Here is a 56,576-nt window from a genome sequence, read left to right on the forward strand (position 1 = left end):
CACGGCCATCTCGTTGATCAGCGTCGGGTTGGCGAAGGTGGCGCGCTGGGCGGTCAGGTGGTCGCCCCGGTGCGTGGCGTACGAGTTGAAGTCTTCCTCGGGCAGGCCCATCTTCGCCAGGTACTCGCCAGCCGCGCTGTTCAGCATGATGGCGTTCGATGGCGACAGGTGGTCCGTCGTGATGTTGTCCCCCAGCACTGCCAGCGGCCGCATGCCGCGCAGCGTGCGCTCGCCGGCCAGCGCGCCTTCCCAGTACGGCGGACGGCGGATGTAGGTGCTCTGGGCGCGCCAGTCGTAGAGCGGGCTCACGGCCTCGCCCTGGTCCACCGAAATGGCGAACATCGGCTCGTAGACCTTGCGGAACTGCTCCGGCTTCACGCTCTTGGCGACGATCTCGTCGATTTCCTCGTCGCTCGGCCAGATGTCCTTCAGGTAGATCGGCTTGCCGTCGGCGTCCTTGCCCAGCGCATCGCGCTCGATGTCGAAGCGGATCGTGCCAGCGATGGCGTAGGCCACCACCAGCGGCGGCGAGGCCAGGAACGCCTGCTTGGCGTACGGGTGGATGCGGCCGTCGAAGTTGCGGTTGCCGGACAGCACCGCCGTGGCGTACAGGTCGCGGTCGACGATTTCCTTCTGGATCACCGGATCGAGCGCGCCGGACATGCCGTTGCAGGTGGTGCAGGCGAACGCGACGATGCCGAAGCCGAGCTTTTCGAGATCGGGCAGCAGCTTGGCTTCCTCGAGATACAACTCGACCGCCTTGGAGCCCGGCGCCAGCGACGACTTGACCCACGGCTTGCGCGTCAGCCCGCGCGCGTTGGCATTGCGGGCCAGAAGTGCCGCTGCAATCACGTTGCGCGGGTTGCTGGTGTTGGTGCAGCTCGTAATGGCGGCGATGATGACGGCACCGTCGGGCATCTGGCCCGGCACGTCATCCCACTGGCCGGCGATGCCGCGCGCGGCCAGGTCGGACGTCGGCAGCCGCTTGTGCGGGTTCGACGGGCCGGCCATGTTGCGGACCACGGTGGACAGGTCGAAATGCAGCGTGCGCTCGTACTCGGCGTTGGCCAGCGAGTCGGCCCACAGGCCGGCCGTCTTCGCGTAGGTTTCCACCAGCGCGACTTGCGCGTCTTCCCGGCCGGTCAGGCGCAGGTAGGCCAGCGTCTGCTCATCGATATAGAACATCGCGGCCGTGGCGCCGTATTCGGGGGCCATGTTCGAGATGGTCGCGCGGTCGCCCAATGTGAGGCTGGAGGCACCTTCGCCACGGAATTCCAGATAGGCACCGACCACCTTTTCCTTGCGCAGGAACTCGGTCAGGGCCAGCACGATGTCGGTGGCGGTAATGCCGGGCTGGCGCTTGCCAGACAGCTCCACACCGACGATGTCAGGCAGGCGCATCCACGAGGCGCGGCCCAGCATCACGTTCTCGGCCTCCAGGCCGCCCACGCCGATGGCGATCACGCCCAGCGCGTCCACGTGCGGCGTGTGGCTGTCCGTGCCCACCACGGTATCGGGGTAGGCCAGGCCTTGCTCGGCGTGGATCACCGGCGACATCCGCTCCAGATTGATCTGGTGCATGATCCCGTTGCCCGGCGGGATGACGTCCACGTTGCGGAACGCCTTCTTGGTCCAGTTGATGAAATCGAAACGGTCTTCGTTGCGTCGGTCTTCGATGGCGCGGTTCTTGGTGAACGCATCGGGATCGAAGCCGCCGCATTCCACGGCGAGCGAGTGATCGACGATCAGTTGCACCGGCACCACCGGGTTGACCAGCGCGGGGTCGCCGCCCTGGTCGGCAATGGCATCGCGCAGGCCGGCCAGGTCCACCAGCGCGGTCTGGCCCAGGATGTCGTGGCAGACCACGCGTGCGGGGAACCACGGGAAGTCCAGTTCGCGCTTGCGCTCGATCAGTTGTTGCAGCGAGGCGGTCAGCGTGGACGGGTCGCAGCGGCGCACGAGATTCTCGGCCAGCACGCGCGAGGTGTAGGGCAGCTTGTCATAGGCGCCCGGGTGGATGGCTTCCACGGCGGCGCGCGCGTCGAAGTAGTCCAGTTTGGTGCCGGGCAGCGGCTTGCGGTAGGCAGTGTTCATGGCGTGGGGTGGTTATGGAGCGTCCGTGGCGGGCGGCGCGGGGCAGGGGGCCCCGCGCTGCACCGGTCAGCGCTTCTCGATCGGCACGAACTTGAGGTTCTCGGGCCCCGTGTAGTTGGCGCTCGGGCGGATGATCTTGTTGTCGATCCGCTGCTCGATGATGTGCGCGGCCCAGCCCGAGGTGCGGGCGATGACGAACAGCGGCGTGAACATCGCCGTCGGCACGCCCATCATGTGGTAGCTCACGGCGCTGAACCAGTCGAGGTTCGGGAACATCTTCTTGGCATCCCACATCACCGTTTCCAGGCGCTCGGCGATGCTGAACATCTTGGTCGAGCCGGCGTCCTTCGACAGCTTGCGCGCCACTTCCTTGATCACCTGGTTGCGCGGGTCGCCCGTGGTGTACACCGGGTGGCCGAAGCCGATCACGACTTCCTTGTTCTCCACGCGGCGGCGCACGTCGGCCTCGGCTTCGTCCGGGGTGTCGTAGCGCTTCTGGATCTCGAACGCCACTTCATTGGCGCCGCCATGCTTCGGGCCGCGCAGCGCGCCGATGGCGCCACAGATCGACGAATGCATGTCCGAACCCGTACCGGCGATCACGCGCGCGGTGAAGGTGGAGGCGTTGAACTCGTGCTCCGCGTAGAGGATCAGCGACGTTTGCATCGCGCGTTCCCACAGCTTGGACGGCGCCTTGCCGTGCAGCAGGTGCAGGAAGTGGGCGCCGATGGAGTCATCGTCCGTTTCCACCTCGATGCGGCGGCCGTTGTGGCTGTAGTGGTACCAGTACAACAGCATCGAGCCGAGGCTGGCCATCAGCTGGTCGGCGATATCACGCGCGCCCGGCGTGTTGTGGTCGTCCTTCTCGGGCAGCACGTTGCCGAGGACCGACACGCCCGTGCGCATCACATCCATCGGGTGGGCGCTGGCCGGGACCCATTCCAGCGCCGCCTTGACGTTGGCGGGCAGGCCGCGCAGGGACTTCAGCTTGGCCTTGTAGGCGGCCAGTTCGGCCTTGGTCGGCAGCTTGCCGTGCACCAGCAGGTGGGCGATTTCCTCGAATTCGCAGGTATCGGCGATGTCCAGGATGTCGTAGCCGCGATAGTGCAGGTCATTGCCGCTGCGGCCCACGGTGCAAAGCGCGGTATTCCCCGCGGTCACGCCGGACAGGGCGACGGACTTCTTGGGCTTGGGCGTGGCGAGCGGTTGAGCTTCGGACATTGTGGGTCTCCTTGTTGGTCTGGGTGCTGATGGGTACTGATGGGTGCAGATCGTTGTAGATCGAGGCGGATGGTGTCGGGCGGGCTGGCTTACTTGGCCTTGCCCTGCGCGAACAGCGCGTCGAGCTTCTGCTCGTAATCATGGTAGCCGATGCGCTCGTACAGTTCGGCGCGGGTCTGCATGGTGCTGACGACGTTCTTCTGGGTGCCGTCGCGGCGGATGGCCTCGTACACGCTCTCGGCGGCCTTGTTCATGGCGCGGAAGGCGGAGAGCGGGTAGAGCGACATCGCCACGCCCACGCTGCGCAGATCGTCGAGCGTGAAATACGGGGTGGCGCCGAACTCGGTCAGGTTGGCCAGCACCGGCACGCGCACGGCATCGACGAAACGGCGGTACATGTCGAGGTCGGTCATGGCTTCGGGGAAGATGGCGTCGGCGCCGGCTTCCGCGCAGGCCACGGCACGTTCGATGGCCTTGTCGAGGCCTTCCACGGCCAGCGCGTCGGTGCGGGCCATGATGACGAAGTTCTCGTCCGTGCGGGCGTCGACGGCGGCCTTGATGCGATCGACCATTTCGCCCTGGGTGACGATTTCCTTGCCCGGACGGTGGCCGCAGCGCTTGGCGCCAACCTGGTCCTCGATGTGCATCGCGGCGGCGCCGAACTTGATCAGCGAGCGCGTGGTGCGGGCCACGTTGAAGGCGGAAGCGCCGAAGCCGGTATCTACGTCCACCAGCAGCGGAGTGTCGCAGACGTCGGTGATGCGGCGGATGTCGGTCAGTACGTCATCCAGGTTGGAAATGCCCAGGTCAGGCAGGCCGAGCGAGCCCGCGGCCACGCCGCCACCGGACAGGTAGATGGCGCGATAGCCCGCGCGCTTGGCCAGCAGCGCGTGGTTGGCGTTGATGGTGCCGGGAATCTGCAGCGGGCTTTCGTCGGCCAGGGCCTGGCGGAAGCGGGCGCCGGCGGAGCGGGCGAGTTCGGAGGCGGAAAAGGTCATGGGCGTGTGCTTGGAGTGTTCTGGAATGGCATTGAGAGCGGCCAGATAGAGCGCAAGGGGTGTGCCATGTGGTGGCTGGCTTCGCTGGATGGCCGTTCAGATAGATAGATATCGTTAATAAACAACTATCTACGCCGGTAATCTCAACCATCGCGTCAGGTCCGACATAGGCGCTTTCATCACATTCACATTTCAAATATGAAATGCAAGTCGTTCAGGATTGAAAGATCGAACCATCCGGCGCACAATGCAATTGTCTACACGGCCGTTCCCATCATGAGTCTCCTGCCTTCCTCCGCGCCCCTCCATGCGCCCGCCATGCCGGCCGGCGGCCGTCCCCGCATCTGGGCGATGGGCATCAGCCGTCTCTCGCGCGCCTTCGCAGAATTGATCCCGGCCTACGCGGCCCGTGCGGAGTTCCGCATCGTCGGGCGGGCCTTCGAGGCCGCCGCCAGCGCCATCAACCGCGAGGTGCGGGAGGGTCGCGTCGATGTGGTGGTGGCGGGCGGCTCCAACGGTGCCTATCTGCGCCAGCATGTGGATGTGCCCGTGGTGCTGGTCAAGGTGACCGGCTTCGACGTGATGAGCGCGCTGGCCACGGCGCGTCGGATTTCGCCGAAGGTGGCGCTGGTCACCCATGCCTCGACCTACGCCGAAGTCGACGAATTCGTGCGCGCGTTCTCGCTCGACATCCCCCGCTACACCTATCTGACCGAGGATGACGCCACGGCACGTGTGCGGGCGCTCAAGGAAGAGGGCATCCGCGTGGTGGTGGGGCCGGGCATGGTGACCGACCTGGCCGACAAATACGGCTTGATGGGCGTTTTCCTATATTCGGGCAATGCGGTGCGGCTGGCGCTGGAGGATGCGATCGAGGCGGCGCGGCTGCGGCGTATCGAATCCACCCGGCGCGACTACGTGAATACGATCCTGGCCCACCTGAACGAAGGCGTGGCCGCCGTGGACACTGAAGGCCGCGTGCAGGCGTTCAATCCGGCCATGGAACGGTTCCTCGGCACCCCGACCGGCGTGGCCGTAGGGCGCAAGCTGTCCACGCTGGCGCCGGGCCTCGCGCTCGACGCCGTGATGGAAAGCGGCACCCGCGAGCTGGAGGCCATTCACCGGCTGGGCGACCGCATGGTGGTGGTCAACCGCATTCCCATCGTCGGGGAAGCCGGCACCACGGGCGCGGTGCTGACCATTCAGGACGCCAACGCCATCCATCGCGCCGACCGCAACCTGCGCTCGCGCGCCCGCGCCCGCCCGGCCGGGGTGCGCTACAGCCTGGACGACCTGGCCGGCGCCTCCCCGGCGATGAGCGACCTGCGCGCGCTGGCGCGGCGCTACGCGCTGGTCGATTCCACGGTGCTGGTTGGCGGCGAGAGCGGCACCGGCAAGGAAGTGCTGGCGCAGGGCATGCACGACGCCAGTCCGCGCCGCGCTTTCCCGTTCATTGCCGTGAATTGCGCGGCGTTTCCCGAGTCGCTGCTCGAATCCGAACTGTTCGGCTACGAGGAAGGCGCGTTCACCGGCGCCCGGCGCGGGGGCAAGGCGGGCTTGTTCGAATCGGCCCACAACGGCACGTTGTTTCTCGACGAGGTGGGCGACATGCCGCCAGCGCTGCAAACCCGGCTGCTGCGCGTGCTCCAGGAAAAACAGGTGCTGCCGATTGGCGGCATCGAGGCCGTGCCGATCAATGTGCGCGTGATTGCCGCCACGCACCGGGACCTCGCCGCGCGGGTGCGTGAGGGCACCTTCCGCCAGGATCTCTACTACCGGCTCAACATCCTGCGCATTGAAATGCCGCCGCTGCGCGAGCGCGTGGCCGATCTGCCCGATCTCGCCGAACTGCTATACCGGCGCGCGCAGGAGCGGCTCGGCACCAAGGCCCCGCAGCGACTGCCCGCGACGGTGCGGGAGCGCCTGACCCGCTATGCCTGGCCAGGCAATATCCGTGAGCTGGAGAACGTGACGGAGCGGATTGCCGTGCTGGTGGCAGGCGCCGAACTCCAGCCGGCGGCGTTGCAGCGCGAGCTGCAGGCGGCTGTGCCGGAGCTGTTTTCTTCGGAGAACGGCGAGGGGGCGCCAAGGGTGCCGATGGAGATGGAGATGGCGATGCTGACCGCGCCATCGGAAGAGAGCCGCTCGCTGGCCGGCGTGGCCAAGGCGAGCCAGGCGGAGCACATCCGCCGGGTGCTGGCCGAATGCGGCGGCAATCGGACGGCCGCCTGTGCCCAGCTTGGGATCAGTGCCACCACGCTCTGGCGTCGGCTGAAGGAGGGCTGATCAGAACATCGATCGGCCTCTTCGAATCTTAAATTTTTCAATTAACCGCCAGAATTTTGCCCCACCACCGAAAGTCGGGCTGGCAGGGCATGCGGTCGGTCGGTCGGTCGGTCGGTGAGTTAGTCAGCCAATCAGCGGATCACACATCGTCCGCAAGCCGGACGCCCGTGAACTGCCAGCGCTGGTGCGGATAGAAGAAGTTGCGATAGCTGGCCCGGATATGGGATTCCGGCGTCACGCATGAGCCGCCGCGCAGCACCATCTGGCTGCTCATGAATTTGCCGTTGTACTCGCCTACCGCGCCCGCGCTCGGGCGGAAGCCGGGATAGGGCAGGAAGGCGCTGGCCGTCCATTCCCAGACATCGCCGAACATCTGGCGCAAGGCTCCCGAGGTGTTCTGCCGATCCGGCAGCGGCCGCAGCGTGCGGCCTTCCACGAAATTGCCGGTCGCCGATAGGTTGCGCGCCGCGTGCTCCCATTCGGCCTCGGTCGGCAGCCGGCGCTCGGCCCAGCGCGCGAAGGCGTCGGCCTCGAAGAAGCTCACGTGCGTGACTGGGCTGTCCGCATCCACCGGCTGCATGCCGCGCAGCGTCATCTGCCACCACGTGCCGTCGCGCTCTTCCCAGTACAGCGGCGCCTGGATGGCGTTGTCGCAGACCCAGCGCCAGCCATCGGAAAGCCACAGCCCGGCCGTCTGGTAGCCGCCGTCCTCGATGAATTCGAACCATTGATGGTTGCTGACCGGATGCGAGGACAGCGCATACGGCTGCAGCAGCACGTTATGGCGCGGGGTTTCGCAATCGAACGCGAAGTCATCGCCGGCATGGCCGATGGCCACCACGCCGCCCGAGAACTTCAGCCACTCCGGCGCCGGGCGCGGATCGGCGATGACCGGCGCGGTCAGCGCGGGCGCATATGCCGGACGCAGCGGATTCTGGGCGAACAGATGCAGGATGTCGGTCAGCAGCAGTTCCTGATGCTGTTGCTCGTGATTGAGGCCGAGCGTGACCAGCGCGGCTTCCGCGTCGGTCTGGGCATCGGTGAGCAGCGAGAGCATGGATTCGTCCACGGCTTCCCGATAGGCCAGGATCTCGTCCAGCGACGGCCGCGTCAGCAGCCCCCGGCGCGGACGCGGATGCCGCGCGCCGACTGCCTCGTAATAGGAGTTGAACAGGTAGCGGTACTGCGGATCCACCGGCTCGTAGTCGGGGATGCGCGCGGCCAGCACGAATTCCTCGAAAAACCACGTCGTATGGGCCAGATGCCATTTGGCAGGACTGGCGTCGTCCATGGATTGCACGGTTGAATCGGCGTCGGAAATATCCGCCACCATGGCTTCCGTGGCGGCGCGCACGTGCCGGTACTGGCCGAGCAGGGCGGGCTCGTGCGGCGGATGATTGGCGGCGGCAGGCAACAGTGCAGAGGTCATGCAGGCTCCCAGGGACGACTCGAATGCGACGCGATGGCAGGCCGATGGGAATCGACCCGAATCCGACCCATGATAGACCCGTTCGCCCGGCGGAGCGAGCCGGGGGAAGGTGAGGCGGGCCGTAGGCCGATGCCTACACCCGGCGGCACGCGTGACGCACCGCCGCAAGGCCCGGACGCAAAAAAAGGGCCGCGCCCGGAAGGGCGCGGCCTGGAGGAAAAACCGGTGCCAAGGGAGGCGGCACCGTTACCACGGAGGAGCGGAAAGCAGTTCTGGCAGCAGATCAGGCAGCGGCGCGGGTGGCGTCGTTCAGCGCGGCGATGGCCGTGCGGGCGGCGCTCAGGCCAGCTTCGCGGCTGTCCGGGCCCATGGCCAGGCCGTGGGCGCGCACGATCGAGATGTCGGCGATGCCCAGGAAGCGCAGGACCGTATCGACGGTGATTTCATGCAGATCCAGCGCGTCGGCGTTCTGGCGTACGCCACCACGGGACGACACCACGATGGCGCGCTTGCCCTTGAGCAGGCCTTCCGGGCCGGCTTCGGTGTAGCGGAAGGTGCGGCCAGCTTGTGCCACGCGGTCGATCCACGCCTTGAGCTGGCTCGGGATGCCAAAGTTGTATTGCGGTGCGCCAATCACGACGACGTCGGCAGCCAGCAGTTCGGCCAGCCAGGCTTCGGTGCGATCCAGTTCGGCTTGCTGCACGGCGTTCAGGCCATCCTTCGGGCCGCCCAGCACGGGCAGCAGGTTGCCGGTCAGGTGTGCCGGGGCGTCCTGGTCCAGGTCACGCACGGTCACCTTGGCGCCGGGGTTCTTGGCGACCAGGTCGGCCACCACGCTGGCGGTCAGCGAGCGCGAAACGGAGTTGTCACCAAGGACGCTGGAATCGATCTGCAGGATGTTCATGTCTTTCTCCACTAGGGTTCGGTTGGATGGAATGAAAGATAGCGGCTGGGCATTGGTGCCGGTAGTGAGGCAAAATGCAAATAATTGTTCTACCTTCGCAACGACCTGCGTCCTCAACGCCCCCAATCGCCGCCATCGCCTCACCGGAGACCCGGATGCAAGACCTCAATGACCTGTCGCTGTTCGCCCAGGTGGTACAACACGGCAGCTTCTCGGCCGCGAGCCGCGCCAGCGGCGTGCCGAAGTCGCGGCTTTCCCGCCGCATTGCCCAGCTGGAGCGCGACCTGGGCGTCCAGTTGCTGCGCCGGACTACACGTCAGGTGCGCGTAACGCCACTCGGCGAGCAGTACTACGCCCGCTGCCGGGACATGCTCCAGGCCGCCGAAGCCGCGCGGGAAGTGATCGAACATGCCCGCGAGCAGCCGGGAGGATCGCTGCGCATCAGCTGCCCGGTGGCCATCGCCCAGATCCTGCTCGCCCCGTGGATCGGCGGCTTCATGCGCGCCAACCCCGGCATCAAGCTGGAAATCGACGCCACCAACCGGCGCGTGGACGTGATCGGCGAGGGCTACGACCTGGCCCTGCGCGTGCGCGACGTGCTCGAGGACTCCAGCCTCGCCGTGCGTACCTTCGGCAAGGGCGAATTGCGGATGGTGGCCAGCCCGGCGCTGCTGGACAGCATCGGCCGCCCGCGCACCCCGCAGGCGCTGGAAGGCATGCCCGGCGTCGGCCAGCGGCCGCACGATGGCAAGTTCATCTGGACGCTGTTCGACAAAGCCGGCGAATCCGTCCATATCCAGTACGACCCCAAGCTCGTCTGCGACGAATTCGCGCTGCTGCGCGAGGCCGTGCTGGCCGGCGTGGGCGTGGCCATGCTGCCGGGCATGTATTGCCGCGACGAGATCGCGCGCGGCGACATGGAAGTCGTCCTGCCCCAGTGGGATTTGCCGATGGGCGTCCTCCATGCGGTGTTTCCGTCACGCAAAGGCGTGACGCCGCCGCTGCGCCGCTTCCTCGATTTCCTGGCCGAGGTACTGCCCGAGACCGCCCGCCGGGTGGGCATGATGACGACGGGCGTCATGCCGATGCACGCGGCGCCGCCTTTCGCGGCGCCTCCGCCGTTGGCCCCGTCTTCGACCATGCTTTCGCCCCCGAAGGACGAGCCCCAGCCCTGACCTCGCCATCTGGGCATTGCGCCTTTACCTTCACGCCGGTACACACTAAGGTACTTGTGCGGCGCCCCGGAGGGCGGGGGCCGTACCCCCGTTTCCAAACCAAGGGCAAGGAGGCGCAGCAATGAGTCGCACGCAAGGTTCGCAGGACCTGGGCAAGGCCGTTATCCGGATCGTGTTGGGCGTGTTGATCCTGCTCCACGGCATTGCCAAGCTGATGGCGGGACCCGGCTTCGTCATCCAGACGGTGACCCAGGCCGGGCTGCCTTCCTATGTGGCCTACGGGGTCTATATCGGCGAGGTGGTGGCGCCCATCCTCCTGATCATCGGCCTATGGACGCGGCCGGCGGCGCTGATCGTGGCCATCAACATGATCTTCGCGCTGGCGCTGGTGCATGCGGGCCAGCTCAATATGATCAACAAGAACGGCGGCTGGGAGCTGGAGTTGCAGGGCATGTTCCTGGCCAGCGCCATCGCCGTGGCGCTGCTGGGCGCGGGCCGCCTCAGCGTGGGCGGCGTCGACGGCAAGTGGAACTGACACCATGCGCACCCAGCTTCCGATCCAGATCCTGAGCCGCGCCCGGGGCGTATTCGGCGCTGCGGCGCTTGCCGCACTCGCCGGCTGCGCCACCGGCCCGGATATCCGCACCGACTACAACCGCACGGCGGACTTCTCCGCCTATCGCACCTTTGGCTTCGTCGCCCGGCCCGGCACCGACCGACAGGGCTACGAGAGCCTGACCACGCAATATCTGAAGACGGCGGTCCAGCGCGAAATGACGGCGCGCGGCTATCGGTATACCCAGCAGTCGCCGGACCTGCTCGTCAACTTCAACGCGCGGCTGCGCCAGAAGGTGGTCAGCGACCCGGCGCCGATGCCGCCGCCCGGCTACATGGGTTACTACGCCTATCGCGGCGGCATGTACGGGCCGTGGCCGGGCTACGGCTTCTACAACGACACCTACGTGTATACAGAAGGCACGCTCAATATCGATCTGGTCGATGCCCGGAAGAACCAGTTGGTCTGGGAGGGCGTGGCGCAGGGCGATGCGAGCCGCGTGGATCCGCAGGACAGCCAGCCGGCGCTGGACGCCGTCGTCACTCAGATTTTCGCGAAATATCCGTTCCGGGCGGCGCCGTAAGGCCGGCCCATGCCGGCGCCGCGGCGAGGAAATCGTCCGGCGCCAGCGGGGCCGCGGCGAGGAAATCGTCCGGCGCCAGCGGGGCCGACCACAGATAGCCCTGTCCCAGATCGCAGCCAAGCGACGCCAGCGCCGCGCGCTGCGACACCGTTTCCACGCCTTCCGCCACGCATTCGCGCCGCAGGTCGCGCGCCAGCGCAATCACGTGCCGGCAGATCGCCGTACGCTGGTCGTCCCCATCCACATGTTTGACGAACGAGCGATCCAGCTTGATCTGCGTGAATGGCAGATCCGCGAGTAATTTCAACGTGGCGATGCCCATGCCGAAGTCGTCGATCGCCACGCCATAGCCCAGCAGCCGCAACTGGTTGAGCGCCACGGACAGCGCCACGGTGTCCGGCACCGGGAATTCCTCGGTCAGTTCGATCACCAGTTGCCGGCGGGGCAGGCCGGCGGCGGCGACCATCGCGTCCAGCCTCGGCAGCGTCTCCGGCCGGCAAAGCGTGCGCGCCGAGGCGTTGACGCCCAGCACGATCTCCAGCCCGGCTGCGCGCAGGCGCCGATGCATGGCCACGCAGGCATCAATCGCCATAAAGAGGATGGGGTCGGCGGCGTCGAGCATTTCCAGCCGGGCGATGAAACGGTCCGGCGGCACGTTGCCCAGCGTGGGATGGCGCCAGCGGCACAGCGCCTCGGCCCCCGCCAGCCGGCCCGTGGCGAGGGCGAACTGCGGCTGGAGCACGATGTGGAGGCCATCGGGCACGGCGGCGAGCAGGGTGGCATCGTCGGGCGTCGCCGCGTCCGGCCGCGCGCCATCGCCCCGGGCCGCCTCGGCCAGGATGCCAGCCAACTCGGCCTGCTCCAGCGGTTTGCGCAGCGCGTGTACCGCACGCAGGCCGAGCGCTTCGGCCAGACGCTGGTGCGAATCGAGGATGTCGGCATCCTGCGCGGTCATCCAGACCCAGGCCGGTGCCGTGGCCGCGAAAGCCCGATCCCCGCGCCGCGCCAGCTCGGCCATCAGGCCCGGGCCGTTGAGCCGGGGCATCGCGATGTCGCAGAACACCACGTCGAACGATTGCGCGGTGAGCCGGTCCAACGCGGTCGCGCCATCGTCGGCTTCCACGATCTGCGTCGCGCCGAGTGCGCGCAGCATGTCGGCGGCCACCGCGCGCTGGAATGCGTGGTCTTCCACCAGAAGAATGCGCAGCGTGGAAATCGGCGAGGTCATACGGAGAGGGGGAGGAGAGAAGAACGTTGCGGCGATGGTACTCCCGCGTCGTCGCTGGTCATGCAGAGTCAGAGAATCCTCTGATTTTTGGCAATTGGCCGGGATTGGCGCCATCCGGGGCGCTCAGACCCGCTACAATCGCTGCCCGTAGTTTTGACGTTTTCATATTCATCATGGGTCTGGGCTGGTTCGGATTGTCGACCTTCTGGCTGTTGCCGCTGGCATGGCGCACAGCAACGCGCGCGCTCGCCGGCGACCGCCGGCCGTTTGGTCGTGGCTCGCTGCGGGTGTGGCTGGGTACGCTGCTGGTGCTGGGCGCCAGCGCCACGCTGGAGTCCCTGACGGCGGCCGAAGGCGAGGGCGCCGGCGGCGCCGTGGGGCACGCGCTGGCGGGGCTGGCGTCGAACCTGCTGGGCTGGACCGGCGCGCTGCTGATGATGCTGGCCGTGCTAGGGCTGGCCGCACCGATGGTCTTTGGCGAAACGTGGCGCAGCCTGTTCCTGCTGCGCAAGCCGCGCGCGCAGGAAGATGCGCCGCGTCAGCCGGCACGTCCCGCCGCACGACCCGAGTCCCGGTCCGATGCCGGCGCATTCGCTGGCGCGGCAGCGTCGCCGTCGATGGCCGCTGGCCGCGAGGGGCTGGACCGTTGGGAAACCACGTCCCTGCCTACCCATAGCGCCGCCGGCTGGAGCCCCACGCCCCCGCGCACCAAGCAGATCGAAGCCGTCTCCGCACGCAAGCAGCCCGCATGGCAGCCGCCCCCGCGCACGCGCCAGTCGCCGCCGCAACCGGGCGAGATCTGGCTGCATCACGCCGATTCGCCCGGCGCTGTGAAGGCCGCGCCCGCCAAACCGGCGCCCGTGATGCCGCCGCCAGCCGCGAAGCCGGCGCCGGTGTCGCCGGCCCGGGCCGGTGTACCCAACCCCGCTCCCACCCCTGCGCCACAAAAGCCCGCCGCGCCGCGCGCGACCGTGGTGAGCAGCCCATTCCGCAATCCTGCGCTCGGCCTGCGCTCGGCCATCACCACGCTGCCGGAAGCCGCACAGGCTGCGACGGTAGCGGCGGCGGTGGCGGCGGCCCCGTCCGACGTGGCCGTCATGGAGCCGCCCGCCGTCACGGCGACGATGCCGATGGAGCCAGAAGTCGTGGCACGCGCGGAAGCGATCGTGAACGGGATCGACGATCTCGCCACAGTGGATACCGTGGATACCCCCGCGCCTGCCGCCGTCCCCGCGACACCCGACGCACCCGTGACGATGGCCGCGATCCGCCAGGAGGCCTTGGAACTGCTGGCCGAACTGCGCGCGCTGGCGGGCCGGGCAGGGCAGGAAGTGGCGCCCCATGCAGTGGCAGAAACAGTGGCAGAAACGCCCGTTGCCGAGCCAGAAGCGGTGGAAGAGCCCGTGGCGGCAGTGCTTGCCGAGCCGGAAGCCGCACCGGAGCCCATCGCTGAACCCCAACCCGAGCCAGAGCCGGAACCCGAACCCACGTTCTCCGTGGCGGACGCCGTGGCATCCGCCGATTTCGTCATCGAAGCGCCCACGCCGTCACCAGCCGCCGCCGAGGCATCGGAAGACGATGCAAGCGACGACACCAGCGACGACGTCCCGCCCGCGTTCGACGCCAACACGCTGGTCCAGCCCGCGCCCAAGCCGCGCATCGTGCTGCCTGCGGTGGTCGGCCGGACCGTGCCGCTGACGCCGGCCGCTGCGCCTGTAGCAACCCCCGCCCCGGTCACCCCGCCGCCGCCCCGTATCGTGGATTACCGCCTCCCGAGCGCCAGTCTGCTCGAAGCGGCCGTCGAGAACGGCGAGGAAGTGTCCGAAGAACATCTGCGCGAAACGGGCGAACTGATCGCCCAGCGTCTGGCCGAGTTCAAGGTGCCGGTGTCGGTGGTCGGCGCCAGCGCCGGGCCGGTCATCACGCGCTTCGAGGTGGATCCGGCCATGGGCGTGCGTGGTGCACAGGTGGTGGGGCTGATGAAGGACCTCGCGCGCGCGCTCGGCGTGACGTCGATCCGCGTGGTGGAAACCATTCCCGGCAAGACCTGCATGGGGCTGGAGCTGCCCAATGCCAAGCGCCAGATGATCCGGCTGTCCGAGATCGTGGCCGGCGCGGCGTTCCAGGCGCATGCCTCGCGGCTGGTGCTGGCGATGGGCAAGGACATCACCGGCAACCCCGTGGTGACCGACCTCGCCCGCGCGCCGCACCTGCTGGTGGCCGGTACCACCGGCTCGGGCAAGTCCGTCGCGGTCAACGCGATGATCCTGTCGATGCTGTACAAGGCCACGCCGGAAGACGTGCGCCTGATCATGATCGACCCCAAGATGCTCGAACTGTCCGTGTACGAGGGCATTCCGCACCTGCTGGCGCCCGTGGTCACGGACATGAAGCAGGCCGCGCACGCGCTGAACTGGTGCGTGGGGGAGATGGAAAAGCGTTATCGGCTGATGTCCGCGCTCGGCGTGCGCAATCTGGCCGGCTACAACCAGAAGATCCGCGCGGCCGAGGCGGCCGGCGAGAAGGTGCGCAACCCGTTCTCGCTGACGCCGGACGCGCCCGAGCCGCTGTCCACGCTACCGCTCATCGTGGTGGTAATCGACGAACTGGCCGACCTGATGATGGTGGCCGGCAAGAAGATCGAGGAACTGATCGCCCGACTGGCGCAGAAGGCGCGCGCCGCCGGTATCCATCTGATCCTGGCCACGCAGCGGCCGTCCGTGGACGTCATCACGGGCCTGATCAAGGCCAATATCCCGACGCGCGTGGCGTTCCAGGTGTCGTCGAAGATCGATTCGCGGACCATTCTCGACCAGATGGGCGCCGAAAGCCTGCTGGGGCAGGGCGACATGCTGTTCCTGCCGCCCGGCACCGGCTACCCGCAGCGCGTGCATGGCGCGTTCGTGGCGGACGACGAGGTGCACCGGGTGGTGGAGCACTGGAAGCAGTTCGGCGAGCCTGACTATGATGAAGCCATCCTGGCCGGCGACACGCCGGAAGGCGCCACCGACCTGTTTGGCGAGACCGGCGGCGAGGGCGAATCCGACCCGCTGTACGACGACGCGGCCTCGTTCGTGCTCAACTCGCGGCGGGCGTCGATTTCCGCCGTGCAGCGCCAGCTGCGCATCGGCTACAACCGTGCCGCACGGCTGATCGAGCAGATGGAAGCGGCGGGGCTTGTCTCGCCGATGGGCCGCAACGGCACGCGCGAGGTGCTCGCCCCGGGCGGACCCGAGTAACGCCCCGGCAGGCCAGGCGGAGGAAACCAGCGATGACACCGATCCACGGCAACCTGCTGCAAGACGTGCCGGCGAACGCGCCGGGCGAGGTGTTTACCGCGCTGACCCAATGGCCGGGTGCCGGAGATGTGCGGATCGAGCGGATCGTCTCCAACGGGCAGGCCAGCCCGCCCGGCTTCTGGTACGACAACCCCGAGGACGAATGGGTGGTCGTGGTCAGCGGCAGCGGCGCGGTGGAGATCGAGGCCGGCGCCACGCACACGCTGGGCGCCGGCGACTGGCTGCACCTGCCGGCCCATTGCCGCCACCGCGTGGCCTGGACCGACGCCGCCCAGCCGACGATCTGGCTGGCCGTGCATGTTGCACGCCAGCCCTCCGGCGACCAACCCCCCGGCCAATCCGCCAACCAGGCTGGCCCAACTTCCTGATCCACTGCCGTTATGATGTCGGGACATCCCCACGCGGAGCCCCGGCTTGCCTGCCTCGACCCAGCGTTTTCCCACCGCATTCCCGCTGCTCGTGGCGTGGATGGCGCTCATGGCGGCCCTGCTGTGCGCCCGCCCTGCCCAGGCCGAGCCGCTGCGCGTTGGCTCCAAGCGCTTCACCGAGTCGTACATCCTCGGTGAAATCCTGACCCAGACTGCCGCCGCTGCGCACAGCGAGGCGCGCCATCTGCCGGGCCTGGGCAACACCGCCATCGTCTTCGAGGCGCTCAAGGCGGGCAGCATCGACCTCTATCCCGACTACACCGGCACGCTGGCCGGCGAGATCCTGAAGCTGCCGCCGGGCGCCACGCTGGCCCAGATCAACGCGGCGCTGGCGCCGATGGGCCTTGGCGCGGGCATCCCGCTGGGCTTCGAGAATACCTATGCGATTGCGGTGGCCGACGCCCGCGCGGGCAATCTGCGCAAGCTGTCCGACCTCGCCGGCCAGCCCCGGCTGCGGCTTGGCCTGTCGCACGAGTTCCTGGGCCGGGCCGATGGCTGGCCGATGCTGGCGCAGCGCTATGGCCTGACGCAGCGGCCGGTCGGCATCGACCATGGCATTGCCTACGAGGCGCTGGCCGAGGGGCAGATCGACGCCACCGACATCTATTCCACCGACGCCAAGATCCGCAAATTCCACCTGCGCGTGCTGGAGGACGACCGGCATGTCTTTCCACCTTACGAAGCCGTGATCGTCTATCGGCTCGACGCGCCGCGCCGGCATCCGGCCGCATGGCAGGCGTTGCAGGGACTGGCCGGCCGGATCAGCGTGACGGACATGATCGACATGAATGCGGCGGCCGAGATCGATGGGGAGTCGTTCGCGGCCATCGCCCGGCGGTTCGTGGGCGGGGCGGGGGTCGCGTCGACGGGGGAAAAGAAGGGCGACCGGCGCGATGGCCTCGGCGGGGTGCTCTGGAGCGCCGATACCTGGCGGCTGACCGTGCGGCATCTGTCGCTCGTCGGCGGCGCAGTAGGGGCGGCCACGCTGCTGGGCGTGCCGCTCGGGATTGTCGCGGCGCGCCGGCGCCGGCTCGGGCAGGCGGTGTTGGCCGTGGTGAGCGTCTTGCAGACGATTCCCTCGCTGGCCCTGCTGGCCATGCTGATCCCGCTGCTGGGCCAGATCGGCGTCTGGCCGGCCATGGTTGCGCTGTTCCTCTACGCGCTGCTGCCCATTGTCAGAAACACCTGTACTGGATTGCAACAAATCGCGCCGGGCATGCGGGATGCGGCGCGCGCGCTGGGCTTCCGGACCGGGCAGGTGCTGCGCTATGTGGAGTTGCCGCTGGCGATGCCGATCATCCTGGCCGGTGTGAAGACGGCCGCCATCATCAGCGTGGGCACGGCGACCATCGCCGCCTTCGTCGGGGCCGGCGGCTACGGCGAGCGGATCGCCACCGGTCTGGCGCTCAACGATTCCACGCTGCTGCTGGCCGGCGCCGTGCCGGCGGCGGTGCTGGCCCTCGTTATGCAAGGCGGCTTCGGGCTGGTGGAAGCCTACTGGGCCTGGCGTCGCCGCGCCTGAATCGTCGGGCTTCGTCGGCTATCGGCCGGCTTTCGCCAGTGTGCCCAGTGTCTTCACCGCAGCCTCGGCCGTCTCGTTCCAGGCGTGCCCGTAGTTGATCCGGATGCAATGGCGAAAGCCCTGCCGCGCCGAGAACACCGGCCCCGGCGCAATGCCGATACCCGCCGCCCGGGCCGCCTGATGCAGCGCCAGCGCGTCGAAGCCTTCGCCCAACTCCACCCACAGGAAATAACCGCCGTCAGGCCGCGATACGCGTACATCGTCGGGGAAATACCGGCCAATGGCGTCGATCATCTGCCCCTGCTGCATTTCCAGCACATGGCGCAGCCGGCGCAGATGCTTGTCGTAGCTGCCATGGCGCAGGTATTCGGCCAACGCCAGCTGCGTGGGCACGCCAGCGGAGAGCGTAGTCATCAGCTTCAGATGGCGGATGGCTTCGCCGTAGCGCCCGGGCGCCACCCAGCCGATGCGGAAACCCGGCGCCAGCGTCTTCGAGAACGAACTGCAGTGCATCACGAGCCCTTCGGTGTCGAACGCCTTGGCCGGCAGCGGGCAGCGGTTGCCGAAGTACAGCTCGCCATAGACATCGTCCTCGATCAGCGGCACGCCGTGGCGCGCGAGCAGGGCCACCAGCGCGCGCTTGCGGTCCTCGGCCATGCTGGCGCCCATCGGGTTCTGGAACTGGGTCATGAACCAGCACGCTTTGATGCGATGGCGCCCGAGGGCGGCCTCCAGTGCGTCCAGATCGAGGCCATCGACGGGATCGACCGGAATTTCCACCGCCTTGAGCCGGAGCCGCTCCAGCGCCTGGAGCGCGGCGTAGAACCCCGGCGATTCAATGGCCACCACATCGCCCGGCTCGGTCACGGCCATCAGGCAGAGGTTCAGGGCGTCGAGCGCGCCGTTGGTGACGATGATGTCGTCCACCGGCTGCGGCGCGCCGGTGCCGAGGTAGCGCAGGCCGATCTGCTGCCGCAGCGCGGCATTGCCCGGCGGCAGGTCGTCCACGCTGTTCCACGGATCGAGTTCGCGGCCGGCGCGCGCCAGCGCCTTGCCCAGCCGCTCCCACGGGAACAGCTCGGGCGAGGGAAAGGCGGAGCCGAACTGCACCAGATCGCGCTCGCGCGCGCCGTCGAGCACGGAGAAGACCAGCCGGGAGACATCGACCTCGGTCGACACCTTCTGCGGCGCGTGCGCCCGGGGCGCCGGCAGCACGCGGGTGGCCGCGCCCGCCACGTAGTAGCCGGATCGCTCGCGCGCCCGCACCAGCCCGCGCTCCTCGAGCCGGTAGTAGGCCTGGAAGGCCGTGGACGGGCTCACGCCATGCTGGGCCACGGTCTTGCGGATGGAGGGCAGGCGCGTGCCGGGCGGCAGCGTGCCGTTGCGGATGTCGGCGGCCAGTGTCTCGGCCAACGCTTCATAACGTTTCATGCTTTGGGAATCGGCGCAAATCTGATACGGTAAAAAGTCATGCGGCTGATTCTGTTCCGTTTCGGGCTCAGGCCGCAAGATGTCGGGTCCAATCCGTCCCCATGCAGTCCGATTACAGGATGCGCCCCATGCGATGTTTCGGAAGGTGGTTGCCGGCCGCCCTCGCCGCGCTTGCGGCCTTGACCGTGATGAGCGTACTGACCGCGCTGCCCGCGCGGGCAGCGGCGCCGGCGAGCGCGCCGTCCCCGGAGCAGATCGCACGCGGCCGCTACCTGGCCGGCATCGCTAACTGCGCCGCTTGCCATACCAAGGAGGGCGGGGCGCCCATGGCCGGCGGTCTGCCGCTGCGCACCGGCGCCGGCACGGTCTATTCGACCAACATCACGCCTGACGCCGCCACGGGCCTCGGCGAGTATTCGCTCGATGATTTCGACCGCGCCGTTCGCCGCGGCGTGGCGCGTGACGGCAAGCACCTCTATCCGGCCATGCCGTACACGTCCTATGCGCGCATGACACGTGACGACGTGGCGGCGCTCTACGCCTACCTGCGTGCCGAGGTCAGGCCGGTCAGCCAGTCCAACCCGGACGCCGAGATGCGCTGGCCGTACAACATGCGCTGGCTGCTGGTGCCCTGGAACTGGCTGAATTTGCGCGATGACCCCGTGCGTACCGATGCCTCCAAGGGCGCCGCCTGGAACCGGGGCGCCTACGTGGTGCAGGCCGTGGCGCACTGCGGCGCCTGCCATACGCCGCGCGGGCCGCTGTATGGGGAGAAGGGCCTGGACGAGCGCAGCCGGCATTTCCTGGCTGGCGCGTCCGTCGAAGGATGGTCGGCCACCAACCTGACGGGCGACCAGATCACGGGCCTCGGCGCGTGGACGAAGGCGGACGTGGCCGAGTACCTGCGCACCGGCCGCAATGCCCACGCCACCTCGTTCGGGCCGATGTCCACGGTGATCGCCGCGTCCACGCAGCATATGGCGCCGGGCGACCTGGACGCCGTGGCCACCTATCTGAAGTCACTGCCCGGCACGCGCGGCGAGACCCAGCCATTCCGCTACGACCCCACCGTGACCACGCTGCTGGAGCAGGGTCGATTCGATGCGGCCGGTGCGCGCCAGTACGCCACGTTCTGCATGCCCTGCCACAACGCCAGCGGACGTGGCTTCGCGCGGGTGTTTCCGCCGCTGGCGGGCAACCCGACCGTGGCCGATCCAGACCCGGCGTCGCTGATCAACCTGCTGCTCGAAGGCGCCGTCACCGCGCGCGTGAGCACCGCGCCCACCGATTACCACATGCCCGGCTATGGCTGGACCATGGAAGACCAGGAGCTGGCCAACCTGCTCACGTTCATCCGCGGCAGCTGGGGCAACCGTGCCGCGCCCGTGACGGAGGCCGCCGTGGCCGCCCGCCGGCGCGAACTCGGCACGCCCACGCCCGAACCCGCACGGCCCCCATCGCGCTGACGCCATGACGATCACTCGCAGAGACTTCCTCAATGGCGCCGCGCTGACCATCGCGGCCGGTATCGCCCCGGCGGGCTTGGTGCGTGCACAGGCCACGGCGGCCGGCTACCCGCCATCGCTCACCGGGCTGCGCGGCAACCATGCCGGCACGTTTACGCTGGCCCACGGGCTGGCGCGCGAAGGCACCACGTACCCGACCGTGCTGGCGCGCGAGTCGTATGACCTCGTGGTAGTGGGCGGCGGCATCAGCGGGCTGGCGACGGCCTGGTTCTATCGCCAGAAGTTCGGCGCGGACCGGCGCATCCTGATCCTCGACAATCACGACGACTTCGGCGGCCACGCCAAGCGCAACGAATTCACGGTGCGCGGCAAGATGCTGGTGAGCTATGGCGGCAGCGCCGAGATGCCGCCATCCGCCACCGACAGCGCGGCCATGCGCACGATGCTGGCCGGGGTGGGCATCGACATCCGCACCGCGCCGGCACCCGGCCCGGGCGACGCTTATCAGCGCCGGGGGATGGGCCGCGCGGTGTTCTTCGACGCCGAGCACTTCGGCCGCGACCAGTGGCTCGCGGGCGATCCGTTCGCAGACGGGATCGATGCCCGGAACGCCGCCAGCCAGCCGCCCGCCGACGGCATCGCCCATTTTCTCGATGCCGCGCCACTGCCCCCGGCAGACCGGCAGGCGCTGCTGCGGCTGGCGCAGGGCGGGGTGGATTACCTCGCCGAGATGAGTGGGACCGATCGCACGGCCTACCTCCAGCGGACGCGCTATGCGATCTTCTTGCGCGAGAAAGCGGGGCTTGGCCTGCCGGCCGTGCGTTTCCTGCGCAGCCGCAGCCACGATGCCTATGCGCTCGACGCGGACGGCATCTCGGTGGCGCAGGCTATCGCCATCGGTCTGCCGGCGGGGGCGGGCATGCCCAAGCCGGTGCTCGATCCGCGCCTCGGCAAGTCGCCAGCCTCGCGGCTCTGGTTTGCCGATGGCAACGCCACGCTGGCCCGGGCGCTGATCCAGGCGCTGGTGCCGGGCGTGTCCCCGGCATCGCGTGGTGGCGCGGGGCTGGCCGATGCCCGCTTCGACTATGCCCGGCTGGACCGCGACGGCAGTCCGGTGCGCGTGCGCCTGAACAGTACGGCGGTGGCCATCGAACCCGATGTGCGCATCACGCGCGTGACCTATGGCTGGCAAGGCAACCTGCAACGCGTGGAGGCGCAGCACGTGGTGGTGGCCGGCTACAACATGATGGTGCCGTTCATCCTGCCGACGCTGCCGGCGCCGGCCAAGGCCACGCTGCGCGCGTGCGTGAAGGCGCCGCTGGTGTATACGAAGGTGGCGCTGGACGACTGGCGCGCCTTCGAGACCCTCAAGGCGTGGCGCATTCATGCGCCGACCATGGCGTACTCGGACCTGTGGCTGGAGGCGCCGGCTGGTGCTGCGGCCGATCCGGCCAATCCGGCGGTGCTTCACATGCTCTACGTGCCCACGGTGCCGGACAGCGGCATGAGCGCGCGCGAGCGCTTCCGCGCCGGTCGCGCCTTCCTGCTGGGCATGCCCTTCGACGCCCTCGAGCGCGAAATCCGCGCCCAACTGGACCGCATGCTGGCCCCGGGCGGCTTCGCTTCATCGAAACAGATACGTGGGATTACGCTGAACCGCTGGGCGCATGGCTACAGCTATATGCCGGGCGGGCTGGCGCCCGACGACGCCTCGCTGCAGGCCGCGCTGGAACAGGCGGGGCGAGGGGTCGGCAATGTGCGGATTGCCGGCGCGGACAGCGCCGGCAGTGCATCGGTGACGGGCGCGGTGGATACCGCGTGGCGCGCCGTGGACAGCCTGTCTCGCCCCGCAGCCTAGCGGGGCAGGAGCGGGAGGCGGGCGGCTCCGGTCAGTTGCCGGTGACGAACTTCTGGAGCAGCCGGCGGAATTCCTCGAATTCCTCCTCGCTGAAGCCCTTCAGGTGATGGTTCAGCACCTCGGGCGCGATATCGGGGATCTGCGTGGCGACGGCCTTGCCTTTCTCGGTCAGGATCAGATTGACCACGCGCCGGTCGTCGATGCTCCGGCTGCGCTCCAGCAGCCGCTTTTCCTCCAGCTTGTCGAGCATGCGCGTCATCAGTCCGCTGTCGATGCCGAGCAGCTTGCTGATCTCGAACGGCGTGGTCGCCATGCCGCGGTTCAGCGACAGCAGGATGCCCATCTGCTGGCCATTGATGTCCAGCGGACGCAGGGCCGAATCCATCTCCAGCAGCAGGCTGTTGCGCGCCTTGTTGAGATGGAAGCCGATGCTCTGTGTGAGCTGGAAGTTGTCTTTGGTGTAGTGGTTCACTGCGCTTACCCCCTCTTGCATCCAATCGATCAAGCCGCGCGACGGCTCGCCAGCGCGTGAGCGCGGCTGATACGGCCGTCTGTTCTTTGCCTTCGGTGGCGTGCGCGCATACGCGGTGCGCGCCGGGACATGTGCCCCATGCCATGTCCGCAGCTAGTCTGGCAAATCTTGTAAAAAATGTGAATTCAATTTTATTGTGATTTGATGTAAATGCCGCTGGTATCTAAATTGCCGCCCAAGAATAATCCCCTAGATAATCACCCATCCGGGTGGCACGATTTCCATCGAGATAATGATGGATGACCCAAGCGGGTAAGTTGCAAGGTACGGCATCGACACTGGCGCAGGGCGCCTGGAAAAGAAAACTAAACACGCGCGCAAGAACGTTCATATCGGCGATCCGGTCATGGAGGCGCAGGCTACGTTACATTCGCCGCAGGGCGTCGCCCCATTTAGCACGCCAGCTCATCGATGAGAGCCACCATGCATCCTTTCGCCCGGGCCTCGATGGCGGGCCTGATTGCGGCCGCCGCATCGGTCGGCCATGCCCAACCGGTGCCGGACGCGCTGGTCCCTTCGCAGGCACAGCCACCAGCCGCCCCGCCAGGCAAGTCGGAAAAACCGCCGCTGTCGTTCTTCGACCCCGAGGACGGCATGCTCGACATGAGCGATTTCCTGCTCCACCACAAGGGCGCGCTGCCCGTGCCGACCATCATCACGGAGCCGGCCGTCGGCTATGGCTTCGGGCTCGGGCTGCTGTTCTTCTCGCAATCGCTGGCCGACCGGGCCGCCGAGGCCCACGCCAGCGGCGAGGGCCCTGCGCCACCCAATATCACCGGCATCGGCGGCGCCTATACCGAAAATGGCACCTGGGCGGCCGGGCTCGCGCATTTCCATACCTGGCAGGGCGACCGCATCCGCTACCTCGGCGCGATCGCCAAGGTGAGCGCGAATCTGGAGTATTTCGGCTTGTCGAACCAGCCGCGTCACTATTCGCTGGACGGGGTTTTTCTGGTGCAGCAGGTGCTATTCCGCGTGGCCGATTCGCACTGGTATGTCGGACCGCGCTATACCTATTTCGATTCCACGGCCACGTTCAAATTCGGCGGCAACGCCCCGGAAGTGGGGGGAGTGACCAGCGAACAGCGCATCGGAAAGGGTGCACTCGTGGTCGATTATGACTCCCGCGACAATATTTTCTTCCCGGGCAAGGGGATTTATGCCGAATTCGAGGCCCAGTTCGCGCGCGGGGCGCTCGGCAGTTCGCAGGACTTCAATATGTATAACGCGCGGGGTTTCACCTGGCTGCCCATCGCCCGCACGCTGATCCTGGGGCTGCGCGCCGACACCAAGTTCTCGACGGGTGATGTGCCGTTTTATGCGCAGCCCTATGTCGATCTGCGCGGCGTACAGGTAGGCCGCTACCAGGACCGCAACGCCGTGGTTTCCGAGGTGGAGTTGCGTTGGGACGTCACGCCGCGCTGGTCGGTGCTCGCCTTCAGCGGGGTGGGCAAGGCCTACGGACGCTGGAACGACTTCTCGGACGCCAGCACCGTGGTCAGCGTGGGCACCGGCTTCCGCTATGTCATCGCGCGGAAGCTGGGGATTTCGATGGGGATCGACATCGCCCACAGCCGGGACCAGAACGCCTTCTATATCCAGATGGGCAGCGCGTGGCGCTGAGTGGCTGACCACGCACCGCCCATCCGCCCTGATCCTTACACGGCCGGGAAGTCCAGTGTGGTGTCGTTCAGGCGATTGATCATATTGGTGAAGAGGATGGCGCCGACCGCGTGCACCGCCTCCACGATCTGCGTGTCGTTGAAGCCGGCGGCGCGCACTGCCTCCACGCTCGCGGCCGGCAACGTGCCGCGCGTGCCCACCAGTTCGAGGACGAAGCGCACCAGCGCGTCGGTCCGGGCGTCCTGCGGATAGCTGCCCTGGCGCAATTGGCGCGTTTCCTCAGCGGTATAGCCAGCCAGCTTGGCGATCATCGTGTGGGCGGCCACGCAGTAGTCACAACCGCTGTGCTCGCTCACGGACAGGTTGATCGCTTCCCGTTCACGCGCAGAGAGTGAACTTCCCTTGACGACTTCGCCGGCCTGCAGCGTCTGCGCCAGCACGGCCGGCGCGTTGCTGCCGATGGTGGCGTACATATTCGGCACCTTGCCGAGGCCCTTGCGGATGGCGCCGAACAGTTCGGCGGTCTGGCCGGTGGCTTGCTGGACGGGGGCGGTATGGAGACGGGTGGTCATGATTGCAACTCCTTGCTGATGCGATGGGTGAGAGTTCTGGGTTCCTTGCTGCGGAGACACCGTGCTGCGTGGCGCTTCCTTGGACTCCATAGTAGGGGCGTCGACGATCCGAATGGACTAGAATTCACTCAACTATTTGCTCAATCGTCTCAATGGATAGTCTCAGCGAACTCGTACGCCTGCTCGCGCCATCGGGCACCGTGGACCTGCATTGCCGCGTGGCGGGGGTCTGGTCGACCTTCAACGCCCAGGCCGCGCCGGGGCACGTGCCGTATCACGTGATCCTCGAAGGTGAGATCGAGATTGCCGTGGGCGATGGCCGCCTGCGCGCCACCGCCGGCGACGTGCTGCTGTTCCCGCATGGCGCCGCCCACACGCTGATCGGCCTGCAGGCCGGCTCGCGCGCCGTGGCGGCGTCGCGCCATTTCAACGGGGTGGTCACCGAAGTCACCGTGCCCGGCGCCGCCGCGCCGCTGGACATCCTGTGCGGCACCTTCGTGCTGGGCAGTTCGGCCGATGTGCTGCTGCGCACGCTGCCGGAGGTGCTGTGCATCGGCACCGACGATCCCAACCTCAACGGGAATGCGAGCTGGCTGCGCGGGCTGATCGGCATGATGCATGCCGAGGCGGACCGGCCACGGCCGGGTGGGGCGGCGATTGTGGCGGACCTGTCCACGGCGCTGTTCACGGTGCTGCTGCGGGCCTTGATCGATCGGGGCGGGGTGTCGCGCGGGCTGATCGCGCTGATGGCGGACGCCCGCATGGCGCGCGTGGTGGAGGCGGTGGTGCGGGCGCCCGAACAGCCGTGGACCGTCGATAGCCTGGCCGTGCTGTGCAACGTCTCGCGCGCGACCCTGGCGCGGCGCTTCAGCCAACTCGGCGGCATGACCCCGCTGGAACTGGTGACCACGCTGCGCATGGATCGCGCCGCCCGGCTGCTGCGGCAGGACGGGCTCTCCGCCGCCGCCGTGGGCGAGCAGTGCGGCTACGCCTCGCAGGCCGCGTTCGGCCGCGTGTTCGCCCAGCATTTCGGCATCGCCCCGGGCGCGTACCGGCGCCAGCATCGTGCGCGCCGGGCCGCCGACGATTGATCGATGTGAGCCATGATCGACATTTTTGCTGTGGGAGGTGACCCGTCACGAACATGCGGCACGCGCCCGCTGGCGGGCAGGGCCCCGCGTTGACTAGACTCGACGGAACGACAGGAGTCTCCAGGAGGGCTGCGCCATGGCCGCACGTTCCATCGCCTCGCTATCCATCAGCTTTGGGCTGGTGTCGATTCCCGTGAAAGTGTTCTCGGCCACTGAGAGCAAGTCCGGCATCAGCTTCAACTTGCTGCACAAGGGCTGCGGCTCGCGCCTGCGCCAGCAGTACATCTGCCTGAAGGAAGACGTGGTGGTGGAGCGCGCCGAGATGGTCAAGGGCTACGAGTTCGAGAAAGACCGCTACGTCACGTTCACGCCCGAGGAGCTTTCCGCGCTGGAAGAGGCCGCGCAGCAGACCATCGACATCGTCTCGTTCATGCCCGCCGGCGCCATCGACCCGATCTACTACGACAAGCCCTACTACCTGGGCCCGGACAAGCGCGGCGCCAAGCCGTACAACCTGCTGGCCGAGGCCATGCGCAAGACCAAGACCTGCGCGCTGGCCAAGTGGTCTTGGAAGGGCAAGCAGTACATGGTGCAGATCCGCGTCGGCGACGATGGCCTGATCCTCCAGCAACTGCTTTATGCCGACGAAGTACGCGACATGGCCGACCTGCACGTCGAGGAGACCGACGTGCAGCCCGCCGAACTGGCGCTGGCGCAGCAGTTGATCGAGCAAAACTCGGTGAAGGGCTATGACGCCTCGGCCTATACCGACGAGGAGAAGCAACGCATCCTCGAGCAGATCGACAAGAAGATCTCCGGCAAGAAGATCACCGTGGCGGCCGAGGCCCCGGCGCCGTCCGGCGGCGAGGTCATCGACCTGATGGAGGCCCTGCGCAAGAGCATCGGCGCGAACAAGCGCCAGCCGGCGGCGGCCAAGAGTGCGGGGAAGGTTGCCGCCCCCGCTGCCGAAACCGCGCCACGCAAGACCGCCCGCCGTGCCGCTGCGGCGCCGGCCAAGACCGCCGCCGAGCCAAAACGCGCTCGCAAGCAGGGCTAGCGCGATGACGGATGCGTATTGATGGATGACTACTCCATGCGCGATGTCCAGGGCGTTCTGGGCATTTCGCGCACCGTGGTGACGGCGCTGATCGCCGCTGGCGTGATCGCCCCCCGGCGCGGCGCGCGCCAGGCCTATCGGTTCACGTTCCAGGATGTGGTGCTGCTGCGCACGGCCCAGTCGCTGCGCGATTCGCGTATTCCCACGCGCCATATCACGCGCTCCCTGAAACGGCTGCAAGGGCTGGGCGAGGGGCGGCCGCCTACCGGCCTGCGCCTGTCCGCCGTGGGCGGCGACGTGACCGTGCAAGACCGCCAGGGCCGCTGGCACGTGGACACCGGCCAGTTCGTGCTCGACCTGGACGCGGCCGGCAGACCGCCGCACCCATCGGGCAATATCGTCGATCTGCGACACGCGCGCGCACCGGCAGCGCCGTCCCCCTCGGTCGGCGACACCGATCCCACCGGCTGGTTCGAACGCGCCGTGGCCAGCGAGCAGCATGACGACGCCCCCGGCGCCGAAGCGGCCTATCGTCAGGCCGTAGCGGCGGCGCCGGACTACCTCGACGCCTGGCTGAACCTGGGCTGCCTGCTGAGCGAGCAGGGCCGCCATGCCGATGCCGTGGCCAGCTACCGGGCCGCGCTCGCGGCATTGCCCGCGCAGCCGTTGCTGCACTTCAACCTCGGCGTGGCGCTGGAAGACGCCGGCGCGCCGCGCGAGGCGCTGGAGAGCTACCACGCGTGCATCGAACTGGCCCCTGATTTCGCCGATGCGCATTACAACGCCGCGCGGCTGCACGAGGCCCTCGGCGACCCGCGTCGCGCCATCCGGCATTACAACCAGTACCGCAGGCTCGAGCCAGTGGACTAAACGCCACAGCGACGCGCATGTAGGCGCTTGTCGGACAGCATTGAAACGGCAGGCCGGCCCACAATCAGCGGACAGTCCAGGTTGGCGGAGGGGAAGTCTTGGGCATGGCATGGCGCGACCGCTTCGAGGGATGGTCTTTCTCGCCCGTCACGTGGCTGGTGTCGTTGGTGGTGTGCGCCGTGACCACGGCGAGTGCGCTGTGGGTGGGGCAGCAGTATGCCCAGCAACTGGTGGATCGCCGCGAGTCGATCGTCGCCCAGGACGTGGTGGCCGCCATCGAGCGCATCATCGCCACCGTCGAGCGCGAGGGCGCCCTGCACGTGGCGCCGCTGGCCGGCCGGCCCTGCGCAGAGATCGGCCGCCCGCTGCGCGAGCGCGAAAGCTACATCCCCTATGCGCGCGCGGCGGCCGTGGTGGCCAATGACGTGATCTATTGCTCGTCGGCGCGCGGCGAGATCAAGGTGCCGCTGAGCTGGTATTTCGGCGATAACAAGGCCGCCGCGCGACAGCAGCGCATCGTGCTGGTCGGCCGCACGCCGTTCCGCGAACAGGCGCCCGCGCTGGTGCTGTACCTGCCCAGCGCCACCGAGCCCTCGCAGGGCGCGATTTTCCTGATCGACGGCACCTACCTCGTGGACACCCTGGCGCACGGCAAGGAATTCGGCGCCGGCACCATCGCCCTGAGCGTCGGCGAGGCCACGATGGACCAGGACGGCACCTACCGCGACGCGCCCACCGCCATCCCACGCAGCACGCTAGCCCGCTCCACCGCCTATCCCCTCACCGTGGCGGTGGCGGCATCCCCGGCGTTCTCCTGCGAGCTGTTGCACCGCTACGCCCTGTTCATCGGCGCCATCGGGCTGCTGCTCGGGCTGCTGGCCGTGGCCGGCTTCCTGGCCGTGGCCGCGCCGAAGCGGCTGCTGCTCCAGGCCGTGCGGCAGGGCCTGCGGCGTGGCGAGTTCCATCTGGCCTACCAGCCGATCGTGGCGGTCCGCACGCGCGAGACCATCGGCGTGGAAGCCTTCCTGCGCTGGCGCCACCCGCGCTGGGGCATGATCCCGCCCTCGTCGTTCATCGAAACGGTGGAATCGACGGCGGTGATCGACGACATCACGCGCTTCGTCCTGCATCAGGCCGTGGACGACATGAACCGCTACCGCCCGACGCGCGCGCTCCATGTGGCCGTGAACGTGGCGCCGCTGAACCTGCGGCGCAAGGGCTTCGCGGCGGAACTGGCGGCATTGCAGGCATCGATGCCGGACGGCTCCGGGCTGGTGATGGAAATCACCGAGCGCCACCTGCTGGCCGACCACGGCGCGGCCATGGAGGCGTTCGACCGCCTGCACCACGCCGGCATCCGCCTGGCCGTGGACGACTTCGGCACGCGCAACAACAACCTCGACATGATCCGCAACTTCCCGTTCGACTACCTGAAGATCGATCGGCAATTCACCCAGGACGTCTCCCCGGACGGCCGGGCCCTGCTGCGCAGCATCGTGGCAATGGCCCACCACTTCCGGCTGGTGGTCATCGCGGAAGGCATCGAATCAGAAGCACAGCACGCCTTGCTGGCCGAAGTCGGCGTCGACTGCGCCCAAGGCTACCTGTACCGCCGCCCGGCCAGCGCCCGGGAGATCCTGGGGGACGGGGAGGTGCAGGAGTCGAAGGCGGTGGTGGCGGCTTAGGTGGTGGCGCAGGGGGGCCATCACATTTACTTCAAAGGCAGGTCGACCGTGGCCCGCTGAAGCTGGTCGGCGCGCCAGTGGTTAAGCTCGGCCTCACAGGCCAACCGCCAGATTTCCAACGCGTTGCCAATCGCGCCGCCGCCCAGCGCTGCGGCAAGCGAGCACTGATCCTTGCGATAGGTGGCAAAGGCTTTCGTGCTGGCAGCCAATCGCACTTTTGCGAAATTGACGTATTTGGGGTCTTCATCCCATCCGGCAAGTCGGCCACTGGCCTCCGCCTCGGCAGCCTTCAATGCTTTCCGACTTTCGTCGACTTTCGCCACAAGGCATTCGCGCATGCCAGCCTGCGAATACGCTCCGCACGCTTCGCGCAAGGTCCGCTCGTTGACCGTGGCAGCGGGCGCCGCACCCGACAAACCTCACCCCTCCGCCCCAATCATCCAGCACGCCACATCCAGCCTGACTGTCTCGCCGTGCACGTACGGGTCGAACGCCGGGCGTACTACGTCGATGATGGCTTTCTGCCGGGTTTCGTCGAGGTTGGGGAGGATGCGGCCCAGGGGGCCGAGGCGGGTGATGTAGGTGAGCAGGTCTTTTTCGGCGAAGGTGCAGGTGACGTCGATGGGCTGGAGGTCGATGTCGTGCCAGCCACTGTCTTTTAGGATTTGTTCGACGCGGGCGGCGTTGGCGAAGGCGAACTGACCGGGGGCGTTGGGTTGGCGCGGGGGCAGTTCGGGCAGCAGCGGGGCGGCGGCCTGTTCGGCGGTGGTCATGAAGGGGTTTTCGCCGGCGCTGCGCCAGGCGATGACGCGCAGCAGCCCGTTGGGGCGGAGGGCTTGGCGCAGGTTGGCGAAGGCGCGCACCGGGTCGTCGAAGAACATCACGCCGAAGCGGGACACGATCAGGTCGAAGCTGGCCGGGGCGAAGGCGTGCGTCTGGGCATCGGCGAGGATGAACTGCGCCGGCACCTGCTCGCGGGCGGCGCGGGCCTGGGCGGCGGTGATCATCGGGGCGGAGATATCGATCCCGGTCGCATGGCCGGCCGCCCGGGCCACGGCCACGGTAGTGCCGCCGGTGCCGCATCCCACGTCCAGGACGGCGCGCGCCTGATGCTCGGCGGTGGTCCGGGCCAGCAGGTCTTCGAACGGGTGGAACAACTGGTCGAGGATCGCCTGGGCATCGACCCAGGCATTGCCGGCCGTGCCATTCCATAGCGCGGTCTGGGAGTCATCGGTCGGGCGGGTGGCATCCATGCGGGTCTCCGGGTGGTCTGGCGTTGTCTGCACGCGTCGAAGCCAGCAATATGCCAGTTGCGCCCGCGCCCCGCCGGATGCCTCACAATCGAAATGGCCGGAATTCTTGACTTATCGTTCCAGAACGCCTAGATTTCACCCATGGCCAGACCAAGAGAATTCAACAAGGACGAAGTCCTCGACGCGGCAATAGGCGTGTTCGGGGAGCATGGCTTCGCGGGTACGTCCACCGAGATGCTGACCGCCGCCATGAAAATCGGGCGGCAGAGCCTCTACGCCACGTTCAACGATAAATGGCAACTGTATTGTTCCGCGGTGGAGCGCTATGCCGGGGCGGAAACGCAGGCGCACATTGCCACGCTATACAGCAATGCCAAGGCTTTCGAGGGCATCCAGCGGATGGTCGAACGGGTGGTAATCCACGCCGGCGAGCCGTGTCTGGGCGTCAGTTCGATCAGCGAGTTTGGTACCGAGCGCGCGGACCTGACCCAGATTCGTCATGATGCCGCGAACGTCCTGGCCAAGGCCTTTACCGCCAGAATCAAGGAAGCACAGGTTGATGGCGATATTGCAGCGGATCTCGATCCGCATCACATCGCCGGATTCCTGCAGGCGAATTTCGCTGCCATTCGGCTCGCTGCCCGTGCTGGAGCCGGCGAGGCGGAATTGCGCACCTTTGGAAAGCTCACGCTGAAAGCGCTGCGGTGAGCTGTTTTTTTTCTCTATTTTGGAACGAACGTTCAAGAAAGGATGACAAATGAAAGTCGTAATGCTGAATAGCCCGGACGTGATCGATGTGGTCGAGGCGCCCATCCCGGTGCCTGGAAAAGGGGAGGTACTGGTCGAGGTTGCCGCTTCGGGCGTGAATTTCATGGACATTGGCGTCCGGCGGGGGGAGTTCTGGACGGAAATGCCTTACCCGAAGGCGCTGGGCGTCGAAGGTGCCGGACGGGTGGTGGCCACCGGTGAAGGCGTCGATGACATCCAGCTCGGTCAGCGCGTGGCCTGGGCTTACGCGCCCGGCAGCTATGCCGAGATGGCCGTGGTCCCGGCAACCTCCCTGGTGCCCGTGCCCGATGGCATCGACGATCGGACTGCTGCCTCCATCATGATGGCGGGGCTGACCGCCAGCCACTTCGCGACCGAGTTCTATCCCGTGCAACCTGGCGACGTCGCGCTCGTACACGCGGCGGCCGGTGGCGTTGGGCTGCTGCTGACGCAGATCATCAAGCTCCGGGGCGGCCGGGTGATTGGCCGCGTATCGTCGGAGAGCAAGGCGGTGATCGCGCGGAATGCCGGAGCGGACCACGTCATCGTGGACAAGGCTGGCCAATTTGCCGAAGAGGCCGTGCGCCTGTCCGGCGGCGAGGGCGTGCACGTCGTCTATGACGGCTCCGGTCCCGCGACCTTTCAAGGGTCAATGGATTCGCTCCGGGTTGCAGGGACGTTCTGCTGGTTCGGGCCGGTCCTGGGTGGCCCCGGTCTCATCGACATCATGAGCCTGCCGAAGAGCGTCAAGCTTGGCTACGCGGTCTTCGCCCATCATGTGCGTACGCCGGAACGCCTTCGGGCGCACGCGGCGCAGCTCTTCCGGTGGGTCCTCGACGGCAGGTTGCGCACGACCATCGGCGGTGTTTATCCGCTGGCGGCCGCCGCGCAAGCCCATGCCGACATGGAAGGGCGGGCGACCACCGGCAAGCTGCTCCTGGTGCCGTGAACGTGCCTATTGCATCGCGCTCCAGAGGGCAGGCAGGCGCGGCAGCGTGATGGTGGCGCGCGTGCCGCCTTCCGGACGCGGGGTCAGGTCCAGTTGACCTTGATGCGCGTCCACGATGGCCTTGCAAATGGTCAGGCCCATGCCCATGCCGTTCGGCTTTGTGGTGAACAGCGGCTCGAAGATGCGGTCCGCCAGTTGCGGATGGAAACCTTCGCCGCCGTCGTCGATGTCAATGCGCAGCACGTCTTGCGAGGGGCTGCATGCCAGCACCAGCAGTCTTTCGCCAGCCGGCTGCCCATGCATGGATTCCGCGCCGTTGATCAGCAGGCTGATGATGGCCTGTTGCAATTGCACACGTTCGCCGCGTACCTGCGTCGAAGGCGGGAATGCATCGAGGCGCAAATGCACGTTCATGGCATCGAGCGTGCAGGCGACGATCTCTGCCGCCTCTCGAACGGCCTCGCCGAGGTCGAAGGCGGTGAAGGTCGGCTCGACCTGGCGCGCCTGCGCGCGCAGGCCGCTGATGATGGTGCGGGCGCGCATGGCGCAGGCGGAGATGTGCGCGAGCATTTCGCGGGCGGCATCGATGTTCGGGGTGCTGCGATCGAGCCATCTCAGGCCGGCCCGGGCAGAGGAGTCGAGGGCCGAGACGGGCTGCGCAACTTCGTGCACGATCGACGCCACCATCTCCCCGAGCGCCCTGAGCTGGCTGGCACGCGCCAGTTCCGAGAGCGTATCGCGCATTTTTTCCTCGGTACTGCTCAGCCGCGCGCCCTGCACCGAAAGCGCGTCATGAAGGCGCGCGTTTTCCAGGGCGAAGCTGGCCTGCAAGGCAATGATCTCGACCACGGCGATCTTTGCCGGGGTAAAGGCGCCTGCCGCGTGCCGGTGTTCCAGATACAAGGCGCCGACCGCCGCGCCATCGCACCGCATCGGCACGCAGACTACGGAGCGGGGCGCGCAACGTCGGACATAGTCGTCGCCCCCCCAATGATGCGCGGCGCAGGCATCGTGGAGCGCCAGTCCGCTCTGCATGTGGATGGCTGTCGACAGGATGGACAGCGGCAGGTCGGCCATAGGCAGGGGCTCGGTACAAAAGGCCTGGGCGTCCGATGCCGTGGCGCTGGCTACGGTCTCCCAGCTGTCTGCGTGCACGACCGCGATAAAGCCCCACGTGGCCTCCGTGCTTTGCATGGCGGCATGGAGCAGGGTGCCCAGGCGCCTGGCCGGCATGACCTCCGTGGCCAGGGTCCGGGAGGCCCGCCGTAGCGTGTGCATGTCAAGGTCGGGTAGCCATGACGATGGGGGGCCATCGATTGCTGGCGCGATTTCGGCGGCGCTCCTCTCGGAGGCCGGTTTCCAGGCCGGCGCGGTGCGCCGGGAATTGTCGAGTTCGTTGTTCATTCTTCTTGCCTCTCGCCCACCTGTCGTGGACCCCGTTCAACCTGGATCCGTTCACTTCATGTAGTGAACGCTCCATTAACCAACGTTAGCACATCGGCGTTGACAATGACAGATGGAAATCTGATGAGGTGAGGATTCCGGCTCGCAGAAACGAGGTGGCTAATGATTCTAAACTGTTGAACTACAACGGTATTTCGTCGCTACCTTGCAACTGCTTTTAGGGCCATGTATGATCATTCACTCATGTAGCACTCACTGTATGAAAATTGCAGTACGAGTTCTGGTCGGAGAATGTTGGTGCGGCGGATCGGCATGCCGCCACCATAGGAGTGATATGACCCCAGCAGGAAAAAAGGCTGTGCGCGGAACCGGCATCCGGGAAGCGACGGCGCAAGCCACCCGCGACAAGATTCTTCGCGCGGCGACCAAGGTCTTCGCTCGATACGGCTACGAAGGCGGCAGCGTGGAAAAGATCTCCAGCCTGGCGAAGTCTTATGACCGGATGATCTATTACTACTACGGGAGCAAGGAGGGGCTGTTCGTCGCGGTGCTGGAAGATATCTACCGGCGAATGGACGAGGCCGAAGCCAAGGTGGCGCCGGATCCGGCGAGGCCGGTGGAGGCGCTCGAGATCCTGATCCGGTTCAAGCTGGACTACTACCGGCGCAATCCCGAGTTCGTCAATCTGCTCAACACGGAGAACCAGCACAAGGGCCGGCATGTGTCCAAGCTGGAGCGCCGGGGCGAATATTCGGCGCATGCGGTGCAGATCGTGGCCCGGATACTGGCGAGTGGCGCCGAGCGGGGTCTGTTCCGCCCGGACCTGAATGCACGCGATGTGTTCCTCCTGATCGCATCGGCGGCCTATTTTTATACGTCGAACCGCTACACCTTGTCGGTGTTCCTTGGCGAGGAACTGGATACCCCGGAAGCGGTGCGCCATTGGGAAGAATTTGTGATAGATAGTGTGTTGCGCGCCGTCCGCGCGGATGCCCCCGCCCCGGCAATGCCGCCTTCCGCCCCATAGCCATGAACTATTTCCGTGCCCACACCGTCGAGGAAGCGCTCGCAACGCTTGCGGATGATCCGCGGCGGCGTGTGGTCTGCGGCGGAACCGATGCCTTCGCCGATCTGGCGCTCGTGCCGGCCCGGTCGGAATGGGTGGACATCAGCCGCATCGACGCCTTGCGCCGCATCGAGCGGAGCGATGGCTGGGTGCGGATCGGCGCCGCCAGCGCCTGGGAATCCGTCGCACTGACCACGTGGCTGCCGGTGGCGCTCCGGGACGCGGCGGCGGCCGTTGGCTCGCTGCAGATTCGCGTCCAGGGCACCGTCGGTGGCAACCTGTGCCACGCGTCGCCGATTGCGGATGGCGTGCCGCCCTTGCTGTCGCTTGATGCGCAGGTCGAACTGGCGAGTGTCCGGGGCGTGCGGCGGCTGCCGCTGCACGAATTTCTCCTGGGCGCCCGTCAGGTCGCCCTGAAGGCCGATGAACTGCTCGTCGCCATCCTGTTTCCGCTGCCGGCCGACGCGGACCGCACGGCGTTCGTCAAATGCACAAATCGTGACGGCTCGGCCCTCGCCGTGGTATCAGCCGCCGTGCGGCTGCGCATGTCCGCAGTGAACACAGTGGAGGACGCCGCCGTTGCTGTCGGCGGCGCCTCGGCGGTCGCGCTGCGGATGCCGGCACTGGAGGCGTCATTGCTGGCGCAGCGGCCGGAAGCACTGCGCGACATCATCGACGGCGCCTCGCTTGCAGCCCTGTCTCCGATAGAAGACTGCCGCGCGACTGCCGCCCATCGCACCCATCTCGCACGGCTCGCCATCATGCGCGCCTTGACCCATTGCATCGAGGAGGCCGCTCATGGCGTATCTGCTGGATGACATTTCCCTTTCCGTTCCCAACGCAGGCGCTGCCGGCGAAGCACCGACGCCGCCCGGAGAAGAGGGCTTCGAACTGAACGGCAAGCGCCTGCCGCTGCCAGCGGACCAGTCCCAGCGCCTTCTCGACTACCTGCGCACCGGGCTGCGGCAATTCGGCACGAAGGACGGCTGTCGCCAGGGTGACTGCGGAAGCTGCACGGTCCTGGTGGATGGCGAGCCGCGCTATGCCTGCCTGACCCCCGTGGGGCAGGTGGCGGGTCGCCGCGTCGTGACCGTCGAGGGACTGGCCGAAGGCACGCAGTGTGGCGCGCGGCTCCAGCAGGCGTTTCTCGCGCATCAGGCGGTGCAATGCGGCTTCTGCACGCCGGGCATGCTGATGGCGTCGGCGACGGCGATCGACGCCGGCCGCGTGACCGATCGCGCAACTGCCCGTGCCGCCATCGAGGGCGTGCTGTGCCGGTGCACCGGCTACCAGAAGATCGTGGACGCCGTGACCGAAGTCGGTTGCGGCAGCGGGGTGCGGCATTGCACCCCCCCGCCATCCGAAGGCCCCGCCGTGGGCGTGCCCCTGACTCGGCTGGATGGGCCGGAGAAGGTCGATGGGAGCCAGCGCTTCGGCGGCGACGCTTACCCGGCCAACAGTCTGGTCGTGCGCGCGGTCCGCAGCCCCCATCACCGTGCGCGCTTCGCATTCGGCGACCTGAACGCGTTCGTCGATGCGCATCCCGGTGTGCATCGCATCCTGACCCATGCCGATGTCCCCGGGATCAATCTGCATGGTGTGGCCACCCCGTACGCCGATCAGCCTGTCCTGCCGGAAGCGGAGACGCGGCACTATCTCGAAGCGGTAGCGCTGGTCGTCGGCGAGCGCGAGGCGATCGAGGCCCTGTCCCTGGCGCGCTTTCCCGTGGCGTGGGAGCCCCTCGCGCCGGTTCTGACCCCCGCGGAAGCTGTAAGCGAAGGCAGCCCGCAGCTCCATGCCAACCGTCCGGGTAATGTGCTGATCGAAGGGCACGTACGCCGCGGCGACACCGGGCGCGCGATTCAGGACGCCCGTCACGTGGTGAGCGCCACGTTCAACTCGAGTTTCGTCGAGCACGCCTACCTTGAGCCGGAGGCGGGCTGGGCGCGGCGCGTCGGCGACATGATCGAGATTCACTCGTCCACCCAGGCGCCGCACCCGCATCGCGGCGATCTGGCCCGTATCCTTGGCGTGCCGCCCGAGCGGGTGCGCGTGGTGGCCACGGCCGTCGGCGGAGGCTTCGGCGGCAAGCTGGACATGACGGTCCAGCCGCTGCTCGCCATCGCGGCGTGGCACCTCGACAGGCCCGTGGCCATGGTGTTCTCGCGCGAAGAATCGATGGGCACCTCGACCAAGCGCCACCCGGGCCGCATGACGTCTACCATGGCCGCCGATGCCGATGGCCGGTTGTGCGCGGTGGAGTTCGAGGGCGATTTCAATACCGGTGCCTTTGCCTCCTGGGGCACCGCTGTGGCCAATCGGGTGCCGGTGCACGCTGGCGGCCCGTACGTCCTGCCGCACTACCGTGCGCACACGCGTGCCATCCATACCCACATCACCCCCGCCGGGGCGTTCCGTGGCTTCGGCGTGCCGCAGACGATGATGTCGCAGGAGCAACTGATCGACGAACTTGCGCTCGCGGCGGGCATCGATCCGCTGGAGTTTCGGGCGAAGAACGCCCTGCGGCCCGGCGACTCGTTGCCGACCGGGCAGGTGCTCGACCACAGCGTGGGGCTGGTCGAATGCCTCGACGCGCTGCGTCCGGCATGGCAGGCGGCACGGAGCCGCATCGCCAGCCTGAACGCAGCCTCGCCCAGCCATATTCGCCATGGCGTCGGCATCGCCGCGTTCTTCTATGGCTGCGGCAACACGGCGTTGCCGAATCCTTCCACGGTACGCTTCGGTGTCCGGCCGGACGGCACGGTGGTCCTGCATCAGGGCGCGGTGGACGCGGGGCAGGGCGCGAACACGGTCATTCCCCAGATCGCCGCCGACGCGCTCGGTGTTCCGGTCGACCAACTACAGTTCATCGGGCCCGACACGCATCTCACACCGGACTGCGGCCGCACCTCGGCGTCGCGCCAGACCTTCATCACGGGCCGCGCAGCCTATCTTGCCGGTACGGCCTTGCGCCACCGGCTGCTGGCGCTGGCAGGCGCGGCGGCCGATGCGAAGATCCGGGTCAGTGCGAGCGGCATCGCCATCGACGATCACGCCCTGGATCTTCGGACGCTCCCGGTCGACGCCCACGGCTATGTCGTCGCGGCGGAAGAGCGTTTCGATCCGCCCATCACTTCTCTAGATGCCGCCGGGCAAGGCAGTCCCTACGCGACCTATGCGTTCGGCGCCCAGATGGCGGAAGTGGTGGTGGACTGCGAGAGCGGACGCGTCCGCGTGCTGAAAGTGGTGGCGGCGCATGACGTGGGCCGCATGGTCAACCCGACGCTGCTCGAAGGGCAGGTCGAGGGGGCGGTGGCGCAGGGCGTCGGCATGGCGTTGATGGAGAAATACCACCCGGGCCGGCACAACAATCTGCACGATTACCTGATTCCCACGGTGCACGACATGCCCGAGGTCCAGTCGATCTTCATCGAGGCGCCCACGGCCATCGGCCCCTACGGGGCAAAAGGCATTGGCGAGCCGGCATTGGTGCCCACGGCGGCCGCCATCCTCAATGCCATCCATGATGCGATTGGCGTGCGGATCCGCGAGGCGCCTGCTACCCCCGATGTCATCCGTCGCGCGCTTGCCGCCCGCGACGCGGCATCCGGCGTGCCCCGATAGTTCCTTCGAACGGCCTAGACAATGACAACAAAAAACATTGACCAGCCCGCGTTGCCGAGCCCATCCAGCCTGGACTGGTATGCGGAACTGAGCCCGCAAGCCAGGCGGACGTTCCTGGCATCGTTCATCGGCTGGGCCACCGATGCCTTCGATTTCATGGTGTTCAGCTTTGTCCTCGCGTCACTGATCGACGTCTGGGGACTGGACCGGGGCCAGGCAGGGCTGCTGGGCACCGTGACGCTGATCTTCTCCGCGATTGGCGGATGGATCGCGGGCATGCTGGCGGACCGCTACGGCCGGGTCAAGGTGTTGCAGGGCACAATCCTCTGGTTCTCCGTCTGCACGTTCGCGATCGGCTTCGCGCAGAATTTCGAGCAGATCTTCGTGCTCCGTGCCTTGCAGGGGCTCGGCTTCGGCGGGGAATGGGCCGTGGGCGCCGTGCTGATCGGGGAGATCATCGCCCCGAAGCACCGTGGCAAGGCGGTCGGCCTGGTGCAAAGCGGCTGGGCGGTCGGCTGGGGGCTCGCGGCGATTCTCTACAGCATTGCGTTCTCGGTGCTACCCGAGTCGCTGGCGTGGCGCAGCTTGTTCTGGGTGGGCGTCCTGCCCGCGCTGCTCGTCCTGTACGTGCGCAAGCACGTGCCGGAGCCCGAAGTGTTCGCGACGGCGGCCGAGGCAAGGCGACAAGGGGTCAAGCCCGCTTCGATGTGGGTCATTTTCTCGCCGGCGTTGCTGCGCCGGACCGTGCTGGCCGCGCTGCTGTGCACGGGCATCCAGGGCGGCTTCTATGCGATGTCGACATGGCTGCCCACCTACCTGAAGCTGGAGCGGCACCTGTCCGTGCTGAACACCGGCGGCTACCTGATGGTGATCATCGTCGGCTCCTTCTGTGGGTATGTCGTCGGCGCCTATCTGTCCGACTACTGGGGGCGCCGGCGCAACTTCATCCTGTTTGCGCTGCTGTCGATCGCCTCGGTATACCTCTACCTGACGCTGCCCCTTTCCAACGCGGAGATGCTGTGGCTCGGTTTCCCGCTGGGCTTCGCGTCCTGCGGCATTTTCAGTGGGGTCGGCGCCTACCTGACGGAGTTGTATCCCTCGGAAAGCCGCGCCAACGGGCAGAGCTTTACCTACAACTTCGGGCGCGGCATCGGCGCCCTGTTTCCGAGTCTGGTCGGCATGCTCAGCCACTCCACGAGTCTTGCCATGGCCATCGCCATTTTCTCGGGGGCCGCGTACGGCGTGGTGCTGCTCATGGTCTTGCTGTTGCCCGAGACAAAGGGGCAGGCGCTGGATACCGTGTAGACCCATACCTTGGTATGGATGCGCGCCTGCCGGCGTATGTCAGAGCATTCCAGATTCACTTCTTCTATAGCGCACCGTTTCCGACCATGACTGCCCCCCACCATGCTTCCACGGCTTATCCGCAGGTGCTCGCCCAGGGCACGGTCCATATCGTGGACGACGACGAACTGATGCGCAAAGCCCTGACCAGCCTCCTGGAGTCCATCGATCTGCAGGTCCGGGCGTTCGGGTCCGTGGAGGACTTTCAGCGCGCGCCGAAAGTGATCGGCCCCGCCTGTCTTGTGCTCGATGTCCGCCTGCGCGGGCAAAGCGGGCTCGCGTTCCAGAAGTCGGCAATGCAAAAGGGCCAGCCGCACATGCCGATCGTCTTCATGAGCGGCCACGCCGATATCGCCATGTCGGTGAAGGCCATGAAGGCTGGTGCGGTCGATTTCCTGGCCAAGCCGTTCCGGGACCAGGACATGATCGACGCCGTCATTGCCGCGCTGGAGCGCGACATGCAGCAGCTTGAAACGGAGCAGTCGTTGCGCGGGCTGCGACGGTCCTGGGATACGCTGACCGCCCGTGAGCGCGAGGTCCTCCGGCATGTCGTGGCCGGCATGATGAACAAGCAGATTGCCGCGGCCATGGGCATTGCCGAGATCACCGCGAAGATTTATCGCGGCCACGCGATGCGCAAGATGAACGCGCGCACGGTGGTAGAGGCCGTTCAGATCTTGCGCGCGCTGGGCGAGGCGCGCGCTGCCTAGCCCGGCCACCGGCGAAGCGTTCGCGTAAATGAAGGTTTAGGGACCGCCATCTCACCGGATGATGGCGCCTTGCACCGCGTCATGGTGATATTCCGCAGCGCCGTTTGGTTGACGGCGAACGGAGAATGCCAATGACTATGGAACCGGGAGCCCTGACGAGTGTGCTCCTGCTCGGATGCGCCGGATTGCTGCTCTTTGCACTGGTTTGTGCGCAATGGATGTACCGGCGATGCAAGGCGCGAGAATCCGAGCTGCTGACCATGCAGGCATCGTATGCGCATGACTTGCGCACGCCGCTGACACGCATGCTGCTGCGTTGCGAGATGATCGACGACGCGCCGCTGCGTCACGCCATGGAGCGTGATCTCGACGAAATGCGGGAACTCGCCGAAGCCAGCCTGTCCTGCGCGCGCATGCAGAGCGGCCTTGTACAGCCGCTGCGGAGCGTGGACGCGGATAGCCTCCTCGACGTGCTGGTCCAGGACTATCGGGATGCGGGCTGCGCACTGGCGCTGGAAGGGCAGGTGGGACGCCCGATCGTCACCTGTCCACACGCGCTGCGCCGCGTGCTGGTCAACCTGATCGACAATGCGTTTCGCTATGGCAGCGTTGTCCGCATCGCCGTTCGCATGGAGAATAGGCGCCTGCATCTGGCTGTGATCGATTCCGGACCCGGGATCGCGCCATCGGAGCTGGATGCCGTGTTGAGGCCATGGTACCGGTCGCCGCACACCGCCAGCCGGGGTCCGGGCAGCGGCTTGGGGCTGGCCATCGCCCTGCGACTGGCCAAGGCCATGCGTGGGGAGTTGAAGCTACAGAATCGGCGCGAGGGCGGCCTGGAAGCGAGCTTGTCGCTGCCGCTCTGAGCGGCGCGGATTCACTGGGGAGGCAGGATTTTGAAGGAAGACACATCGGCGGCAGCATTCGTCGCACGATTGACGGCGCAGGGCACGACCCGCGTCACGGAAGCGGCCGGGTGCCGCATGGTGTGGCGCCGCTTTGGCAGCGGGCCGGATGCGCTGCTCGTGCACGGCGGCCACGGCAGCTGGCTGCACTGGGTGCGCAATATCGAGGCGCTGGCGGCCCGCCATACGGTCTGGGTGCCCGATCTGCCCGGCTATGGCGTCTCTGGAGACCCGGTGGGGACCGACATGCCGGCGCTGGTGGAGGCCGTGGTGGCGAACTTCGCCCAACTGCCCGATATGGGCGATGTCGATCTGGTCGGCTTCTCGTTCGGCGGGCTGACGGCCTCGCATCTGGCCTCCCGCCTGCCCAACGTGCGCGGGCTGGCGCTGCTGGGGCCGGGTGGCCACGGCGGCACACGGCGGCAGACCATCGCGCTGGTCGACTGGCGCCGCGCCGAGAGCCCCGAGACGCTGGCGGCGGCGATGCAGCAGAACGTCGCCGCGTTCATGATCGCGGACCCCGCCAAGGTGGATGCGCTGGCGCTGCTCGCCTACACCGAGTCCTGCCGCGACACGCGCTTCCGCAGCAAGCAGATTTCACGCGCCGGCGGGCTGCGCGCGGCGCTGGACCGCTTCGGTGGGCCGGTGCTGATGGCCTTCGGGGAGCACGACGTGACCGCTGATCCGCCAGAGGTGCTGGCAAGCCTGATCGACGGGCGGGAAGGCAGGCGCGGCGAGATCGTGCCCGGCGCCGGCCACTGGGTCCAATACGAGGCCGATACGGCCGTCAACGCGCTGCTGCTGGCGTGGCTGGCGCGCTGAGCGGACGATAAACGTAGACTGGTCCGGTCAGCCCGAGCTGAACTTGGACCACCCCGCGCCACCCCGGCCACCATCGGCACGTCCGGCCAGCTTCACCGGCCCGCAGCAGGCACACCCTGCACCATGGCCCGCCAACTCCGACGGCACGGCCCCCGGTGCCCCCGCCAACGCCGGCGCGGCCACCAGCGCCCGCGCCGCAGCCTTGCCACAGTGCGGGCAGCCAACCGGCTCGTCCCGCTGCGCCATCGGCCGCATCAACGCAAAATCGCCGCAATCGTCACACCGGTAGTCATAGGTGGGCATCGCTTCTCGCTGGGTCGGGAAATAAGAGGGGTTCAGCTTACGCCAGGCCTTGTGAAACGTCGATGGCGGGGAACCCGGGCGGTTAGGGGCCAGCGTTTCCCCCGCTGACCTATCCTGAAACCATCCCGGGCTCAGCGGCTTGATGCCGGGTGGCGCATGCGTTCCTGTCCCGTTTGTCCGGGCATCGTCCGTCGGCGTTCCAGGCCGTGCTTTCTGCAGGCGTGATGCCATGTCCACGTACTTTTTTCCCGTTCTGGTTGCCTTGGCGACGCTGGGGGTGTCCGGGGCGGCCGGCGGGGCGCCGGCGCCTTCGCAGGGGCAGCCGTCTTCGGCGTTGTCGGTGACGTTCATCCATCCCGAGACCTATACCGATGCCTCATGGTCGCAGTCGTATGGCAGTGACCGGCAGGTGCTCGATGACATCCGAAAGCACTTCGCCAAACTGGCGGCGCGCAAGTTGCCGGAGGGGTATTCGCTGACGATCGAGGTGCTGGACATCGATCTGGCCGGCTATATCGACTGGCGCTACGCGCAGCAGGTGCGCGTGATCCGGGATGCCACGTGGCCGCGCATGACGCTGCAATATGAACTGCGCCACGGTGACGAGGTGGTGGCCAGCGCGCAGGAGCGCATCTCGAACATGAATTTCGGTTGGGGCGTGAACCTGTACGGGCCGTCGGACCGGCTGCGCTACGAGAAGGTCATGATCGACGACTGGTTCGGGCGCCGGATCGGCAAGCTGACGGGCAAGAGCTAGGCCGCCTCGCCCCCGGCAGGCGGGAAATGAAGCGCGATGGTCAGGCCGCCGCCGGGCGTGTCGCCGAGCACGATTGCCGCGCCGTGGAGTCGGGCGATTTCCCGCACGATGGATAGCCCGAGCCCGCTGCCGGCGCGCGCTGCGCTGGCCTCCCCCCGATAGAAGCGCTGGAACACGGGTTCCCGGTCCTGCGGCGCGATGCCGGGGCCGTTGTCCTCCACCTGTAACCGCGTGCCGCGCACACGCACCGTCACCATGGCGCCAGCGCCCGCGTAGCGCACCGCGTTGTCGATCAGGTTGCCGAGTAGTTCCTGGAGGAGTTCGGGCTGGCCGTCGATCTCATCCTGCGCGTCGCCAGCTTCGGCAACGTCTCCTTCGAAACCCAGATCCACCCCGTCCCGCCGGGCGAGTGGCGCCCAGTCCAGGGCCACCGCCTGCGCCAGCGCGCCGAGCCGCAGCCGGTGGAGCGTGGGCGCATAGCCGCTGTCCGGCTCCAGCCGGGAGAGCGACAGCAGCTGCTCCACCTCCTTCGCCGCCTGCCGGACCGAGCTGTTGAGGCGGGCCAGATGCGCCCGCGCGCCGGCCAGTTCGCGTTCGCGCAGCGCCAGTTCCGATTCGGCCTGGATGATGGCCAGCGGCGTCTTGAGCTGGTGCGCGGCATCGGCAAAGAAGCGCTTGCGCCCCTCGACCATGCGCTGGAGCCGCGCCACGTACTGGTTGACGGCGTTGACCAGCGGCTGGGTCTCCACGGGCAGCGTGGCGGCGTCCAGCGGCTGGAGGTCGTCCGGGCCACGCGCGCTTATCGCCTCGGACAGCCGGTGCAGCGGCCGCAGCCCGCGCCGCACCCCGAACCAGACGATGGCCAGCGCCAGGCTGACCAGCATCAGCTCCTGCAGCAGCGATCCCATCAGGATGTCATTGGCCAGTTGCGCGCGCGGCTCGGTGGTCTCGGCCACGAGCACCCAGACCAGTTGCGTGCGCGCGGAGCGCACGTCGTGCAGCGGCAGCGGCATGGCGGCCATCCGCACCGGCTCGCCGCGATAGTCGGCATCGTAAAACTGCGTGCGATAGAGCGCGCGCACGGGTTGGGCCGGCATCGGCAGGGCCGGATAGCCGGTGATGGTGGCGCCGGTCTCGTCGCGGATCTCGTAGTAAATGCGCGAACCGGCTTCGGCGTCGAAGACTTCGAGGGCGAGGTAGGGTACCTCCACCTCCACGCGGCCGTCGCGCAGACTAATGCCCTCGCGCATGGCCTTGAGCGAGGCGGCCAGCGTGCGGTCGAACGCCTCGTGGGCGGCGGCCATGGCGCGGCGGTCGGTCAGCCAGGCGTCGAGCGCCAGCAGCCCGAGCAGCGGCAGCAGCAGCCACAGCGAGAGCTGCCAGCGCAGGCTCGCCGATTTCATCGCCGAGGTCCTGACCGGCTCACGGCTGGGCGGCGAGGTTGGCGTCCTCGGGGGCCGGGGCGCGCACCTCGAGCAGGTAGCCCAGCCCGCGCAGCGTGACGATGCCGACGCCGCTGCCTTCCAGCTTCTTGCGCAGCCGGTAGACGTAGATCTCGATGGCGTCCGGGTTCACCGACTCCTCGATGCCGAAGATCTTCTCCGATAGCGCGGCCTTGTTGACGGCCCGGCCATCGCGCATCAGCAGGATCTCCAGCACCGCGCGCTCGCGCCCGGTCAGCGCCAGCAGTGTGCCGTGCAGCGTGAAGGCCCGGCTGACGGCGTCGTAGTGGAGTGGCCCGCAGTGCAGCGCGGTGCGGTCGTGGCCGTGGCTGCGCCGGATCAGCGCGCGGGCGCGGGCTTCCAGTTCGGTCAGGGCGAAGGGCTTGGCGAGGTAGTCGTCGGCGCCGAGGTCCAGGCCGCGCACGCGGTCTTCGACGGAACCGTGCGCGGTCAGGATCAGCACCGGCACCGGGTTGCGCCGCTGCCGCAGGCGCCGCAGCACTTCCAGGCCGTCCAGGCGGGGCAGGCCGATATCGAGGATGGCCAGCGCGTAGTCCTGCGTGGAGAGCAGGTTGTCGGCGCTCGCGCCGTCGTGCATGCAATCGACCGTGAAGCCGCTCTGGCCCAGGGACTCCACGAGGGAGGCGGCCAGTTTCAGGTTGTCTTCGGCAAGCAGGATACGCATGGCAGGGGGACGGCAGTAGCGGCAGGGGAACGGCAACAGCGCGTGATTGATACCGGGAAGCAGCGGGGCGGGCTAGCTAGGGAAAGCCCCAATCCGCACGCCCGCAACGGTCCGTATTTGAAGGATTTTCGAAAGCGATCTGAAAGTGAGCCTCCCATACCATTCGCGCCGTTCACTCACAAAAAAGACACAGGAGACAGGCATGAAACGGATGGCATGGGTCGTTGCCGGGATGGCTTGCGTTGCTACGGGCGGTGCGGCAGCGCAGTCCAGCGTCACGCTGTACGGCATCGTGGATTCGGGCGTGGAGTACCTCAACCACGCCGGGCCGGGCGGTGGTTCGGCAGTCAAGGTGATCTCGGGCGGCAAGAATACCTCGCGCTGGGGCCTGCGCGGCACCGAGGACCTGGGCGGCGGCCTGAAGGCCGTGTTCCAACTGGAAAGCGGTATCGCCATCGACACCGGCAAGCTGGACACCGACAACACACTGTTCGACCGCCGCGCCACCGTGGGCCTGCAGAACAAATGGGGCCGCCTGCTGCTGGGCCGTGACTTCACCACGACCTACGATTTCATGCTGCCGTTCGACCCGATGGGCTACGCGCCGAACTACTCGTGGGCGACCTCGTCCACGGCGTCGGGCGGGCGCAAGGACGGCATGTTCTCGCGTGCGACCAATGTGGTTCGCTATGACGGCACGTTCGGCGGCGTGAAACTGGGCGCCACGGTTTCGCTGGGCGAGGTGCCGGGCGAGTTCAAGTCTTCGTCGAAATACGACGTCGGCGTCGGCTATTCGTCGGGCGGCTTCGCTACCGCCGTGACCTGGGATCGCCAGAACGGCGCGGGCGGCAGCACCACGCCGGCCGATACGATGGACTATATCCAGGGCGTCCACGCCGGCCTGAGCTATGACTTCGGCTCGCTGGCGCTGTACGGCGGCTACCGCAACTACAAGCGCACCTTCACGAACGGCGCGGCCTCGCAGCTGAGCGACCTGTACTGGGTGGGCGCGGCGTACGACTTCACGCCGGCCTTCACGCTCTACGGCGCGGTGTACAAGCAGAACATCAAGGGCGCGACGGACGGCGATCCGATCCTGTTCTCGCTGCGCGCTCAATACAATCTTTCCAAACGCACCATGGCCTACCTGTCCGCAGGCTATGCCAAGGCGCGCAACGGTCAGACCGTGAGTCTCTCGCGCGACTTTGTGGGCTCTGCCAACAATCAGGTCGGCGTCACGGCGGGTCTCCAGCACCGCTTCTGATTCTTCACAGTCGGATTGTTGTTTGGACCATCGTGGTGGGTGGTCTTCCGGCGGCGCGAGGGGCTCGCGCCGCCGGTTTTTGCTTTTCGGCGCTATCTATTTAGTCGCGCCGGTCACGCGCCAGATCACATTGCCGACGTCATCGGCCACCAGCAACCCGCCGCGCTTGTCCACGGCCACGCCCACCGGGCGGCCCTGGGCGTCGCCGTCGGCGGTCAGGAAGCCGGTCAGCACGTCGAGGGGCGCACCGTTGGGCTTGCCCTGCTCGAACGGGACGAAGATCACCTTGTAGCCGGCACGCGGCTTGCGGTTCCATGAGCCATGCTGGCCGATGAACATCCCGTGCTGGAACCTTGCCGGCAGGCTGTTGCCGGCGGCGCTGGCCAGCCCTAGCGAAGCCGTATGCGTGCCCACCGCGTAGTCGGGCACGATGGCCTTCGCCACCAGATCGGGGGCCGGCGGCTTCACGCGCACATCCACATGCTGGCCGTAGTAGCTGTACGGCCAGCCGTAGAAGCCGCCATCGCGCACGGAGGTAATGTAGTCCGGCACCAGATCGCTGCCGATTTCATCGCGCTCATTCACGGCCGTCCACAACATGCCGCTGGTCGGCTCCCAGGCCATGCCGTTCGGGTTGCGCAGGCCGCTGGCGAACACGCGGTGCTGGCCGGTCTGGCGATCCACCTCCCAGATGGCGGCGCGGCCCGCTTCCTTGTCGATGCCGTTTTCGGCCACGTTGCTGTTCGAGCCGACCGTGACGTAGAGCTTGTTGCCGTCCTGGCTGGCGATGATGTTCTTGGTCCAGTGATGGTTCAGCGGCCCGCCTGGTAAATCCACGAGTTTCTGGCCCGGATCGGTGATGCTCGGCTGTCCCGGCGCGTAGGGATAGCGCACTACGGCGTCGGTATTGGCCACGTAGAAGTCGTTGCCGACCAGCACCATGCCGAACGGCGAATTCAGGTCCTTGAGGAAGACGGAGCGCTCGTCGGCCACGCCGTCGCCGTTGGTGTCGCGCAGCAGCGTGATGCGGTTGGCGCTCGGCACGCCCGCGCCGGCGCGCTTCATCACCTGCTTCATGACCCAGCCCTTGATCCCTTTCCCGTCGTCCGGCTTGGGCGGCGCGTTCGACTCGGCCACGAGGACATCGCCATTGGGCAGCACGTAGACCCAGCGCGGATGGTCGAGCTTGTCGGCGAATGCGGTCACCGTCATGCCATCCGCCGCCACCGGCTTCTTGCCGTCCTCCCAGCCCTTGGCCGGCGCGATATGCACGGTCGGGATCAACGTCTTGTTCGGCTCGGGCAATTGCGGCGAGGCGCCGATGCCGGCCGACTCCGGCAGCTTGGCGGATTCGCCGCATCCCGTGGCGAGTAGCGCAGCGACGGTCAGGCAGACGGCCAACGGGAGAGGAAGAGGGCGGAAGCTCGGCATGTCAGGCTCCTTGCGCGCGGGGCGCCATGCTTGGAGCATAGGAAATCACTTGGCAGGCGTCTGTCGGCCAGTGTCCGACTTTAGGCCACTCAGGCCAGCAGGCGGTGCCGCTTGTGCCAGTCGTGCAGCGATTCTTCCGGCCAGGTCTCGCAATGGCGATGGCCCTTGCCGCGTGGCACATCCACCCATGGCGCGACGTTCTCCAGCGAAGCCTCCACCACTTCGGGTGGGCGGGGCAGGGGCGTGTCGATGGCGCTCGCGTTGGGGTAGACCATGTCGGGCCAGCGCGGGTCCCAGAGCCACAGCGGACTGCCGCACTCGGCGCAGAAATGGCGGAAGGCCTTCGAGCGCTTGGGGCGCTGGCCGGGCTCGCGCATCACGGCGTGATAGCGCGAGACATGCTTCTTGCCGCGAACGCGCAGCGAGTGGGCATCCCCGCCGAGGTTGATGCCATAGCCTCCGCCGCCGCCAGTCTTGCGGCAGATCGAGCAATGGCAATGCATGTAGGGGCAGGGCGAATCGGACTCCAGACTGAACTGCACGGCGCCGCATTGGCACGAGCCTTCGAGATGCATGATCCCTCCTGGTTGGCACGGTCGATGCCTCCCAGTGTGGGCGACGGAGCCGGTCGCTTCAAGCACGCCAAATCTGCAGAATTCGCGAAAAGTGTGGCGTTGTCGGAGAGTGTCTGTCAGCGCCGATGAGTTTTTGTAAGGAGATGTTGGAATGCGGCACGCGGGGCACGAGTCGGCTTCTAAACTTCGGTGCGCGGCGCAGGAAGGCAAGACATCCTGCGTGCGGCATTGCGTGGTGCCCGCGCTGCCACAGGTTGTACGCGGGCACCGTCCGAGATAACAACATCTTGAGAGGTCTCATATGTCCAAGAACATGTCCACGAACCGAATCATCCGCACTGGCTCGCTGATCGGCGCCCTGACCGCTGGGCTGTTGTCCGCCACCGCTTTCGCCCAGACCACGGCCGCCCCGGCACCCGCCGGCGGCAACGCCGCCGTGCCGCCGGGCATGACGCAGATTCAACCGCCGAAGGACCCGCTGGTGGAGCGCCGCGAAGCCCGCAAGGTTGCGAGCGACCAGTACAAGGCCGAGAAGGCCGCCGCGAAGGGCGAATACAAGCAGGATGTTGGCGCCGCCAAGCAGGAGCGCAAGGACGCCAACAAGGCGGCCAACGAAACCGCCAAGCAGGAACTGCAGGCGCCGAAGCAGTAAGCGAATCCCACCCGGATTCCCGGGGGCGGGGCTAGACCAGCCGCGCTCCCGGCCACGCGCCGGACATCACGATATTCCGCACGGACTGCCGCACGGTCTGCATGATGTCCCACAGCTCGGGCACCACGGTGCGATTGCGCGCCGTGGCCAGCACTACCTGGCGCGTCACCACCGGCTCCACCAGCCGGGCCGAGTGCAGCCGCCCCTGGGCCACGCGGTCCGCCACGGCGGCGAACGGCAGCAGCGTGGCGCCGCAGCCATCCTCCACCAGCCGCATCGACACCGTATTCGAGGCATCGCACTCCAGCGCCATGTTCAGCGTGGTGCCGGCGCGCGCGGCCAGCGATTCGGCCAGCACGCGCAGGCCATGCCCGGTACTCGGCAGGATCAGCGGCACTTCGCCCAGCCGCCGCACCGGGAAGGTCAGGCCGAGGTGGCTCCACGAGGTGGGCGTCACCAGCGTCAGGTCTTCTTCCAGCAGGACATCCACCTTCAGCGCGCCTTGCTGCTCGGGCAGGTAGAGCAGGGCGACGTCGATCTCGCCGGCAGCCAGCCAGGCAAGGATCGGGCTGGCCAGCCCTTCGGCAAAGCGCAGCTTGGTCGCCGGAAAGCGCTGCTTGAGCGCCGTGCCGATGGCCGCGAAGGCCGTGTTGGCGATGGTCGGCTGCGCGGCGATGACCAACTGGGACGGCCCCTGTGCCGTGGACTTGCGCACGGCGGCACGGGCCTCGTTGAGCGTGACCGCCACCTGGCGCGCGTAGCCGAGCAGCGTGGAGCCGGACTCGGTCAGCACCACGCCCCGGCCGCTGCGGTGGAACAGGCGCGTGTCCAGCGCCGTCTCCAGCCGGGCGATCTGGCGGCTGACCGTGGACTGGTCCGCGCCAAGCTCCAGCGCCGCGCGGGAGATGCTCTGCGTGTTGGCCACGCAGACAAAGCACGCAAGGTCGTCGGAGTTCAGCGCCGACATCAGCCCGCCGTCTTGGGCTTGTCGCCGATGGCGAACGACGACATATGCTCGATCGCCTTGACCAGCCCCGAATGGTCCCAACCCGCGCCACCCTGCGCCACGCAGACGTTGAACAGCTGCTGGCAGGACGCCGTGTTCGGCAGTCCCACCCCCAGCGCCTTGGCCGTGGACAGCGCCAGGTTCAGGTCCTTCTGGTGCAGTTCGATGCGGAAGCCGGGGTCGAACGTGCGCTTGATCATCCGTTCGCCATGCACTTCCAGGATGCGCGAGCTGGCAAAGCCGCCCATCAGCGCCTGACGCACGCGCGCCGGGTCCGCGCCGGCCTTGGCGGCCAGCACCAGCGCCTCGCTCACGGCCTCGATGGTCAGCGCCACGATCACCTGGTTCGCCACCTTGGCCACCTGGCCGTCACCGACATTGCCGACCAGCGTGATGTTCTTGCCCATCAGCTGGAGCAGCGGCAGCACGCGGTCGAACACATCCTGCTTGCCGCCGGCCATGATCGACAGCGTGGCCGCCTTGGCCCCCACCTCGCCACCGGACACCGGCGCATCCACATACTCGCAACCCAGCTGCTCGATGCGGGCCGCGAACTCGCGCGTCTCGATCGGGGAGATCGAACTCATGTCGACCACGGTCTTGCCCTGGCTCAGGCCCTCGGCCACGCCGTGCTCGCCGAACAGCACGCGCGCCACGTCCGGCGTATCGGGCAGCATCAGGAAGATGACGTCGGCCTGACGCGCCACCTCGGTGGCATTGGCGCAGGCCTGCATGCCGGCATCCTGGAGCGCCTGCGGCACGCCGCTGCGCGTGTGGGCGTAGACCGTGTGGCCGCCCGCCTGAAGGTGTTGCGCCATCGGCGCGCCCATCACGCCGAGTCCGATGAATCCGATCTTGCTCATATCCGTATTCCTATATAGATAGCGTCATTGCGCAAAGCGCTCGCGCAGCGCGCGGGAGGCGTCGCGCAGCAGCGTGTGGTCCAGCCCCACGGCGACGAAGTGCGCGCCCATGTCGAGGTAGCGGCGGGCGTCTGCCTCCACGGGAGTCAGCGTGCCGATGGCCTTGCCGGCGCGGTTGGCGGCGTCGTAGATCTGCGCCACGGCGGCCTGCACCTCCGGGTGGTTCGGGTCGCCGAGGTGGCCGTAGGCGGCGGCGAGGTCGTTCGGGCCGATGAAGATGCCGTCCACGCCGGGCTCGGCGCAGATCTCGTCGGCAGCCTCCACGCCCTTGCGGCTCTCGATCTGCACCAGCACGCAGATGTTCTCGTTGATGGTCTTGAAGAAGTCCGGCAGCGTGCCGTAGCGGTTCTGGCGCTGTACGCCGGACACCCCGCGCACGCCGTCCGGCGGGTAGCGCGTGGCCCGCACTGCGCGGCGGGCTTCCTCGGCCGACTCCACGAACGGGATCAGGAAGTTATAGAAGCCGATGTCCAGCAGGCGCTTGAGCAGCACGGGATCGTTCCAGGGCGGCCGGACCACGGGCGCGCTGGTGCTGTCCTTGAGCGCCATCAGCTGCGGCACGAAGGTCAGCACGTCGTTGGGCGCGTGCTCGCCATCGAGCAGCATCCAGTCGAAGCCGGCCAGGCCGATGATCTCGGTGGTAACCGGCTGGCCGAGCGAGGTCCAGCAGCCAATCAGGCGCTTGCGCGCGAGGATGTCCGCACGGAACTGGTTGGGCAGCGGGGAAAGCTGGGGCAGGTGAGGGGTCGTCATGAGAATTCCTTGAGCCTTGGGTTCAGTCCGCCGCCAGGGCGGAGAGCGGGCCGGGGGATTGGCCGCGCGCCTGGAGCACGCGCGCCGCGGCGTCGTCGAGCTGGGCCAGCGTGCCGGCATCCACGGGGATAAAGTCGGCGCGCGCCTTGCGCCATGCGCGCTCGGGGTCGCCGGGGAGGCGGATGGCATCGTTGCCCGGTTGCAGCCGGGACGCCTTCAGCCAATCAACAAAGGATTCCACCTCATGGCCGAAGGTGGTGCTGCTGCCGAGGCGGGCCGGATCGAAGATGATCGCCAGCATGTTGTTCCAGACCGCATGCTCGTGCGTCAGCGTTTCCGGGCGGATGGTGTGGCCGCCAGTCACGGCCGCGCCGAGCAGCTCGCACATCACGGCCAGCACGTAGCCCTTGTGCTCGCCGAAGGTGCGCAGCGCGCCGTGCGGCGTACCGGGCGGCGGGAACATGACCGACGGGTCGTCGGTGGGATGCCCGTTCGGGTCCATCAGGCTGCCCGGCGGCACCGGCACGCCCTTGTTGTTGGCCACGCGCACCTTGCCCATTGCGATGGCGCTGGTGGCGAAGTCGAGCACCAGCGGCGGGGCCCCCGCCACCGGCACGCCGATCGTGAATGGATTGGTGCCGAAGCGCGCGTCGTAGCCGCCATGCGGCGCCACGAGCGGCTTGGACAGCACATTCACGAAGTGGATCGAGATCATGCCGGCCGCCGTGGCCTGCTCGGCCCAATGGCCCACCCGGCCCAGATGGTGCGAGCGCCGCAGCCCCATCACGCACACGCCGTGCTCCTGTGCGCGGGCGATGCCCATGCGCATCGCCTCCTCGGTCACGACCTGGCCCATGCCCCGGTTGCCGTCCAGGCTCAGGATGCCGCCGGACTCATGCACCACGCTGACCTGCTGGTTGAGCTGCAATTGCTCGCCCTGCCAGGACAGCACGTACTTCGGGATCATGCCCACGCCATGCGAGTCATGGCCCGAGAGATTGGCGCCGACGAGGTGGTCGGCGGTCAGCTGCGCCTCACGCGCATCGGACCCCGCCGCCAGCCACAGGTCCACGACCCAGCGATGCAGGCCGGCGGTCGGAATACGGTGTTCTGCCATGCGTTACTCCAGGTGGATGTTGGCGACCTTGATCAGGTTGGCCCACTTGGCCACCTCGCTCTTCTGGAACTTGCCGAGTTCGGCCGGGCCGGCGCCAGACGGCTCCACGCCCATGCCCACCAGCTTCGCCTTGACGTCCGGCTGGTGGATGATCTTGCCGATCTCGGTGGCCAGCTTGTTGACGATGGGCATCGGCGTGCCGGCCGGCGCGAAGATCGCCTGCCACGAGACGATTTCATAGCCCGGCAGGCCCGATTCGGCCATGGTCGGCACATCGGGCAGCTCGGCGGCGCGCTTGGCGCCGGTGGTGGCCAGCGCGCGGAACTTGCCGGACTGCACCATCGGCATGGCGGCCACGCTGTTCTCGAAGACGATATCGACCTGATTGCCGAGCAGCGCCTGTACCGCCTGGCTGCTGCCCTTATAGGGCACGTGGGTCATCTTCAGGCCGGCCATGTTGGCGAACAGTTCGGCCGCCAGATGCTGGGAGGTGCCGTTGCCGGACGAGCCGAAGTTGATCGACCCCGGTTTGGCCTTGGCCGCTGCCATCACGTCCTGCACCGACTTGTACGGGCTGTTCACGTTCACCACCAGCACATTGGGCAGCGTGCCGATCAGCGCCACCGGCTGGAAGTTCTTGACCGGGTCGTACGGCATCTTGGGGTACAGGCTCACGTTGATGGCGTGCGAGCTGATGGTGCCGCCGAGCAGCGTGTAGCCGTCCGGCGCGGCCTTGGACACGTAGTCCGAACCGATATTGCCGCCGGCGCCGGCGCGGTTTTCCACCACCACCGACTGGCCGAGCACCTGCGACAGCCGCTGGCCGATCAGTCGGCCGAGCAGGTCCGTGGTGCCGCCCGCCGCGAACGGCACGACGTAGTTGATCGGCTTGCTGGGGTACTGGTCGGCGGACTGGGCTTGCGCCAGTGGGGCCGCCGCCATGCATCCAAGGCAAAGCACGGCCAGGGCCGGCCGCATCAATCGATGAGGGAAGGACATTGCATGGTCTCCTGTTTTCGCGAGCATTGTTATGGGACGGCCGGGATGGCCGTCAGGTGTCGCGGGCGGGCGCGCTGTCATGGCAGCATCGCCTCGGTAGCCAATCTACACGGGCGCGAGGCGGGCTGCCTTGCATAAAACGCATAACAGAAATGCACGATAGACCCCGCGGCGGCGCCCGTCAAACGGAAAAATCGCTGTCATCGCCGCCTGCTTCGGGTCTGGCGCCTGCTTGGCTCCACCTTGGCGCCGCCTCCGATCCTGTCCATACTTTTCGTCATGACCGCTCAAACCCCATCCTTTCAGGCCCGCACCGGCGGCCGTGTCCTCGTGGACCAACTGCGCCTGCATGGCACGGAGCGCATCTTCTGCGTGCCCGGCGAGAGTTTTCTGGACGTGCTGGACGCGCTGCACGACCAGCCGGCCATCGACCTCGTCGTCACCAAGCACGAAGGCGCCGCCGCCAACATGGCCGAGGCCGACGGCAAGCTGACCGGCCGCCCCGGCATCTGCTTCGTCACCCGGGGGCCGGGCGCCACCCACGCCAGCATCGGCGTGCATATCGCCCAGCAGGACTCCACGCCGATGATCCTGTTCGTGGGGCAGATCTCCCGCGCCCACAAGGGCCGGGAGGCGTTCCAGGAGGTGGATTACGCGGCAGTGTTCGGCACGATGGCCAAGTGGGCGGCCGAGATCGACGATCCGGCCCGGATTCCCGAGATGGTGGCGCGCGCCTTCCAGGTGGCCACGTCCGGCCGGCCCGGCCCGGTGGTGCTGGCGCTGCCCGAAGACGTGCTCGACGATCTGGTGGACTGCGCCGATGCCGAGCCGTACCGCACCGTGGCGGCCGCCCCGCGCGCCGAGGATGCCCGGGCGCTGGCCGCCGCGCTGGCCGAGGCCCGCCAGCCGCTGGTGATCGCCGGCGGCGCCGGCTGGACCGACGCGGCAGTGCGTGACTTCGCCGCCTTCGTCAAGGCATGGAACCTGCCCGTAGCCTGCGCCTTCCGCCGGCAGGACGTGATCGATAACCGCGACCCGCACTACATCGGCCATCTGAGCCTGGGCGTGAGCCCCAAGCTGGCCGAGCGGGTGCGCACGGCCGACCTGATCGTGGCGGTCGGCACCCGGCTGGGCGACATCGCCACCGATGGCTACACGCTGCTGGAAGTCCCGCGCCCGAAGCAAAAGCTGGTGCATATCCATGCCGATAGCGGCGAGCTGGGCCGCGTCTACCAGTCGGCACTGCCGATCCATTCGGGCGTGGTGCCTGCGGCAGCCATGCTGGCCGCGCTGCCGGCGCCGGCTTCTATCGGATGGAAGGACTGGACCAGCGGCGCCCGGGCCGAGCACGAGGCCTTCGTCACGCCGCCCAAGCCCCATGCGGAACTGACGGGGGTGGATATGGCTGCCGCGATGTCGCACCTGAACGCGGTGCTGCCCGAAGACGCCATCCTCAGCAACGGCGCCGGCAACTATACGGTCTGGCTGCACCGCTTTTATGCCTACAAGCGTCCGCGCACGGAACTGGCGCCCACCTGCGGCGCGATGGGCTACGGCCTGCCGGCCGCGATTGCCGCGAAGCTGCGCGCGCCCGAGAAGACCGTGGTCTGCCTGGCTGGCGACGGTTGCTTCCTGATGTATCCGCAGGAGATCGCCACGGCCGCCGCGCATGGCGCCAACCTGATCGTGATCCTGGTGAACAACCGCATGTACGGCACCATCCGCATGCATCAGGAGAAGCGCTACCCGGGCCGCCAGAGCGGCACGACCATCGCCAACCCGGATTTCGTGGCGATGGCGCGCGCCTGCGGGGCGTGGGCGGAGCGGGTGGAGAAGACGGAGGACTTTGCGGCAGCGTTCGAGCGCGCCCGCAACGCCGGCCAGCCGGCCGTGCTGGAGCTGATGACCGATCCGCT

General features: G+C 67.5%; 49 protein-coding genes (2 of these 49 cut by a window edge). 27 read left to right on the top strand and 22 right to left on the bottom strand.

The features are described 5' to 3' along the window. From acnD to prpB, 3 genes are all read right to left on the bottom strand, one after another. A protein-coding gene (gene acnD / locus BM115_RS19430; protein WP_092297745.1) for a Fe/S-dependent 2-methylisocitrate dehydratase AcnD crosses the window boundary here: on the bottom strand, positions 1 to 2,094 show its 5' portion. 504 nt of this gene lie to the left of the window's left edge; 2,094 of the gene's 2,598 nt are visible here — the first part of the coding sequence; the start codon lies at positions 2,092 to 2,094; its stop codon lies beyond the left edge, outside the window. Positions 2,095 to 2,160: 66 nt separating this feature from the next. After that, positions 2,161 to 3,315: a bifunctional 2-methylcitrate synthase/citrate synthase gene (prpC, locus tag BM115_RS19435; protein ID WP_092297748.1), complete on the bottom strand. Its 1,155-nt coding sequence runs from the start codon at positions 3,313 to 3,315 to the stop codon at positions 2,161 to 2,163. A gap of 89 nt (positions 3,316 to 3,404) precedes the next feature. Beyond that, positions 3,405 to 4,313: a methylisocitrate lyase gene (prpB, locus tag BM115_RS19440; protein ID WP_092297751.1), complete on the bottom strand. Its 909-nt coding sequence runs from the start codon at positions 4,311 to 4,313 to the stop codon at positions 3,405 to 3,407. 351 nt (positions 4,314 to 4,664) lie between these two features. Between prpB and prpR the strand changes: the two genes are divergently transcribed. Beyond that, positions 4,665 to 6,599: a propionate catabolism operon regulatory protein PrpR gene (prpR, locus tag BM115_RS19445; RefSeq protein WP_369823506.1), complete on the top strand. Its 1,935-nt coding sequence runs from the start codon at positions 4,665 to 4,667 to the stop codon at positions 6,597 to 6,599. 139 nt (positions 6,600 to 6,738) lie between these two features. Here the strand turns inward: prpR and egtB are convergent, their stop codons facing one another. Next, on the bottom strand, positions 6,739 to 8,028 hold the full coding sequence (egtB, locus tag BM115_RS19450) for an ergothioneine biosynthesis protein EgtB (protein WP_092297757.1): 1,290 nt from the start codon (positions 8,026 to 8,028) through the stop codon (positions 6,739 to 6,741). A 283-nt stretch (positions 8,029 to 8,311) separates the two neighbouring features. Further along, positions 8,312 to 8,932, bottom strand: coding sequence for an FMN-dependent NADH-azoreductase (locus tag BM115_RS19455; protein ID WP_092297759.1), 621 nt, complete (start codon positions 8,930 to 8,932; stop codon positions 8,312 to 8,314). Between the two features lie 155 nt (positions 8,933 to 9,087). Here BM115_RS19455 and BM115_RS19460 point away from each other — a divergent pair, with 155 nt between their 5' ends. The 3 genes from BM115_RS19460 to BM115_RS19470 all read left to right on the top strand — a co-directional run bounded on the left by BM115_RS19460 (position 9,088) and on the right by BM115_RS19470 (position 11,246). Further along, positions 9,088 to 10,107 carry a LysR substrate-binding domain-containing protein gene (locus tag BM115_RS19460; RefSeq protein WP_092297762.1) on the top strand — a complete coding sequence of 340 codons (1,020 nt, stop codon included), beginning with the start codon at positions 9,088 to 9,090 and terminating at the stop codon, positions 10,105 to 10,107. A 121-nt stretch (positions 10,108 to 10,228) separates the two neighbouring features. Continuing rightward, positions 10,229 to 10,642, top strand: a complete 414-nt coding sequence (locus BM115_RS19465; protein ID WP_092297765.1) for a DoxX family protein — start codon at positions 10,229 to 10,231, stop codon at positions 10,640 to 10,642. A 4-nt stretch (positions 10,643 to 10,646) separates the two neighbouring features. Continuing rightward, on the top strand, positions 10,647 to 11,246 hold the full coding sequence (locus tag BM115_RS19470) for a DUF4136 domain-containing protein (protein ID WP_092297768.1): 600 nt from the start codon (positions 10,647 to 10,649) through the stop codon (positions 11,244 to 11,246). Here the strand turns inward: BM115_RS19470 and BM115_RS19475 are convergent. Beyond that, entirely contained in the window at positions 11,203 to 12,474 is a 1,272-nt protein-coding gene (locus BM115_RS19475; protein WP_092297771.1) for an EAL domain-containing response regulator, read from the bottom strand. The two genes, BM115_RS19470 and BM115_RS19475, sit on opposite strands and share 44 nt — an antisense overlap. A 173-nt stretch (positions 12,475 to 12,647) precedes the next feature. Here BM115_RS19475 and BM115_RS19480 point away from each other — a divergent pair, with 173 nt between their 5' ends. The 3 genes from BM115_RS19480 (at position 12,648) to BM115_RS19490 (ending at position 17,723) form a co-directional block, all read left to right on the top strand. Continuing rightward, on the top strand, positions 12,648 to 15,713 hold the full coding sequence (locus BM115_RS19480) for an FtsK/SpoIIIE family DNA translocase (RefSeq protein ID WP_092297774.1): 3,066 nt from the start codon (positions 12,648 to 12,650) through the stop codon (positions 15,711 to 15,713). A 32-nt stretch (positions 15,714 to 15,745) separates the two neighbouring features. Continuing rightward, on the top strand, positions 15,746 to 16,141 hold the full coding sequence (locus BM115_RS19485) for a cupin domain-containing protein (protein WP_092297777.1): 396 nt from the start codon (positions 15,746 to 15,748) through the stop codon (positions 16,139 to 16,141). Positions 16,142 to 16,241: 100 nt separating this feature from the next. Beyond that, positions 16,242 to 17,723: an ABC transporter permease/substrate-binding protein gene (locus tag BM115_RS19490; protein ID WP_092297952.1), complete on the top strand. Its 1,482-nt coding sequence runs from the start codon at positions 16,242 to 16,244 to the stop codon at positions 17,721 to 17,723. 18 nt (positions 17,724 to 17,741) lie between these two features. Here the strand turns inward: BM115_RS19490 and BM115_RS19495 are convergent, their stop codons facing one another. Then, entirely contained in the window at positions 17,742 to 19,154 is a 1,413-nt protein-coding gene (locus tag BM115_RS19495; protein WP_092297780.1) for an aminotransferase-like domain-containing protein, read from the bottom strand. A 188-nt stretch (positions 19,155 to 19,342) separates the two neighbouring features. Here BM115_RS19495 and BM115_RS19500 point away from each other — a divergent pair, with 188 nt between their 5' ends. Beyond that, complete coding sequence (locus tag BM115_RS19500) at positions 19,343 to 20,620, top strand: cytochrome c (RefSeq protein WP_092297955.1); 1,278 nt, start codon at positions 19,343 to 19,345, stop codon at positions 20,618 to 20,620. Between the two features lie 4 nt (positions 20,621 to 20,624). Further along, positions 20,625 to 22,478, top strand: a complete 1,854-nt coding sequence (locus tag BM115_RS19505; RefSeq protein WP_092297783.1) for a flavin monoamine oxidase family protein — start codon at positions 20,625 to 20,627, stop codon at positions 22,476 to 22,478. A 31-nt stretch (positions 22,479 to 22,509) separates the two neighbouring features. Here BM115_RS19505 and BM115_RS19510 read toward each other — a convergent pair whose 3' ends face one another. Next, entirely contained in the window at positions 22,510 to 22,950 is a 441-nt protein-coding gene (locus BM115_RS19510) for a MarR family winged helix-turn-helix transcriptional regulator (RefSeq protein ID WP_092297785.1), read from the bottom strand. A 483-nt stretch (positions 22,951 to 23,433) separates the two neighbouring features. Here BM115_RS19510 and BM115_RS19515 point away from each other — a divergent pair, with 483 nt between their 5' ends. Next, complete coding sequence (locus tag BM115_RS19515; RefSeq protein ID WP_255370910.1) at positions 23,434 to 24,633, top strand: BamA/TamA family outer membrane protein; 1,200 nt, start codon at positions 23,434 to 23,436, stop codon at positions 24,631 to 24,633. Between the two features lie 35 nt (positions 24,634 to 24,668). On the opposite strand, the gene BM115_RS19520 is transcribed toward BM115_RS19515, so the two are convergent. Beyond that, on the bottom strand, positions 24,669 to 25,205 hold the full coding sequence (locus BM115_RS19520) for a carboxymuconolactone decarboxylase family protein (RefSeq protein ID WP_092297788.1): 537 nt from the start codon (positions 25,203 to 25,205) through the stop codon (positions 24,669 to 24,671). A 152-nt stretch (positions 25,206 to 25,357) separates the two neighbouring features. Here BM115_RS19520 and BM115_RS19525 point away from each other — a divergent pair, with 152 nt between their 5' ends. The 4 genes from BM115_RS19525 to BM115_RS19540 all read left to right on the top strand — a co-directional run bounded on the left by BM115_RS19525 (position 25,358) and on the right by BM115_RS19540 (position 29,908). Next, positions 25,358 to 26,296 carry an AraC family transcriptional regulator gene (locus BM115_RS19525; RefSeq protein ID WP_092297791.1) on the top strand — a complete coding sequence of 313 codons (939 nt, stop codon included), beginning with the start codon at positions 25,358 to 25,360 and terminating at the stop codon, positions 26,294 to 26,296. A gap of 136 nt (positions 26,297 to 26,432) precedes the next feature. Beyond that, a complete protein-coding gene (locus BM115_RS19530; protein ID WP_092297794.1) occupies positions 26,433 to 27,353 on the top strand; it encodes a non-homologous end joining protein Ku in 921 nt (306 codons plus the stop codon). Between the two features lie 21 nt (positions 27,354 to 27,374). Beyond that, positions 27,375 to 28,223, top strand: coding sequence for a tetratricopeptide repeat protein (locus tag BM115_RS19535; protein WP_092297796.1), 849 nt, complete (start codon positions 27,375 to 27,377; stop codon positions 28,221 to 28,223). 104 nt (positions 28,224 to 28,327) lie between these two features. Further along, positions 28,328 to 29,908 carry an EAL domain-containing protein gene (locus BM115_RS19540; protein WP_092297799.1) on the top strand — a complete coding sequence of 527 codons (1,581 nt, stop codon included), beginning with the start codon at positions 28,328 to 28,330 and terminating at the stop codon, positions 29,906 to 29,908. A gap of 26 nt (positions 29,909 to 29,934) precedes the next feature. On the opposite strand, the gene BM115_RS19545 is transcribed toward BM115_RS19540, so the two are convergent. Together BM115_RS19545 and BM115_RS19550 are read right to left on the bottom strand one after the other, a co-directional pair. After that, entirely contained in the window at positions 29,935 to 30,324 is a 390-nt protein-coding gene (locus tag BM115_RS19545) for a lysozyme inhibitor LprI family protein (protein WP_369823502.1), read from the bottom strand. 3 nt (positions 30,325 to 30,327) lie between these two features. Then, positions 30,328 to 31,161, bottom strand: coding sequence for a class I SAM-dependent methyltransferase (locus BM115_RS19550; protein WP_092297805.1), 834 nt, complete (start codon positions 31,159 to 31,161; stop codon positions 30,328 to 30,330). Positions 31,162 to 31,302: 141 nt separating this feature from the next. Between BM115_RS19550 and BM115_RS19555 the strand changes: the two genes are divergently transcribed. Then, positions 31,303 to 31,869, top strand: a complete 567-nt coding sequence (locus BM115_RS19555) for a TetR/AcrR family transcriptional regulator (RefSeq protein ID WP_092297808.1) — start codon at positions 31,303 to 31,305, stop codon at positions 31,867 to 31,869. A 49-nt stretch (positions 31,870 to 31,918) separates the two neighbouring features. Beyond that, complete coding sequence (locus BM115_RS19560) at positions 31,919 to 32,878, top strand: quinone oxidoreductase family protein (protein ID WP_092297811.1); 960 nt, start codon at positions 31,919 to 31,921, stop codon at positions 32,876 to 32,878. Positions 32,879 to 32,884: 6 nt separating this feature from the next. Here BM115_RS19560 and BM115_RS19565 read toward each other — a convergent pair whose 3' ends face one another. Next, entirely contained in the window at positions 32,885 to 34,282 is a 1,398-nt protein-coding gene (locus tag BM115_RS19565) for a GAF domain-containing sensor histidine kinase (RefSeq protein ID WP_092297814.1), read from the bottom strand. 334 nt (positions 34,283 to 34,616) lie between these two features. Between BM115_RS19565 and BM115_RS19570 the strand changes: the two genes are divergently transcribed. The 7 genes from BM115_RS19570 (at position 34,617) to BM115_RS19600 (ending at position 42,753) form a co-directional block, all read left to right on the top strand. After that, entirely contained in the window at positions 34,617 to 35,309 is a 693-nt protein-coding gene (locus BM115_RS19570; protein ID WP_092297817.1) for a TetR/AcrR family transcriptional regulator, read from the top strand. Positions 35,310 to 35,311: 2 nt separating this feature from the next. Then, positions 35,312 to 36,166 (top strand): FAD binding domain-containing protein, encoded by an 855-nt coding sequence (locus tag BM115_RS19575; protein WP_092297820.1) that lies wholly within the window; start codon positions 35,312 to 35,314, stop codon positions 36,164 to 36,166. Further along, positions 36,147 to 38,972 (top strand): molybdopterin-dependent oxidoreductase, encoded by a 2,826-nt coding sequence (locus BM115_RS19580; protein ID WP_092297823.1) that lies wholly within the window; start codon positions 36,147 to 36,149, stop codon positions 38,970 to 38,972. The genes BM115_RS19575 and BM115_RS19580 overlap by 20 nt, the downstream gene beginning before the upstream one ends. A 21-nt stretch (positions 38,973 to 38,993) precedes the next feature. After that, positions 38,994 to 40,277 (top strand): MFS transporter, encoded by a 1,284-nt coding sequence (locus BM115_RS19585; protein WP_092297826.1) that lies wholly within the window; start codon positions 38,994 to 38,996, stop codon positions 40,275 to 40,277. Positions 40,278 to 40,363: 86 nt separating this feature from the next. Then, a complete protein-coding gene (locus BM115_RS19590; protein WP_092297961.1) occupies positions 40,364 to 41,026 on the top strand; it encodes a response regulator transcription factor in 663 nt (220 codons plus the stop codon). 131 nt (positions 41,027 to 41,157) lie between these two features. Beyond that, the gene (locus BM115_RS19595; RefSeq protein WP_369823503.1) at positions 41,158 to 41,892 is read left to right on the top strand and encodes a sensor histidine kinase; all 735 of its coding nucleotides are present in this window, start codon (positions 41,158 to 41,160) and stop codon (positions 41,890 to 41,892) included. A gap of 30 nt (positions 41,893 to 41,922) precedes the next feature. Further along, positions 41,923 to 42,753, top strand: coding sequence for an alpha/beta fold hydrolase (locus BM115_RS19600; RefSeq protein WP_255370911.1), 831 nt, complete (start codon positions 41,923 to 41,925; stop codon positions 42,751 to 42,753). Positions 42,754 to 42,780: 27 nt separating this feature from the next. Here BM115_RS19600 and BM115_RS19605 read toward each other — a convergent pair whose 3' ends face one another. Further along, positions 42,781 to 43,056: an FmdB family zinc ribbon protein gene (locus BM115_RS19605; RefSeq protein WP_092297832.1), complete on the bottom strand. Its 276-nt coding sequence runs from the start codon at positions 43,054 to 43,056 to the stop codon at positions 42,781 to 42,783. 229 nt (positions 43,057 to 43,285) lie between these two features. Between BM115_RS19605 and BM115_RS19610 the strand changes: the two genes are divergently transcribed. Next, positions 43,286 to 43,813 carry a DUF3016 domain-containing protein gene (locus BM115_RS19610; RefSeq protein ID WP_177219970.1) on the top strand — a complete coding sequence of 176 codons (528 nt, stop codon included), beginning with the start codon at positions 43,286 to 43,288 and terminating at the stop codon, positions 43,811 to 43,813. On the opposite strand, the gene BM115_RS19615 is transcribed toward BM115_RS19610, so the two are convergent. Further along, the gene (locus BM115_RS19615) at positions 43,810 to 45,216 is read right to left on the bottom strand and encodes a sensor histidine kinase (RefSeq protein ID WP_092297838.1); all 1,407 of its coding nucleotides are present in this window, start codon (positions 45,214 to 45,216) and stop codon (positions 43,810 to 43,812) included. The genes BM115_RS19610 and BM115_RS19615 overlap by 4 nt on opposite strands. Positions 45,217 to 45,235: 19 nt before the next feature. Further along, on the bottom strand, positions 45,236 to 45,940 hold the full coding sequence (locus BM115_RS19620) for a response regulator (RefSeq protein WP_092297840.1): 705 nt from the start codon (positions 45,938 to 45,940) through the stop codon (positions 45,236 to 45,238). A gap of 202 nt (positions 45,941 to 46,142) precedes the next feature. On the opposite strand from BM115_RS19620, the gene BM115_RS19625 reads away from it, so the two are divergent. Further along, the gene (locus BM115_RS19625) at positions 46,143 to 47,204 is read left to right on the top strand and encodes a porin (protein WP_092297843.1); all 1,062 of its coding nucleotides are present in this window, start codon (positions 46,143 to 46,145) and stop codon (positions 47,202 to 47,204) included. Between the two features lie 96 nt (positions 47,205 to 47,300). On the opposite strand, the gene BM115_RS19630 is transcribed toward BM115_RS19625, so the two are convergent. After that, entirely contained in the window at positions 47,301 to 48,635 is a 1,335-nt protein-coding gene (locus BM115_RS19630) for a PQQ-dependent sugar dehydrogenase (protein ID WP_092297846.1), read from the bottom strand. 89 nt (positions 48,636 to 48,724) lie between these two features. Beyond that, positions 48,725 to 49,210 carry a GFA family protein gene (locus BM115_RS19635; protein ID WP_092297849.1) on the bottom strand — a complete coding sequence of 162 codons (486 nt, stop codon included), beginning with the start codon at positions 49,208 to 49,210 and terminating at the stop codon, positions 48,725 to 48,727. 313 nt (positions 49,211 to 49,523) lie between these two features. Between BM115_RS19635 and BM115_RS19640 the strand changes: the two genes are divergently transcribed. Then, positions 49,524 to 49,862, top strand: a complete 339-nt coding sequence (locus tag BM115_RS19640) for a hypothetical protein (RefSeq protein WP_092297967.1) — start codon at positions 49,524 to 49,526, stop codon at positions 49,860 to 49,862. A gap of 31 nt (positions 49,863 to 49,893) precedes the next feature. Here BM115_RS19640 and BM115_RS19645 read toward each other — a convergent pair whose 3' ends face one another. From BM115_RS19645 to BM115_RS19665, 5 genes are read right to left on the bottom strand one after another with little or no spacing between them, the layout of a single operon-like run. Next, entirely contained in the window at positions 49,894 to 50,829 is a 936-nt protein-coding gene (locus tag BM115_RS19645; protein WP_092297852.1) for a LysR family transcriptional regulator, read from the bottom strand. Continuing rightward, a complete protein-coding gene (locus tag BM115_RS19650; RefSeq protein ID WP_092297855.1) occupies positions 50,829 to 51,731 on the bottom strand; it encodes a 2-hydroxy-3-oxopropionate reductase in 903 nt (300 codons plus the stop codon). Before BM115_RS19650 ends, BM115_RS19645 begins: the two co-directional genes overlap by 1 nt. Before the next feature lie 24 nt (positions 51,732 to 51,755). Further along, positions 51,756 to 52,544 (bottom strand): 2-dehydro-3-deoxyglucarate aldolase, encoded by a 789-nt coding sequence (garL, locus tag BM115_RS19655; RefSeq protein ID WP_092297858.1) that lies wholly within the window; start codon positions 52,542 to 52,544, stop codon positions 51,756 to 51,758. A 22-nt stretch (positions 52,545 to 52,566) separates the two neighbouring features. Continuing rightward, the gene (locus tag BM115_RS19660; protein WP_092297861.1) at positions 52,567 to 53,661 is read right to left on the bottom strand and encodes a malate/lactate/ureidoglycolate dehydrogenase; all 1,095 of its coding nucleotides are present in this window, start codon (positions 53,659 to 53,661) and stop codon (positions 52,567 to 52,569) included. A gap of 3 nt (positions 53,662 to 53,664) precedes the next feature. Beyond that, on the bottom strand, positions 53,665 to 54,660 hold the full coding sequence (locus tag BM115_RS19665) for a Bug family tripartite tricarboxylate transporter substrate binding protein (RefSeq protein WP_092297864.1): 996 nt from the start codon (positions 54,658 to 54,660) through the stop codon (positions 53,665 to 53,667). Between the two features lie 279 nt (positions 54,661 to 54,939). On the opposite strand from BM115_RS19665, the gene BM115_RS19670 reads away from it, so the two are divergent. Next, positions 54,940 to 56,576 carry the 5' portion of a thiamine pyrophosphate-binding protein gene (locus BM115_RS19670; RefSeq protein WP_092297867.1) on the top strand. It continues 43 nt past the right edge of the window, so 1,637 of the gene's 1,680 nt are visible here — the first part of the coding sequence; its start codon is at positions 54,940 to 54,942; its stop codon lies off the right edge, out of view.

The organism is Cupriavidus sp. OV096, from assembly GCF_900115455.1.
In the GTDB taxonomy this organism is placed as follows: domain Bacteria; phylum Pseudomonadota; class Gammaproteobacteria; order Burkholderiales; family Burkholderiaceae; genus Cupriavidus.

Excerpts from the sequence above, each read along its gene's own strand:
- BM115_RS19640 (WP_092297967.1), top strand. The coding sequence starts at position 49,524 with ATGTCCACGAACCGAATCATCCGCACTGGCTCGCTGATCGGCGCCCTG.
- BM115_RS19610 (WP_177219970.1), top strand. The coding sequence starts at position 43,286 with ATGTCCACGTACTTTTTTCCCGTTCTGGTTGCCTTGGCGACGCTGGGG.
- prpR (WP_369823506.1), top strand. The coding sequence starts at position 4,665 with ATGGGCATCAGCCGTCTCTCGCGCGCCTTCGCAGAATTGATCCCGGCC.
- BM115_RS19470 (WP_092297768.1), top strand. The coding sequence starts at position 10,647 with ATGCGCACCCAGCTTCCGATCCAGATCCTGAGCCGCGCCCGGGGCGTA.
- BM115_RS19460 (WP_092297762.1), top strand. The coding sequence starts at position 9,088 with ATGCAAGACCTCAATGACCTGTCGCTGTTCGCCCAGGTGGTACAACAC.
- garL (WP_092297858.1), bottom strand. The coding sequence starts at position 52,544 with ATGACGACCCCTCACCTGCCCCAGCTTTCCCCGCTGCCCAACCAGTTC.
- BM115_RS19550 (WP_092297805.1), bottom strand. The coding sequence starts at position 31,161 with ATGGATGCCACCCGCCCGACCGATGACTCCCAGACCGCGCTATGGAAT.
- BM115_RS19525 (WP_092297791.1), top strand. The coding sequence starts at position 25,358 with ATGGATAGTCTCAGCGAACTCGTACGCCTGCTCGCGCCATCGGGCACC.
- BM115_RS19630 (WP_092297846.1), bottom strand. The coding sequence starts at position 48,635 with ATGCCGAGCTTCCGCCCTCTTCCTCTCCCGTTGGCCGTCTGCCTGACC.
- prpC (WP_092297748.1), bottom strand. The coding sequence starts at position 3,315 with ATGTCCGAAGCTCAACCGCTCGCCACGCCCAAGCCCAAGAAGTCCGTC.
- BM115_RS19475 (WP_092297771.1), bottom strand. The coding sequence starts at position 12,474 with ATGACCTCGCCGATTTCCACGCTGCGCATTCTTCTGGTGGAAGACCAC.
- BM115_RS19555 (WP_092297808.1), top strand. The coding sequence starts at position 31,303 with ATGGCCAGACCAAGAGAATTCAACAAGGACGAAGTCCTCGACGCGGCA.
- BM115_RS19570 (WP_092297817.1), top strand. The coding sequence starts at position 34,617 with ATGACCCCAGCAGGAAAAAAGGCTGTGCGCGGAACCGGCATCCGGGAA.
- BM115_RS19500 (WP_092297955.1), top strand. The coding sequence starts at position 19,343 with ATGAGCGTACTGACCGCGCTGCCCGCGCGGGCAGCGGCGCCGGCGAGC.
- BM115_RS19540 (WP_092297799.1), top strand. The coding sequence starts at position 28,328 with ATGGCATGGCGCGACCGCTTCGAGGGATGGTCTTTCTCGCCCGTCACG.
- BM115_RS19580 (WP_092297823.1), top strand. The coding sequence starts at position 36,147 with ATGGCGTATCTGCTGGATGACATTTCCCTTTCCGTTCCCAACGCAGGC.
- BM115_RS19465 (WP_092297765.1), top strand. The coding sequence starts at position 10,229 with ATGAGTCGCACGCAAGGTTCGCAGGACCTGGGCAAGGCCGTTATCCGG.
- BM115_RS19575 (WP_092297820.1), top strand. The coding sequence starts at position 35,312 with ATGAACTATTTCCGTGCCCACACCGTCGAGGAAGCGCTCGCAACGCTT.
- BM115_RS19505 (WP_092297783.1), top strand. The coding sequence starts at position 20,625 with ATGACGATCACTCGCAGAGACTTCCTCAATGGCGCCGCGCTGACCATC.
- BM115_RS19480 (WP_092297774.1), top strand. The coding sequence starts at position 12,648 with ATGGGTCTGGGCTGGTTCGGATTGTCGACCTTCTGGCTGTTGCCGCTG.
- egtB (WP_092297757.1), bottom strand. The coding sequence starts at position 8,028 with ATGACCTCTGCACTGTTGCCTGCCGCCGCCAATCATCCGCCGCACGAG.
- BM115_RS19625 (WP_092297843.1), top strand. The coding sequence starts at position 46,143 with ATGAAACGGATGGCATGGGTCGTTGCCGGGATGGCTTGCGTTGCTACG.
- BM115_RS19560 (WP_092297811.1), top strand. The coding sequence starts at position 31,919 with ATGAAAGTCGTAATGCTGAATAGCCCGGACGTGATCGATGTGGTCGAG.
- BM115_RS19530 (WP_092297794.1), top strand. The coding sequence starts at position 26,433 with ATGGCCGCACGTTCCATCGCCTCGCTATCCATCAGCTTTGGGCTGGTG.
- BM115_RS19455 (WP_092297759.1), bottom strand. The coding sequence starts at position 8,932 with ATGAACATCCTGCAGATCGATTCCAGCGTCCTTGGTGACAACTCCGTT.
- BM115_RS19635 (WP_092297849.1), bottom strand. The coding sequence starts at position 49,210 with ATGCATCTCGAAGGCTCGTGCCAATGCGGCGCCGTGCAGTTCAGTCTG.
- BM115_RS19585 (WP_092297826.1), top strand. The coding sequence starts at position 38,994 with ATGACAACAAAAAACATTGACCAGCCCGCGTTGCCGAGCCCATCCAGC.
- BM115_RS19665 (WP_092297864.1), bottom strand. The coding sequence starts at position 54,660 with ATGTCCTTCCCTCATCGATTGATGCGGCCGGCCCTGGCCGTGCTTTGC.
- prpB (WP_092297751.1), bottom strand. The coding sequence starts at position 4,313 with ATGACCTTTTCCGCCTCCGAACTCGCCCGCTCCGCCGGCGCCCGCTTC.
- BM115_RS19650 (WP_092297855.1), bottom strand. The coding sequence starts at position 51,731 with ATGAGCAAGATCGGATTCATCGGACTCGGCGTGATGGGCGCGCCGATG.
- BM115_RS19520 (WP_092297788.1), bottom strand. The coding sequence starts at position 25,205 with ATGACCACCCGTCTCCATACCGCCCCCGTCCAGCAAGCCACCGGCCAG.
- BM115_RS19590 (WP_092297961.1), top strand. The coding sequence starts at position 40,364 with ATGACTGCCCCCCACCATGCTTCCACGGCTTATCCGCAGGTGCTCGCC.
- BM115_RS19535 (WP_092297796.1), top strand. The coding sequence starts at position 27,375 with ATGGATGACTACTCCATGCGCGATGTCCAGGGCGTTCTGGGCATTTCG.
- BM115_RS19645 (WP_092297852.1), bottom strand. The coding sequence starts at position 50,829 with ATGTCGGCGCTGAACTCCGACGACCTTGCGTGCTTTGTCTGCGTGGCC.
- BM115_RS19515 (WP_255370910.1), top strand. The coding sequence starts at position 23,434 with ATGCATCCTTTCGCCCGGGCCTCGATGGCGGGCCTGATTGCGGCCGCC.
- BM115_RS19565 (WP_092297814.1), bottom strand. The coding sequence starts at position 34,282 with ATGAACAACGAACTCGACAATTCCCGGCGCACCGCGCCGGCCTGGAAA.
- BM115_RS19620 (WP_092297840.1), bottom strand. The coding sequence starts at position 45,940 with ATGCGTATCCTGCTTGCCGAAGACAACCTGAAACTGGCCGCCTCCCTC.
- BM115_RS19485 (WP_092297777.1), top strand. The coding sequence starts at position 15,746 with ATGACACCGATCCACGGCAACCTGCTGCAAGACGTGCCGGCGAACGCG.
- BM115_RS19605 (WP_092297832.1), bottom strand. The coding sequence starts at position 43,056 with ATGCCCACCTATGACTACCGGTGTGACGATTGCGGCGATTTTGCGTTG.
- BM115_RS19660 (WP_092297861.1), bottom strand. The coding sequence starts at position 53,661 with ATGGCAGAACACCGTATTCCGACCGCCGGCCTGCATCGCTGGGTCGTG.
- BM115_RS19615 (WP_092297838.1), bottom strand. The coding sequence starts at position 45,216 with ATGAAATCGGCGAGCCTGCGCTGGCAGCTCTCGCTGTGGCTGCTGCTG.
- BM115_RS19595 (WP_369823503.1), top strand. The coding sequence starts at position 41,158 with ATGACTATGGAACCGGGAGCCCTGACGAGTGTGCTCCTGCTCGGATGC.
- BM115_RS19490 (WP_092297952.1), top strand. The coding sequence starts at position 16,242 with ATGGCGCTCATGGCGGCCCTGCTGTGCGCCCGCCCTGCCCAGGCCGAG.
- BM115_RS19495 (WP_092297780.1), bottom strand. The coding sequence starts at position 19,154 with ATGAAACGTTATGAAGCGTTGGCCGAGACACTGGCCGCCGACATCCGC.